General features: G+C 59.7%; 51 protein-coding genes and 1 pseudogene (1 of these 52 only partly in view). 24 read left to right on the forward strand and 28 right to left on the reverse strand.

Annotated features, from left to right (window positions below; all coding sequences use genetic code 11):
• Positions 1-43, forward strand: the 3' end of a protein-coding gene (locus ACYP2A_RS28560) for a hypothetical protein (RefSeq protein ID WP_459749278.1). It extends 395 nt beyond the left edge of the window; only the last 43 of its 438 coding nucleotides appear in the window; its start codon lies off the left edge, out of view; it ends in the stop codon at positions 41-43.
• Positions 40-444 carry an META domain-containing protein gene (locus ACYP2A_RS28565; RefSeq protein WP_459749279.1) on the forward strand — a complete coding sequence of 135 codons (405 nt, stop codon included), beginning with the start codon at positions 40-42 and terminating at the stop codon, positions 442-444. Before ACYP2A_RS28560 ends, ACYP2A_RS28565 begins: the two co-directional genes overlap by 4 nt.
• A 1-nt stretch (position 445) precedes the next feature.
• On the opposite strand, the gene ACYP2A_RS28570 is transcribed toward ACYP2A_RS28565, so the two are convergent.
• Positions 446-919, reverse strand: coding sequence for a TlpA disulfide reductase family protein (locus ACYP2A_RS28570; protein WP_459749280.1), 474 nt, complete (start codon positions 917-919; stop codon positions 446-448).
• A gap of 128 nt (positions 920-1047) precedes the next feature.
• Between ACYP2A_RS28570 and arsC the strand changes: the two genes are divergently transcribed.
• Genes arsC through ACYP2A_RS28585 form a run of 3 tightly spaced genes read left to right on the forward strand, consistent with a single transcriptional unit; the run spans position 1048 to position 2722 of the window.
• Positions 1048-1401, forward strand: a complete 354-nt coding sequence (gene arsC / locus ACYP2A_RS28575) for an arsenate reductase (glutaredoxin) (protein WP_459749281.1) — start codon at positions 1048-1050, stop codon at positions 1399-1401.
• A complete protein-coding gene (wrbA, locus tag ACYP2A_RS28580) occupies positions 1398-1994 on the forward strand; it encodes an NAD(P)H:quinone oxidoreductase (RefSeq protein WP_459749282.1) in 597 nt (198 codons plus the stop codon). The genes arsC and wrbA overlap by 4 nt, the downstream gene beginning before the upstream one ends.
• 56 nt (positions 1995-2050) lie before the next feature.
• Entirely contained in the window at positions 2051-2722 is a 672-nt protein-coding gene (locus ACYP2A_RS28585) for a DNA-3-methyladenine glycosylase I (protein WP_459749283.1), read from the forward strand.
• Positions 2723-2724: 2 nt separating this feature from the next.
• On the opposite strand, the gene ttcA is transcribed toward ACYP2A_RS28585, so the two are convergent.
• Entirely contained in the window at positions 2725-3549 is an 825-nt protein-coding gene (gene ttcA / locus ACYP2A_RS28590) for a tRNA 2-thiocytidine(32) synthetase TtcA (RefSeq protein ID WP_459749284.1), read from the reverse strand.
• 311 nt (positions 3550-3860) lie between these two features.
• Between ttcA and ACYP2A_RS28595 the strand changes: the two genes are divergently transcribed.
• Entirely contained in the window at positions 3861-4460 is a 600-nt protein-coding gene (locus tag ACYP2A_RS28595; RefSeq protein ID WP_459749285.1) for a Yip1 family protein, read from the forward strand.
• Between the two features lie 79 nt (positions 4461-4539).
• Positions 4540-5034 (forward strand): SprT family zinc-dependent metalloprotease, encoded by a 495-nt coding sequence (locus ACYP2A_RS28600; RefSeq protein WP_459749286.1) that lies wholly within the window; start codon positions 4540-4542, stop codon positions 5032-5034.
• A 61-nt stretch (positions 5035-5095) separates the two neighbouring features.
• On the opposite strand, the gene ACYP2A_RS28605 is transcribed toward ACYP2A_RS28600, so the two are convergent.
• From ACYP2A_RS28605 to ACYP2A_RS28615, 3 genes are all read right to left on the reverse strand, one after another.
• Entirely contained in the window at positions 5096-6442 is a 1347-nt protein-coding gene (locus ACYP2A_RS28605) for a dicarboxylate/amino acid:cation symporter (RefSeq protein ID WP_459749287.1), read from the reverse strand.
• Positions 6443-6722: 280 nt separating this feature from the next.
• The gene (locus ACYP2A_RS28610; protein ID WP_459749288.1) at positions 6723-8069 is read right to left on the reverse strand and encodes an ATP-binding protein; all 1347 of its coding nucleotides are present in this window, start codon (positions 8067-8069) and stop codon (positions 6723-6725) included.
• A complete protein-coding gene (locus tag ACYP2A_RS28615; RefSeq protein WP_459749289.1) occupies positions 8066-8743 on the reverse strand; it encodes a response regulator in 678 nt (225 codons plus the stop codon). The genes ACYP2A_RS28610 and ACYP2A_RS28615 overlap by 4 nt, the downstream gene beginning before the upstream one ends.
• A gap of 321 nt (positions 8744-9064) precedes the next feature.
• Here ACYP2A_RS28615 and ACYP2A_RS28620 point away from each other — a divergent pair, with 321 nt between their 5' ends.
• A complete protein-coding gene (locus ACYP2A_RS28620; protein ID WP_459749290.1) occupies positions 9065-9853 on the forward strand; it encodes a dienelactone hydrolase family protein in 789 nt (262 codons plus the stop codon).
• The gene (locus ACYP2A_RS28625) at positions 9853-10569 is read left to right on the forward strand and encodes a 4'-phosphopantetheinyl transferase family protein (RefSeq protein ID WP_459749291.1); all 717 of its coding nucleotides are present in this window, start codon (positions 9853-9855) and stop codon (positions 10567-10569) included. Before ACYP2A_RS28620 ends, ACYP2A_RS28625 begins: the two co-directional genes overlap by 1 nt.
• 1 nt (position 10570) lies before the next feature.
• On the opposite strand, the gene fhuF is transcribed toward ACYP2A_RS28625, so the two are convergent.
• Positions 10571-11263: a siderophore-iron reductase FhuF gene (gene fhuF, locus ACYP2A_RS28630; protein ID WP_459749292.1), complete on the reverse strand. Its 693-nt coding sequence runs from the start codon at positions 11261-11263 to the stop codon at positions 10571-10573.
• Between the two features lie 597 nt (positions 11264-11860).
• Between fhuF and ACYP2A_RS28635 the strand changes: the two genes are divergently transcribed.
• From ACYP2A_RS28635 to ACYP2A_RS28650, 4 genes are all read left to right on the forward strand, one after another.
• On the forward strand, positions 11861-14776 hold the full coding sequence (locus ACYP2A_RS28635) for a ribonucleoside-diphosphate reductase subunit alpha (RefSeq protein ID WP_459749293.1): 2916 nt from the start codon (positions 11861-11863) through the stop codon (positions 14774-14776).
• Positions 14777-14897: 121 nt separating this feature from the next.
• A complete protein-coding gene (locus ACYP2A_RS28640) occupies positions 14898-15068 on the forward strand; it encodes a YhfG family protein (RefSeq protein WP_459749294.1) in 171 nt (56 codons plus the stop codon).
• Positions 15068-15664, forward strand: coding sequence for a putative adenosine monophosphate-protein transferase Fic (locus tag ACYP2A_RS28645; RefSeq protein ID WP_459749295.1), 597 nt, complete (start codon positions 15068-15070; stop codon positions 15662-15664). The genes ACYP2A_RS28640 and ACYP2A_RS28645 overlap by 1 nt, the downstream gene beginning before the upstream one ends.
• Before the next feature lie 620 nt (positions 15665-16284).
• Positions 16285-17535 (forward strand): ribonucleotide-diphosphate reductase subunit beta, encoded by a 1251-nt coding sequence (locus ACYP2A_RS28650; protein WP_459749296.1) that lies wholly within the window; start codon positions 16285-16287, stop codon positions 17533-17535.
• A 70-nt stretch (positions 17536-17605) separates the two neighbouring features.
• Here ACYP2A_RS28650 and ACYP2A_RS28655 read toward each other — a convergent pair whose 3' ends face one another.
• The 3 genes from ACYP2A_RS28655 to ACYP2A_RS28665 all read right to left on the reverse strand — a co-directional run bounded on the left by ACYP2A_RS28655 (position 17606) and on the right by ACYP2A_RS28665 (position 23476).
• Positions 17606-19054: a short-chain fatty acid transporter gene (locus ACYP2A_RS28655; RefSeq protein WP_459749297.1), complete on the reverse strand. Its 1449-nt coding sequence runs from the start codon at positions 19052-19054 to the stop codon at positions 17606-17608.
• A 67-nt stretch (positions 19055-19121) separates the two neighbouring features.
• Positions 19122-20069, reverse strand: a complete 948-nt coding sequence (lhpI, locus tag ACYP2A_RS28660) for a bifunctional Delta(1)-pyrroline-2-carboxylate/Delta(1)-piperideine-2-carboxylate reductase (protein ID WP_459749298.1) — start codon at positions 20067-20069, stop codon at positions 19122-19124.
• Entirely contained in the window at positions 20069-23476 is a 3408-nt protein-coding gene (locus ACYP2A_RS28665) for a molybdopterin-dependent oxidoreductase (RefSeq protein ID WP_459749299.1), read from the reverse strand. Before ACYP2A_RS28665 ends, lhpI begins: the two co-directional genes overlap by 1 nt.
• Before the next feature lie 100 nt (positions 23477-23576).
• On the opposite strand from ACYP2A_RS28665, the gene ACYP2A_RS28670 reads away from it, so the two are divergent.
• The gene (locus tag ACYP2A_RS28670) at positions 23577-24488 is read left to right on the forward strand and encodes a LysR family transcriptional regulator (RefSeq protein ID WP_459749300.1); all 912 of its coding nucleotides are present in this window, start codon (positions 23577-23579) and stop codon (positions 24486-24488) included.
• Here ACYP2A_RS28670 and ACYP2A_RS28675 read toward each other — a convergent pair.
• The 9 genes from ACYP2A_RS28675 to speB all read right to left on the reverse strand — a co-directional run bounded on the left by ACYP2A_RS28675 (position 24463) and on the right by speB (position 34926).
• On the reverse strand, positions 24463-25908 hold the full coding sequence (locus ACYP2A_RS28675) for an aldehyde dehydrogenase family protein (protein WP_459749301.1): 1446 nt from the start codon (positions 25906-25908) through the stop codon (positions 24463-24465). The genes ACYP2A_RS28670 and ACYP2A_RS28675 overlap by 26 nt on opposite strands.
• Before the next feature lie 32 nt (positions 25909-25940).
• Positions 25941-27542, reverse strand: a complete 1602-nt coding sequence (locus ACYP2A_RS28680) for a 5-guanidino-2-oxopentanoate decarboxylase (RefSeq protein ID WP_459749302.1) — start codon at positions 27540-27542, stop codon at positions 25941-25943.
• Positions 27539-29056, reverse strand: coding sequence for an amino acid ABC transporter permease/ATP-binding protein (locus tag ACYP2A_RS28685; RefSeq protein WP_459749303.1), 1518 nt, complete (start codon positions 29054-29056; stop codon positions 27539-27541). The genes ACYP2A_RS28680 and ACYP2A_RS28685 overlap by 4 nt, the downstream gene beginning before the upstream one ends.
• Positions 29057-29247: 191 nt before the next feature.
• Entirely contained in the window at positions 29248-30042 is a 795-nt protein-coding gene (locus tag ACYP2A_RS28690; protein WP_459749304.1) for an ABC transporter substrate-binding protein, read from the reverse strand.
• Between the two features lie 32 nt (positions 30043-30074).
• On the reverse strand, positions 30075-31112 hold the full coding sequence (locus ACYP2A_RS28695) for an isopenicillin N synthase family dioxygenase (RefSeq protein ID WP_459749305.1): 1038 nt from the start codon (positions 31110-31112) through the stop codon (positions 30075-30077).
• Positions 31109-31969, reverse strand: coding sequence for a sugar phosphate isomerase/epimerase family protein (locus ACYP2A_RS28700; protein WP_459749306.1), 861 nt, complete (start codon positions 31967-31969; stop codon positions 31109-31111). Before ACYP2A_RS28700 ends, ACYP2A_RS28695 begins: the two co-directional genes overlap by 4 nt.
• Positions 31966-33465 (reverse strand): purine-cytosine permease family protein, encoded by a 1500-nt coding sequence (locus ACYP2A_RS28705; RefSeq protein ID WP_459749307.1) that lies wholly within the window; start codon positions 33463-33465, stop codon positions 31966-31968. The genes ACYP2A_RS28700 and ACYP2A_RS28705 overlap by 4 nt, the downstream gene beginning before the upstream one ends.
• Positions 33466-33583: 118 nt before the next feature.
• Positions 33584-33970: a nuclear transport factor 2 family protein gene (locus tag ACYP2A_RS28710; protein ID WP_459749308.1), complete on the reverse strand. Its 387-nt coding sequence runs from the start codon at positions 33968-33970 to the stop codon at positions 33584-33586.
• The gene (gene speB, locus ACYP2A_RS28715; protein ID WP_459749309.1) at positions 33967-34926 is read right to left on the reverse strand and encodes an agmatinase; all 960 of its coding nucleotides are present in this window, start codon (positions 34924-34926) and stop codon (positions 33967-33969) included. The genes ACYP2A_RS28710 and speB overlap by 4 nt, the downstream gene beginning before the upstream one ends.
• Positions 34927-35204: 278 nt before the next feature.
• Here speB and ACYP2A_RS28720 point away from each other — a divergent pair, with 278 nt between their 5' ends.
• Both ACYP2A_RS28720 and ACYP2A_RS28725 read left to right on the forward strand, forming a co-directional pair.
• Positions 35205-36098, forward strand: coding sequence for a LysR family transcriptional regulator (locus ACYP2A_RS28720; protein WP_459749310.1), 894 nt, complete (start codon positions 35205-35207; stop codon positions 36096-36098).
• Between the two features lie 164 nt (positions 36099-36262).
• A complete protein-coding gene (locus ACYP2A_RS28725) occupies positions 36263-37159 on the forward strand; it encodes an HNH endonuclease (RefSeq protein WP_459749311.1) in 897 nt (298 codons plus the stop codon).
• Positions 37160-37176: 17 nt separating this feature from the next.
• Here the strand turns inward: ACYP2A_RS28725 and ACYP2A_RS28730 are convergent, their stop codons facing one another.
• Positions 37177-38454, reverse strand: coding sequence for an McrC family protein (locus ACYP2A_RS28730; protein ID WP_459749312.1), 1278 nt, complete (start codon positions 38452-38454; stop codon positions 37177-37179).
• Positions 38451-40001: an McrB family protein gene (locus tag ACYP2A_RS28735; RefSeq protein ID WP_459749313.1), complete on the reverse strand. Its 1551-nt coding sequence runs from the start codon at positions 39999-40001 to the stop codon at positions 38451-38453. Before ACYP2A_RS28735 ends, ACYP2A_RS28730 begins: the two co-directional genes overlap by 4 nt.
• Before the next feature lie 346 nt (positions 40002-40347).
• Here ACYP2A_RS28735 and ACYP2A_RS28740 point away from each other — a divergent pair, with 346 nt between their 5' ends.
• From ACYP2A_RS28740 to ACYP2A_RS28760, 5 genes are all read left to right on the forward strand, one after another.
• Positions 40348-40857 carry a BRO-N domain-containing protein gene (locus ACYP2A_RS28740; RefSeq protein WP_459749314.1) on the forward strand — a complete coding sequence of 170 codons (510 nt, stop codon included), beginning with the start codon at positions 40348-40350 and terminating at the stop codon, positions 40855-40857.
• A gap of 174 nt (positions 40858-41031) precedes the next feature.
• Positions 41032-41517, forward strand: a complete 486-nt coding sequence (locus ACYP2A_RS28745) for an Hcp family type VI secretion system effector (RefSeq protein WP_459749315.1) — start codon at positions 41032-41034, stop codon at positions 41515-41517.
• On the forward strand, positions 41514-42236 hold the full coding sequence (locus tag ACYP2A_RS28750) for a DUF4225 domain-containing protein (RefSeq protein ID WP_459749316.1): 723 nt from the start codon (positions 41514-41516) through the stop codon (positions 42234-42236). Before ACYP2A_RS28745 ends, ACYP2A_RS28750 begins: the two co-directional genes overlap by 4 nt.
• On the forward strand, positions 42229-42624 hold the full coding sequence (locus ACYP2A_RS28755) for a hypothetical protein (protein WP_459749317.1): 396 nt from the start codon (positions 42229-42231) through the stop codon (positions 42622-42624). The genes ACYP2A_RS28750 and ACYP2A_RS28755 overlap by 8 nt, the downstream gene beginning before the upstream one ends.
• Before the next feature lie 377 nt (positions 42625-43001).
• A complete protein-coding gene (locus ACYP2A_RS28760) occupies positions 43002-43397 on the forward strand; it encodes a hypothetical protein (protein ID WP_459749318.1) in 396 nt (131 codons plus the stop codon).
• Positions 43398-44435: 1038 nt separating this feature from the next.
• On the opposite strand, the gene ACYP2A_RS28765 is transcribed toward ACYP2A_RS28760, so the two are convergent.
• The 5 genes and pseudogenes from ACYP2A_RS28765 to ACYP2A_RS28785 form a co-directional block, all read right to left on the reverse strand.
• Positions 44436-45461, reverse strand: a complete 1026-nt coding sequence (locus tag ACYP2A_RS28765; RefSeq protein ID WP_459749831.1) for a methyl-accepting chemotaxis protein — start codon at positions 45459-45461, stop codon at positions 44436-44438.
• A gap of 258 nt (positions 45462-45719) precedes the next feature.
• Positions 45720-46001, reverse strand: a pseudogene (locus ACYP2A_RS28770) (PAS domain-containing protein); the annotation flags it as partial.
• Between the two features lie 189 nt (positions 46002-46190).
• Positions 46191-47117, reverse strand: a complete 927-nt coding sequence (locus ACYP2A_RS28775) for a sugar ABC transporter substrate-binding protein (RefSeq protein WP_459749319.1) — start codon at positions 47115-47117, stop codon at positions 46191-46193.
• Between the two features lie 86 nt (positions 47118-47203).
• Positions 47204-48145 carry a sugar phosphate isomerase/epimerase family protein gene (locus tag ACYP2A_RS28780; protein ID WP_459749320.1) on the reverse strand — a complete coding sequence of 314 codons (942 nt, stop codon included), beginning with the start codon at positions 48143-48145 and terminating at the stop codon, positions 47204-47206.
• A 23-nt stretch (positions 48146-48168) separates the two neighbouring features.
• Positions 48169-49347 carry a Gfo/Idh/MocA family protein gene (locus ACYP2A_RS28785; RefSeq protein ID WP_459749321.1) on the reverse strand — a complete coding sequence of 393 codons (1179 nt, stop codon included), beginning with the start codon at positions 49345-49347 and terminating at the stop codon, positions 48169-48171.
• 98 nt (positions 49348-49445) lie between these two features.
• On the opposite strand from ACYP2A_RS28785, the gene ACYP2A_RS28790 reads away from it, so the two are divergent.
• The 3 genes from ACYP2A_RS28790 to ACYP2A_RS28800 all read left to right on the forward strand — a co-directional run bounded on the left by ACYP2A_RS28790 (position 49446) and on the right by ACYP2A_RS28800 (position 52350).
• Positions 49446-50486 carry a LacI family DNA-binding transcriptional regulator gene (locus ACYP2A_RS28790; RefSeq protein WP_459749322.1) on the forward strand — a complete coding sequence of 347 codons (1041 nt, stop codon included), beginning with the start codon at positions 49446-49448 and terminating at the stop codon, positions 50484-50486.
• A 76-nt stretch (positions 50487-50562) separates the two neighbouring features.
• On the forward strand, positions 50563-51117 hold the full coding sequence (locus ACYP2A_RS28795; RefSeq protein ID WP_459749323.1) for a DcrB/PsbP domain-containing protein: 555 nt from the start codon (positions 50563-50565) through the stop codon (positions 51115-51117).
• A gap of 138 nt (positions 51118-51255) precedes the next feature.
• Entirely contained in the window at positions 51256-52350 is a 1095-nt protein-coding gene (locus ACYP2A_RS28800; RefSeq protein ID WP_459749324.1) for a diguanylate cyclase, read from the forward strand.
• A gap of 16 nt (positions 52351-52366) precedes the next feature.
• Here ACYP2A_RS28800 and ACYP2A_RS28805 read toward each other — a convergent pair whose 3' ends face one another.
• The 3 genes from ACYP2A_RS28805 to ACYP2A_RS28815 all read right to left on the reverse strand — a co-directional run bounded on the left by ACYP2A_RS28805 (position 52367) and on the right by ACYP2A_RS28815 (position 55099).
• Positions 52367-53077 carry a hypothetical protein gene (locus ACYP2A_RS28805; protein WP_459749325.1) on the reverse strand — a complete coding sequence of 237 codons (711 nt, stop codon included), beginning with the start codon at positions 53075-53077 and terminating at the stop codon, positions 52367-52369.
• 182 nt (positions 53078-53259) lie between these two features.
• Positions 53260-53463, reverse strand: coding sequence for a response regulator transcription factor (locus ACYP2A_RS28810; RefSeq protein ID WP_459749832.1), 204 nt, complete (start codon positions 53461-53463; stop codon positions 53260-53262).
• A 331-nt stretch (positions 53464-53794) separates the two neighbouring features.
• Entirely contained in the window at positions 53795-55099 is a 1305-nt protein-coding gene (locus ACYP2A_RS28815; protein ID WP_459749326.1) for an MFS transporter, read from the reverse strand.
• Positions 55100-56526: the final 1427 nt, after the last annotated feature.

A 56526-nucleotide genomic window follows, 5' to 3' on the forward strand; every position in this document is an offset into this window, starting at 1 on the left:
TGACAAACACCTGTGCCGTAAATGCCAGGTGCAACCGGCATGAAACGCCTGGTTGTAACCGGCCTGACCGGCGCCCTGCTGCTGGCCGGGTGCGCCAGCCAGCCGGCAACCGAGGTCGAACTGGACAAAAGTTATGTACTGGAGTGGATCGGTGAACGCCCGCTGATCGACCGCAGCCGCTTGACCATGACCCTGGGCCGCGATGGCCGGGCTTATGGCAATGCCGGCTGCAACCACTGGTTCGCGTCTTACACCCTTGAAGGCCAGACACTGACCTTCGACAAGGTGGGCAAGACCCGCAAGCTGTGCGTCGAGGCGCTGATGGAGCAGGAGCAGCGTTTTCTCACTGCCCTGCCCGGCACCCAGCGCTGGGACGTTTCACCGATCCAGCAACTGCGCCTGTGGCCCGCCGAAGGCCAGCCACTGCGGTTCTGGCCGGAGTAAATCAGCCCCGCGCATCGCCACGCAATGCCTTGATCCGCGCGATCACGCCTTCAGCGCTTTGTTCGCCCAGCAACTGCTCACGCATCTTGCCCTTGTCGTCGATGATGTAGGTCACCGGCAAGGCATCGGCCGGGGGCAGTTCATAGCGCTCGGCCGGGTCCTGGGCCAATACGGTGAACTTGATGCCCAGCGCATTGGCCGCCTTTTTCAGGTCTTCGCCCTGCAGGTTGTCGAAGTTGACCCCCAGCACCGTGACCTTGCTGTCCTTCAGCTGCTCGGCCAGGCCATTGAATTCGGGGATTTCAGTCCTGCACGGGCCGCACCATTCAGCCCAGTAGTTGATCACCAGCCAGTGCTTGTCGATGCGCTCGCTGGCAACTTTCTGACCGTTCTGGTCAATGCCCAGGTCTGCGCCACACCCACTGAGCAGCATGCTGCCGACCAGTGCCATCACCGCTGCCAATCGCTTTGCCATCTGTGTTTCCTTCTTTCGCCATGACCTGTACTGATGTAACCCAATGCAACCGCAGGCGACTGTGTATGTCGAACGCTTGCATGGCGCAGGTAGAATACGCGCCACCCTGTCTTCGATGCGACCCACAAATGACCGCCCTGACGCTTTATCACAACCCGCGCTGTTCAAAATCCCGTGCTGCACTGGAACTGCTGCAAGCGCGCGACCTGGCACCGGAAATCGTCCTGTACCTGCAAACGCCGCCCGACGAAGCGCAATTGCGCCAGTTGCTCGACAAGCTGGGCATCGCGCCACGGCAATTGCTGCGCAGCGGCGAAGACGAATACAAGAGCCTGAACCTGGCCGACCCGAGCCTGAGCGATGCGCAACTGATTGCCGCCATGGCTGCGCACCCCAAGCTCATCGAGCGGCCGATTCTGGTCGCCGGTGACCGCGCCGTGATCGGCCGGCCACCGGAAAACATCCTGGAGTTGTTGCCGTGAGTACGCCTTATATCCTCGTGCTGTTTTACAGCCGCAACGGCTCGACCAGCGAAATGGCCCGGCAGATCGCCCGGGGCATCGAAATGGGCGGCATGGAAGCGCGACTGCGCACGGTGCCGGCAATTTCGGCCGACTGCGAAGCCACCGCACCCTCGATTCCCGACAGTGGCGCGCCGTACGCCAGCCTTGATGACCTCAAGCACTGCCACGGCCTGGCGCTGGGCAGCCCGACGCGCTTCGGCAACATGGCCGCACCGCTCAAATACTTTCTCGATGGCACCAGCAACCTGTGGCTGACCGGCGCTCTGGTAGGCAAGCCTGCCTGCGTGTTCACCTCCACCGCCAGCCTGCACGGCGGCCAGGAAACCACGCTGATGTCGATGCTGCTGCCATTGCTGCACCACGGCATGCTGATCACCGGCCTGCCGTACAGCGAATCGGCCCTGCTGGAAACCGCCGGCGGCGGCACACCGTATGGCGCCAGCCACCACGCTGGCGCCGACGGCAAGCGGCCGCTGGACAAGCACGAGACCGAGCTGTGTCGCGCGCTGGGTCAGCGCCTGGCGAAGACGGCATTGTTGCTTCAAGGCTGAGTACAGGTGCGCGCCCCATAGACTTTCGCGGCTAAAGCCGCTCCTACGGAGTATCGATGCAAGACTACAAATGGCTTCACGCGTACTGCCTGAACCGCTTCGGTTCGGCCAAGGCACTGGAAGCCCAGTTACCGGTGCCGAAAACCCCGCGTCAATTGCAGGCGATCAGCAATGATCGCTACCTGTCGACCATGGCCTTGCGGGTGTTTCGCGCAGGTCTCAAGCACAGCCTGGTGGACGCCAAGTGGCCGGCATTCGAACAGGTGTTCTTTGGCTTCGATCCGGAGAAGGTCGTGCTGATGGGCGCCGACCATCTGGAGCGGCTGATGCAGGATGCGCGCATCATTCGCCACCTGGGCAAGCTCAAAAGCGTGCCGCGCAATGCGCAGATGATTCTGGACATCGCTCACGAGCATGGCAGTTTCGGTAAATTCATCGCCCAGTGGCCGGGTGAAGACATCACAGGGCTCTGGCAGTACCTGAACAAGCACGGCACCCAGTTGGGCGGGCTGTCGGCACCGCGCTTTCTGCGCATGGTCGGCAAGGACACCTTCGTGCCCAGCAACGATGTGGTCGCCGCGCTCAACGCCCAGGACATCGTCGACAAGGTGCCGAGCAGCAAGCGTGATCAGGCGGCGGTACAGGCTGCCTTCAACCAGTGGCAGACTGAAAGCGGCAGGCCGTTATGCCAGCTTTCAGCGATGCTGGCGTTTACGGTGAATCACTAGACCTAGATATTCACCACATTGACGAAGCGCGACGCCGCGCTTTCGTCCATGCGCAGGCTGGTGAAGTCGAACAGATTACGGTCGGCCAGTTGCGAAGGCTGGACATTCTGCAAGGCACGGAAAATGCTCTCGGTACGCCCCGGAGTCTTGCGTTCCCACTCGATCAGCATGTCCTTGACCACCTGGCGTTGCAGGTTTTCCTGCGAGCCGCACAGGTTGCATGGAATGATCGGAAAACCCTTCAAATCCGAATAAGCCTGAATGTCTTTCTCATGGCAGTAGGCCAACGGACGAATCACCACGTTGCGGCCATCGTCGGAACGCAGCTTGGGCGGCATGGCCTTGAGCGAACCGTTGAAGAACATGTTCAAGAAGAACGTCTCGACGATGTCGTCGCGGTGATGCCCCAGCGCCATTTTGGTCGCGCCAATTTCATCGGCAAAGGTGTACAGCGTGCCGCGACGCAGGCGCGAGCACAGCGAACAGGTGGTCTTGCCCTCGGGAATCAGCTCCTTGACCACCGAATAGGTGTCTTTCTCGACGATGTGGTACTCGACCCCCAGGCTTTTCAGGTAGGCCGGCAGCACCTCCTCGGGAAAGCCCGGCTGCTTCTGGTCCATGTTGACGGCCACGATGTCGAACCTGATCGGTGCCACCTTCTGCAGGTGCATCAGCACATCGAGCATGGTGTAGCTGTCCTTGCCGCCGGACAGGCAGACCATGACCTTGTCGCCCTCCTCGATCATGTTGTAATCGCTGACAGCCTCGCCGGCCAGCCGACGCAGGCGTTTCTGCAGTTTGTTCTGATTGACTGAAAGAGTGCCCATGGTGCTGGTGATATCCGCTGCAAGGTGTCGACAGGTGGCCTGAAAAAGAAAGCTTTGAGCAAGACCGCTGAAAAGGCCGCCATTTTACGCACAACCGCCACATCATTGAACATGCCGTGGTACAGGGTATTAACCGCAGCGCTGCCATTGCCAATCGCTCTAAGCCCGCCCGACCATGGGCCGGGGTATTTTCTATACTGCCCAATGAGGCAAGCGCGCCGACAACCGGTGGCGCCAGGCCTTTATTTCGGCGGCGGTCATCCGCCACACCTTGCCGGAATGTGTCTTGCACGCTGATCAGGAGTCACCCTGTGATCAATCATGTCTGGGGCTTGTTCACCCACCCGGAACGCGAATGGCAACAGATTCGCAAGGAAGACGAGAGCATTCGTCATATCTATCTCACCCACACACTGCTGCTGGCAGCCATCGCCCCTCTATGCGCCTACATCGGCACCACCCAGATTGGCTGGGTGATCGGCGAACGCGCGCCGGTCATGCTCACGCATGGCAGCGCCCTGGGCATGGCGTTCATGTCCTACCTGACGATGCTGGCCGGCGTGGCGATCATGGGCGGCTTCATCCACTGGATGGCCCGCACCTACGGTGCCGATCCAAGCCTGGCGCGCTGCATCGCCTTTGCTACTTACACCGCGACCCCGTTGTTCATCGCCGGCCTGAGCGCACTTTATCCACACCTGTGGCTGGGCCTGCTGGCGGGCACGGCGGCAATCAGCTACACCGTGTACCTGCTCTATACGGGGCTTGCGCCCTTCATGAATGTGCCTTCTGAAGAGGGCTTCATGTTCTCCAGCGCCATTCTTGCGGTCGGCCTGGTGGTACTGGTGGCGATCATGGCCTTTACCGTGGTCTTGTGGGGTTTGGGCGTCGGCCCGCAATACACCGGCTAACCGGACGGGCAGCGGGCATCCGGGTTTCCAGCGCACGAGCGCCTTCTGCATAATGGGCGCTTCTGGAGAGTTGTCACGCATGCCCGAGCTACTGAAGTCCCGAGTCGAAACCTGTTACCAACAAGCCGAAGCCTTCTTCAAGCGCCCGTTCAAACGTCCCGTGGTCAGTTTCAAACTGCGCGGCCAGAAGGCCGGCGTCGCCCATCTGCAGGAGAACAAGCTGCGCTTCAACCCACAGCTGTACCAGGAGAACAGCGAAGACTTTCTGTACCAGACCGTCCCGCACGAAGTCGCGCACCTGATCGCCCATCAGCTGTTCGGCGCCGGCATTCAGCCACATGGCCAGGAATGGCAATTGATCATGCGCGGCGTGTACCAGTTGGCGCCCAACCGTTGCCACACCTATGCCGTGCAGCGGCGCAAGGCGACCCGCTATATCTACCAGTGCCCCTGCCCCGACAGCGACTTTGCGTTCACTGTGCAGCGCCATCGGCTGGTCGCACAGGGCCGGCGTTACCTGTGCCGTCGCTGCAAGCAGGCGCTGACGTTCAGCGGCAGCGTCCGCGTCGAATAAAACCAGCCGTCTGAAAACGAAAAAACCCATCCGAAGATGGGTTTTTTCTGTCTGGGAGGTATCAGACCACAGGCTTGGTGGTATTCACCGGAGCCGGGCCTTCAGCAACACCCAGGTCGTCTTCGTGGCGGGTTTCAACGATGGTGGTACCACCGGAAGCCAGCTCGGACTGCAGCTTGTTGGTGTCCAGCTCGCCAACCCACTTGGCGACAACCACGGTAGCGACAGCGTTACCAACCAGGTTGGTCAGGGCACGGGCTTCGGACATGAAGCGGTCGATACCCAGGATCAGCGCCAGACCGGCAACCGGCAGGTGACCTACGGCCGACAGGGTTGCAGCCAGAACGATGAAGCCGCTACCGGTCACGCCAGCAGCCCCTTTGGAGGACAACAGCAGCACCAGCAACAGGGTGATCTGGTGGGTGATGTCCATTTCGGTGTTGGTCGCCTGAGCGATGAACACAGCGGCCATGGTCAGGTAGATCGAGGTACCGTCGAGGTTGAACGAGTAACCGGTCGGGATCACCAGACCCACTACCGATTTCTGTGCACCCAGGCGCTCCATTTTGATCAGCATGCGTGGCAGGGCCGATTCCGAGGAGGAAGTACCCAGCACGATCAGCAGCTCTTCACGGATGTAGCGCACCAGCTTCAACACGCTGAAACCGTGAGCGCGGCAGATGGCGCCCAGCACCAGAACCACGAACAGGAAGCAGGTGATGTAGAAGCAGATCATCAACTGGCCCAGCTGCACCAGCGAGCTGACACCGTACGCACCGATGGTGAAGGCCATGGCACCGAAGGCACCGATCGGGGCGAGCTTCATGATCATGTTGATGATGTTGAACATCACATGGGCGAAGCGATCGATGAAATCCAGCACCGGACGGCCGTAGGCACCCAGGCGATGCAGGGCGAAGCCGAAGATCACCGAGAACATCAGCACTTGCAGGATGTCGCCGTTGGCGAAGGCGCCGACGATGGTGTTCGGGATCACGTTGAGGATAAAGCCGACAACGCTCTGGTCTTTACTGGCCGTGACGTAAGCCGCGATCTTGGAGGCGTCGAGGGTGCTGACGTCGATGTTCATGCCGGCGCCCGGCTGAACGACGTTGACCACGATCAGGCCGATAACCAGGGCCAGGGTGGAAACGATTTCGAAGTACAGCAGCGCATAACCACCGGTCTTGCCGACCGATTTCATGTTCTGCATGCCGGCGATGCCGCTGACGACGGTACAGAAGATGATGGGGGCGATGACCATTTTGATCAGTTTGATGAATCCGTCACCCAGCGGCTTGAGGGCCTTGCCGGTGTCCGGATAGAAGTGACCGATGAGAATACCGATCACGATGGCCACGATGACCTGGAAATACAGAGTTTTGTAGAAAGGCTGACGAGTCGTCATTGCAGTTATCCTCAAGGGCTTCGCCGCACAGTTCATCTGATGCTTGCGTTGCCTATAAAGCGTAACCCTCCTGCACTGGAGGGATTTGTTTTGTCGAGCTGCGCGTGGCAGACATCTGCGACTTGTATAGCAACAGCTGTGCCAGCCTTTGATTTTTTCTGTAAAGCCCCACCCGGCAAGGGCCGTACTTATGAAACTAGACGTTTCTGAGGAGAGTGCATGGCGGATTTCCGCCGGATTCAAAAAAAATCCGGCGAGGGGTGGCGGGTATCCGCCAGAATCATTCCGCCATGAAATGGATACGGAACAACGCGCCGCCCAGTGGTGAGTCTTCCAGGGTCAGGTGAGCGTTGTAGCTTTCGATAATGTCCTTGACCACCGCCAGGCCAATGCCCTGCCCCGGGTTCTGCCGGTCCAGACGCTCGCCCCGTTGCAGGATGCGCGCGCGCTGGTTCGGCGGCACGCCCGGCCCGTCATCCTCGACACACAGCTCGTCACCGCCCGGGCTGCTGACGAAGCTGACGCGCACTTCACCCAGGCATAGCCGGTAGGCGTTTTCCAGCAGGTTGCCGAGCATTTCCATCAGCGCCGCCTCTTCCATGGGCACCTGCCCGTGCTCTGGCAGGTCGAGGCTGACCCTGACTTCCTTGTCGCGATAGACCTTCTGCAAGGTGTTACACAGGCTTTCGACCACCGGCCGCAACTTGACGTGATAACGCACCAGGCCGCTCTTGCGCAGGCTGGCACGTTGCAACTGATAGCCGATCTGCTGACTCATGCGCTCGATCTGCGATTGCAGCACCCGCGCCTGCTCGACATCCTCAGGGCGCTTGGCGATGTTCTCGCTGACCCCCTGCAATACCGCCAGCGGGGTTTTCAGACTGTGCGCCAGATCGCCCAGCGAGTCGCGATAACGAATACGCTGCTCACGCTCGCTGCGCAGCAGGCGGTTGAGCGAGCCGGTCAGGCGCAGCAGTTCACTGGGGTGGTCTTCACCCAGGCTGTCGCGCGCCCCGGCTTCCACCTGGTCAAGCTCCTTGCTGACGCCCTTGAGCGCGCGCAAACCCCAGGTCAGGCCCAGCCACAACAAGCCGAGCAACACCACCAGCGCCGCACCGAAGCCCAGATAAAGCTTCTTGCGCAACTCGCCGACGGTTTCCTGATAGCCGCGCAAGGACTGCACGGCAACAATGCTGAACGCCACATTACGACCGCCCAGCAGGCGAATTTCGACGTCATAGACAAAGAACTCTTCGCCTTCGGCATTCTTGATCCGCGTGAATTTGCTGCCCTGGCCGTCGTAGTACGGGTGGTAGTTGATGTCTTCGGCCTCGGCCGCCAGCGAGCGCCACACCAGTTGACCCTGGCGGTTATAGATGTAGCCCAGCAGGCGACTGCCCGGCAGGTTGAACTGCTCACCGGGCAACAGCGACGGCATCAGCAAATGGCCGCCCTCGACCCGTGCCGCAGAAATCAGCGTGGTCACATCCGAGGCCAGACGCTGTTCGATGGCACCGCGCAGCGCCATGCTGAAGCCGCCTTGCAGGGCCGGCAGCATCAGCAGCATGAAAATCACGGCAAGGGTCGCTGCGCCCAGCATCAGGCGCAGGCGCAACGAACGGATCATGTACAGCGCTCAGTAAACAGATAGCCCATGCCGCGCACGGTTTCGATCGGCTTGAAGGCCGCAGCGGTGTCGAGTTTGCGGCGCAAGCGGCCGACCAGCACCTCGATCACGTTCGGGTCGCGCTCATCGTCATCGGGGTACAACTGCTCCATGAGCCGCTCTTTGGGCACCACTTGCTGATGATGCAGCATGAGGTACTCGAGAATCCGGTACTCATAGGCGGTCAGCGCCAGCGGCTGCTCTTGCAGGGTCGCCTGCTTGCGGTTGAGGTCCAGCAGCAAGGGGCCGGCGGTAATAGTCGACTGTATGAAGCCACTGGAGCGGCGCAACAAGGCATTGAGCCGCGCTTCGAGCTCTTCGAACTGGAACGGCTTGACCACATAGTCGTCGGCACCGGCCGCCAGGCCCTCGACCTTGTCCTGCCAGTTACCGCGTGCGGTCAGTATCAGAATCGGGAAGGCCTTGCCCAGCGTGCGTAACTGACGAATCAGGTCCAGCCCGCCAAGCCCGGGCAGGCCCAGGTCGATCACCGCCAGGTCATGATTGAACTGTCCGACCTGATACAACGCCTCCTCGGCATTGGCCACCGCTTCCACCACGTGCCCCGCTTCGCTCAAGCGCGTGCGCAAGTGATGGCGCAACAGCGCCTCATCCTCGACCACCAACAACTTCATGCAGCTCTCCTCGATCCGTGAACGCCCATGATAACGGCCCTGGGCGACGACGCTATGACTTCACAGTAATGGCCAGGCCCTGAACTTCAACTGAACACCTGCCGTGCATCACGATAAGCAAATCGGCTAGGCTTGGCACTCCAGGGTGCCTCTAAAAACGTAGGCGAGGCAGCGCAAGGCAAAAACAGGCGAGACACGGTCGGAGTCGCGCACGACTTTACGGGTTGTAAATGAGCATGTTGAGCCTGTTTTTAACGCAGCGTTGACAACGCAGGTAGGTTTTAGAGGTGCCCTCCAGCCAACGTTGAAAAGGATTTACACATGCGTGTCTTGATTGGATTGACCCTCATGGGCCTGACCGGACTGGCTCAGGCAGCGATCAAAACCGAGCAGGTCAATTACAAGAGTAGCGATGGTACGCAACTGGTGGCCTATTACGCTTACGACGACGCGATCAAGGGCCAGCGCCCAGGTGTACTGGTGGTACACGAATGGTGGGGCCTGAACGACTACGCCAAGCGCCGCGCCCGTGATCTCGCAGAACTGGGCTACAGCGCCATGGCCATCGACATGTACGGCGACGGCAAGAACACCGAACACCCCAAGGACGCCCTGGCCTTCATGCAGGCGGCCCTGAAGGACAGCGAGGCGGCAAACCAGCGCTTCGATGCCGGCCTTGAACAACTGAAAAAACAGCCGCAGACCAACCCGGACAAAATTGCCGCCATCGGCTACTGCTTCGGCGGCAAAGTCGTGCTCGATGCCGCCCGTCGCGGCGAGCCACTGGCCGGCGTGGTCAGCTTCCACGGCGCACTGGCCGCGCAAAGCCCGGCCAAGGCTGGCATCAAAGTGCCGCTGCTGGTCGAACATGGTGCCAGCGACAGCATGGTCACGGCCAAGGACGTTGCCGCGTTCAAACAGGAAATGGACGCAGCCGGTGCCGACTATAAATTCGTCAGTATCGAAGGCGCCAAGCATGGCTTTACCAACCCTGATGCCGATCGCTTGAGCCATGGCGACCACGGCGGCCCGGATATCGGCTACAGCAAGACCGCCGATCAGAGCTCCTGGGCGGACATGCAGGCATTCTTCAAGAAGATATTTGGTTGATGACAGCCCTGCCCGACTGCTGCCCCGATCTCAAGCCGGACTGGCCGCTTCATCAGCCCTTGAAAGGGGTGGTATTGATAAGCGCTCACTTCGATCCGAAACAGCTGACGCCAGACGACTGGCAACGCTGCCGAATCGAGCCGCCGGCCAGCATCCAGCGCTCGGTCGCCAAGCGCCAGACCGAGTTTCTTGCCGGGCGCCTGTGCGCCCGTGAAGCGTTGCGCCGGCTCGATGGGCGCGTGCAGGTGCCGGCCATCGGTGAGGACCGCGCACCGGTCTGGCCGCCCGATATTTGCGGCTCGATCACCCACAGCACCGGCTGGGCCGCCGCCATCGTTGCGCCGCAAACACAGTGGCGCGGCCTGGGCCTGGATGCCGAGCACTTGCTTGACGCCGAACGTGCCAGCCGTCTGGCCGGCGAAATCCTGACCGCCGATGAGCTGGCGCGCATGCAGGCGTTACCGGCAGATCAGAAGGCGCTGTGCGTCACCCTGACCTTCTCGATCAAAGAGGCGCTGTTCAAGGCGCTTTACCCGCTGGTGGGCAAGCGTTTCTATTTCGAGGATGCGCAGGTGCTGGACTGGTCGGCCGATGGCCAGGTACGTCTGGGCCTGCTGTGCGACCTGTCCGAAGAGTGGCATCACGGCAAGCAGTTGCAGGGCCAGTTCAGCCTGCACAACGACCACCTGCTGAGCCTGGTGGCCATCGCGCTGTGATTCAGCCCGGCAGCGGGCAATGCTCGCAGCGTCCCACCCATTCCACCTGATAGCTCAGGCAACAGGCGCGCCGCTGACGACGCGGCTCGCCGCTTGCCTGCGGCACATAGGCCACGCTATTAAACAACGGATTAACCCGCCCGTCGGCACGCCGTGGAAGATCCAGCAATGGCCAGCCATCACGGGCAAGGGCCGGGTCGCGACGCTCAAGGCGTGTCAGGCATTGCTCCAGCGTGTCACCGACGCTGCTCCACAACACCGCTCGCGGCAACTTGCCGTAAGCGCCCAACACCTCGATGAACGGCCGTAGATTGTCGTCCAGCAAATCGGCAAAGCGCTGTAGCGGCTTATCGCCCGCACAGCCACCTGCCGCCCCTTGACCGAGAAACCTGATGCCTTGCGGCACACCGCGCTCATCCAGCGCCAGGGCGATATGCGCCAGCGTCAACGGCCAATGCCAGCCATGGACCAGATTGGCCACCAGCACCGGTGGGATCAACAGCGTGAAATAGTACTTGGCCCACTGCGAGACCAGCACCGGCTTGTGGCTGGCCATCAATTCCGGGCCATACACACTGTCGAGCAATGCATCCAGTCGCCCGGCTGCCAATAGCGTTGGCAGCGGGACACCACCCTCGCCTCGCACACCTTGCCCGAAGGGCTGCAGCTCATCGTCGAACAACCTCTGGGTCATGGCATTCCTTTTTCGACTTTCAGTGCGATGCACGACACATGCCATACCGCCCTTGCACATTACAAATTCTGTGATAGGGTTCGCGCCCGCAAAATTCAGTGTCATCTCGTCGGCAAACAGAAAAAAACAGGCAAGGACAGCCCGCCCATAAGTTATGCGGGCTGAGGCCTAATCATGCACAGCTTTACTCACAACCTATCCACAGGCAGCACCGGACAGTGCGTTGAACTGATGTGCAAAACGCATTATCTTGTAGCCCCTGGGCGAAACAGACCCTAGATGTAGGGTTTGCGCCAAAAATCCCGATCACAACTCCAGGCCATATTTCAAGCCTTTTTATCACGCCTGCGAGGTTGAACTTACCACCGGTTTCACAGACCAATCGCTCACGCGCAAGGTCAAAGGTCGCAGAACCACCACTACGCATGTTCTGCAATAACCAGCCGGCACTCTTCAAAAGATTTCCAGGCACCGGGCGCTCACCCGGTGCCTTTGATTTTCAAGCCGGGGAGCGGCGCCCACCCCTCCTCAAGCCGGTAACCGCCGGCACGGTGGGCAGTCATGCCCGAACATACTCAAAGAACTGTGGAGACCCCCATGCAGACAGACACAACTCGCGAGAATCAGCCGGCCAGCGCGCCGCACGCGAGCCAGGCCCAACAGGACCTGAGCGCGACCGCACCCGGTCAATTGCGTGTCATCAAGCGTAACGGCACTGTCGTCCCGTACACCGACGACAAGATCACCGTCGCCATCACCAAGGCGTTCCTCGCAGTTGAAGGCGGTACCGCCGCCGCTTCGTCGCGCATTCATGACACCGTTGCCCGCCTGACCGAACAGGTCACCGCGACCTTCAAGCGGCGCATGCCTTCGGGCGGCACCATCCACATCGAAGAAATCCAGGACCAGGTCGAACTCGCCCTGATGCGTGCCGGCGAGCAGAAAGTTGCCCGCGACTACGTCATCTACCGTGATTCGCGCGCCAAAGAGCGTGCCGGTCGCGCCGGCAGCGAAGCCGCCGTCAAGCCGCACCCGTCGATCCGCATCACCCGCCCCGACGGCAGCCTCGAGCCGCTGGACATGGCGCGCCTGAACACCATCGTCACCGAAGCCTGCGAAGGCCTGGCCGAAGTCGACTCGCACCTGATCCAGAACGAAACGCTGAAAAACCTCTACGACGGCGTGGCCATCAAGGACGTCAACACCGCCCTGGTGATGACCGCCCGTACCCTGGTCGAGCGCGAGCCGAACTACTCGTACGTCACCGCCCGCCTGCTGATGGACACCCTGCGTGCCGAAGCCCTGAGCTTCCTGGACGTGGCCGAGAGCGCCACCCACCACGAGATGGTCGACCTGTACGCCAAGGCCCTGCCTGCCTACATCGCCACCGGTATCGAAAACGAGCTGCTCGACCCCGAGCTTGCCAGGTTCGACCTGGAAAAACTCGGCAAGGCCATCAACCACGAGCGTGACCAGCAGTTCACCTACCTGGGCCTGCAGACCCTTTACGACCGTTACTTCATCCACAAGGACGGCGTACGTTTCGAACTGCCGCAGATCTTCTTCATGCGCGTGGCCATGGGCCTTGCCATCGAAGAGAAGCAGCGTGAAGACCGCGCCATCGCGTTCTACAACCTGCTGTCGTCGTTCGACTACATGTCGTCGACCCCGACCCTGTTCAACGCCGGTACCCTGCGTCCACAGCTGTCGAGCTGCTACCTGACCACCGTGCCGGACGACCTGTCGGGCATTTACCACGCGATCCACGACAACGCCATGTTGTCCAAATTCGCCGGTGGCCTGGGCAACGACTGGACGCCAGTGCGCGCGCTGGGCTCTTACATCAAGGGCACCAACGGCAAATCCCAGGGCGTCGTGCCGTTCCTCAAAGTGGTCAACGACACCGCCGTGGCGGTCAACCAGGGCGGCAAGCGCAAGGGCGCTGTCTGTGCCTACCTGGAAACCTGGCACATGGACATCGAAGAGTTCATCGAGCTGCGCAAGAACACCGGTGATGACCGTCGTCGTACCCACGACATGAACACCGCCAACTGGATTCCCGACCTGTTCATGAAGCGCGTCTTCGACGACGGCCCGTGGACCCTGTTCTCGCCATCGGAAGTGCCAGACCTGCACGACCTGACCGGCAAGGCCTTCGAAGAGCGTTACGAGTACTACGAAGCCCTGAGCCAGTACCCAGGCAAGATCAAGCTGTTCAAGACCATCCAGGCCAAGGATCTGTGGCGCAAGATGCTCTCGATGCTGTTCGAAACCGGCCACCCATGGCTGACCTTCAAGGACCCGTGCAACCTGCGCAGCCCGCAGCAGCACGTCGGCGTGGTCCACAGCTCGAACCTGTGCACCGAGATCACCCTGAACACCAACAAGGATGAGATCGCGGTCTGCAACCTGGGCTCGATCAACCTGCCGAACCACATCGTCGACGGCAAGCTGGACACCGCCAAGCTCAAGCGCACCATCGATGTCGCCGTGCGCATGCTCGACAACGTGATCGACATCAACTACTACTCGGTACCGCAGGCACGCAACTCCAACCTGCGTCACCGTCCGGTCGGCCTGGGCATCATGGGCTTCCAGGACGCCCTGTACCTGCAGCACATTCCTTACGGTTCCGACGCGGCCGTGCAGTTCGCCGACGCCTCGATGGAAGCGGTCAGCTACTACGCCATCCAGGCCTCCTGCGACCTGGCCGACGAGCGCGGCGCCTACGAGACGTTCCAGGGTTCGCTGTGGTCCAAAGGCATCCTGCCGCTGGATTCGCAACAACTGCTGATCGAAGCACGTGGCCAGAAGTACATCGATGTCGACCTCAAAGAAAGCCTCGACTGGGCACCGGTTCGTGCCCGTGTACAGAAAGGCATTCGTAACTCCAATATCATGGCCATCGCACCGACCGCCACCATCGCCAACATCACCGGCGTGTCGCAGTCGATCGAACCGACCTACCAGAACCTGTACGTGAAATCGAACCTGTCGGGCGAATTCACCGTGATCAACCCGTACCTGGTTCGCGACCTCAAGGCCCGCGACCTGTGGGACTCGGTCATGATCAACGACCTCAAGTACTACGACGGTTCGGTGCAGCAGATCGAGCGCATCCCGCAAGAACTGAAAGAGCTGTACGCCACCGCCTTCGAAGTGGACGCCCGCTGGATCGTCGACGCGGCCAGCCGTCGCCAGAAATGGATCGACCAGGCCCAGTCGCTGAACCTGTACATCGCCGGCGCTTCGGGCAAGAAGCTGGACGTGACCTACCGCATGGCCTGGTACCGTGGTCTGAAAACCACTTACTACCTCCGTGCCCTGGCCGCGACCAGCACCGAGAAGTCGACCATCAACACCGGCAAGCTCAACGCCGTATCCAGCGGTGGCCACGGCCCGGACGACTCGTCCATCGCCGCCCCACGCCCAAGCGAAGCAGCGCCAGCCGGTCCTGCTCCAGTGCCGAAAGCGTGTGCCATTGACGAGCCGGATTGCGAAGCCTGCCAATAAGGTTTGACTGAGCGATACCACAAGCCCCGCCTGCTTCTTTTGAAGCAGGCGGGGCTTTTTTGTGCCCTGACATATGTATTTTTGGCTACACTTGCACCTTTGTCACAGCCGAGGCCGCCTCATGTCCACGCCCTCCCTGGAAACCAAAAAGGCCTACTGCGCCAAGACCCGAAAATCCAATTACGCCGCCAGCCTGCGTCTTGAAGGTTTTGACAGCAGCCCATCCGATGTAGAACGAGCACGCCCTACTCGCGAGCAACTGCTTAAAACCTACCGCGCCAACAAAGCCTGATGCTTGATAAATATGGTACCGGTCAAGACCCTTACTGCTATCCAGGCACCCAAGTGCTGCGTAATAGCCTTGGTATCAAAGACGATTCAACGCTGGCACAAGCCGAGCGCGCGCTGTCAGAGCTGGCTGCCGACGCTATCGACTTTGCCCTTCCACCGTACAATCTTGCCTATCTGAAAAGTCTCCACAAACGACTGTTTTCAGACCTGTACGACTGGGCCGGAGAGTTACGCACAGTCGACATTTCCAAATCAACGACACACTTTTGTACCGTATCGCGCATCGAACCCGAGGCCAATAAACTGTTCGATGCTCTGGCACGCGCCAACTGGTTCGAAGGCATGAGTCGCCCAGTACTGATAAGCGCCAGTGCAGAGCTGTTTGGCGACCTCAACATGGTGCACCCGTTTCGTGAAGGTAACGGCAGATCCCAGCGCATTCTGTTTGAACACCTCATCGTCAATGCAGGCTATGAAATCGACTGGTGGGGAATCGAAATGAATCAGTGGATACAGGCCAATATCGATGCAGTGGTGTGCGACTACCGCGCCATGTGTGCCGTGTTTGAACGGTGCATAGGTCAACCTCTCCGATAGCGCCATTCGTCGTTTGCAACACAATCGGTAAATGTCCGTATGCAGACGTAATGGCTAATCGCGAATCACCGCTTACCGCAGCCAACTCAAGGCCTGAAACCCTGATCAGGGTCAGAACCTCACTCTCTTTTGATGGTCAGAATCCTGCCAATGCACAGGCAGTGAGTACATCGTCATGAAACTATATGTTGTGCCCAGCATCAAAAAGAAACACAATATGGACCCTTTCCATGTCACCACAAGTGTTTTCCCCGACGGGAAAAATCACCCTGTAGACACTCGAAAGACAGCCACTTTCTCAGACTGATTTTCTGAACGGTTTAAGGCAGCGCGGCGCAATATTCTGTATAATCCGCGCCCTCGATCCGGGGGTACTCATATGACCAATGGCGTACGCAAGGCCGGCTCATCGGAATCCAGCACGGATTCGAATCTCAGGTTCGCCTGCCGCTGTCAGCGTCGTAGCGTCCCGGACCACACGCACAGTCTCCCGGATCCAGCACCTTAGAACACCCGAGATTACTTTTCCGTTGCCAGCCGCAGCATCGCAACGCTGGCAACGCATACTTCAAAATCCATTGGTCATCCTCAAGGTGACCCTCTCGCAGGAGATGTAACCCATGCTGAGCTGGGACGAATTCGACAAGGACGACGGCGATGTCATCGCCGCCAAACCCAACCAGGCCACCCAGGCCCATGAAGCGGCCATGGACCGCCTCGACAGCGCCGGTGGTGCTGCAGCCAAGGAAGCGCGCGCTGTCACCGCCGCCGACTCGGCCGCACTGGTCCGCGCCAAGCAAGCCCTGGACGCTCTGGATGTCGCTGAAGGCCTGGCTGAACTCGAAGGCGCCTCGGCCCGCGTTGCGGTCGACGAGAAGCGCATGATCAACTGCCGCGCCGACCTCAACCAGCTCGTGCCCTTCAAGTACGACTGGGCCTGGCAGAAGTACCTCGACGGCTGCGCCAACCACTGGATGCCGCAAGAGGTCAACATGACCGCCGACATCGCCCTGTGGAAAGACCCCGAAGGCCTGACCGACGACGAGCGCCGCATCGTCCTGCGTAATCTGGGCTTCTTCTCGACCGCCGACTCGCTGGTTGCCAACAACCTGGTGCTGGCCGTGTACCGCCTGATCACTAACCCGGAATGCCGCCAGTACATCCTGCGCCAGGCGTTCGAAGAGGCGATCCACACCCACGCCTACCAGTACTGCATCGAATCGCTGGCCATGGATGAAGGCGAGATCTTCAACATGTACCACGAGATTCCATCGGTCGCCAAAAAGGCAGCCTGGGGCCTGAAGTACACCCGTTCGATCTCCGACCCGGAATTCAAGACAGGCACCGTCGAGACCGACAAGGAACTGCTGCGCAACCTGATCGCCTACTACTGCGTACTCGAAGGCATCTTCTTCTATTGCGGCTTTACCCAGATCCTGTCGATGGGTCGCCGCAACAAGATGACCGGCGTTGCCGAGCAGTTCCAGTACATCCTGCGCGACGAGTCCATGCACCTGAACTTCGGCATCGACGTGATCAACCAGATCAAGATCGAAAACCCGCACCTGTGGGATGCCGAGATGAAAGAAGAAGCCACGCAGATGATCCTGCAAGGCACCCAGCTTGAAATCGAATACGCCCGCGACACCATGCCGCGCGGCGTACTGGGCATGAACGCGGCGATGATGGAGGACTACCTCAAGTTCATCGCCAACCGCCGCCTGACCCAGATTGGCCTGAAAGAAGAGTATCCGGGCACCACTAACCCGTTCCCGTGGATGAGCGAGATCATGGACCTCAAGAAGGAGAAGAACTTCTTCGAGACCCGCGTGATCGAGTATCAGACTGGTGGGGCGTTGAGCTGGGATTGATCGGCTCGCGATGAACAAAAAAGCCAGGCGCGCAAGCGACCTGGCTTTTTTGTGGGACAACGCTTACCGGTCAGGGCATCACTGGCGGCGTATACGTCAGGGTCAACGAAAACACCCAGAGCATGAACATCACCAGCGGCAGGTGCACCAGCAACTGGGTGAACGTAAAGCCCACCATGTCGCGGGCCTTGATGCCCAGTACGCCCAACAGCGGCAGCATCCAGAACGGGTTGATCAGGTTCGGCAACGCCTCGGCGGCGTTGTAGACCTGCACCGTCCAGCCCAGGTGCATTTGCAGCTCGTTGGCTGCCTGCATCACATAGGGCGCTTCGATGATCCATTTGCCACCGCCAGATGGAATGATGAACCCCAATACCGCCGAGTACATGCCCATGACCACAGCGAAATTGTCCTTGTCGGCAATCGACACGAAGGCAGCGGCAATATGATGTGAAAGCGTGGCACCATCGCTGCCGGCGGCCTTGGTGAGGATGAAGGCAATCGAGCCGTACAACGGGAACTGGATCAATACGCCGGCCACCGAAGGTACCGAGCGTGACACCGCCCGCAGGAAACGCTTGGGTCGCCAGCACAGCAGCATGCCGATCAGCAGGAACAGCAGGTTGTAGGTGTTGAGGTTGGAAATCGCGAACACCGGATCCTTGGTGGAGAACTCGCGAAACACCCACACCGCCCCTAGCGCTACCACCAGCAAGGTCAGCAACGGACTGTATTCCAGCCACTCGCCGGGGCGCTGTTTAGGCGGTAAATCGTCGCTTTCCTGCGACAAATCGACCCCCATGTCCTGCGCGGTACGGGCCCGCTCCGGCGATGGCGCACTGGCCCAGGCGACCAGCATCGAGACCACCATCAAAATCACCGCCATCAGCATCGACTGCCAGAGGAAGATCGTCTCGGAAAAGGGAATGACGCCCGTGATGTCCAGCAGCGACTTGGGCAGGCTGGCCGGGTTGGCCTGGATCTGCGCGGCGGCTGAACTCAAGCCCAGTGCCCAGGTAGCCCCGATGCCCAGATAGGCTGCGGCGCTGGCGGCGCGGTAGTCCATGCGCAGCGCCTGGCGACGGGCGATGGCACGCACCAGCAGACTGCTGAAGATCATGCTGATTGCCCAATTGAACAACGAGCAGAACATACTCACGAACGCGATGAAGGTGATCGCCCCCCGTGCGGTTTTGGGCAAGGCGGCCATGCGCTCGATCAAGGCAGACGCCGGCGGTGATACGGCCACCACATAACCGGAAATAGCCACCACCGCCATCTGCATGGTGAACGGGATCAGGCTCCAGTAGCCATCGCCGAAGGCGCCGGCCACCGAGGTGATGGACGCGCCACCGGCCAGTGCACCGATGGCCACCAGGACCACTGCCAGCACGGCAAAAATGTAGGAATCGGGAAACCAGCGCTCGGACCAGTTGGACACGCTCACGGCGATCCACTCGAAGAAACCCGGCTTGGGCTGGGGCTCAGTCGTATCAGTGCGTATCAAAGTATCTTGCATAGCTGTCTTCCTCTTGTGTTGGTTGGGCTGGACAGGCAGTAACTGAAAAGGATGCTTGATCTAATTGTTATGAGTGATTCGAGTACACCAACTGCGCCGCGGCGAGGTCCTCCAGGGCAGTGCCCACTGCTTTGAACACAGTGATTTGCTGCGCATCGCTGCGCCCCGGATGACGGCCCTGGCACAGGCCTGCCAGATCGGCGAGTACGCGGGTGGCGGCGAATACACCGCTGTTGATGGGTTCCAGCAGGTCACCGGCCTTGAGCAGCGCCTCGTCGGTATCGATGAATACACAGGTATCGCTGAAGCACGCGTCATCGGTCTCGCGCATCTGCGGTGTGAAACCGCCGATCAGGTCCAGATGCGTGCCGGGGCGCAGCCATGCACGCTGAATCAGCGGTGCAGTCGACAAGGTGGCGCAGGTGACGATATCTACCTGGGCACAGGCCGCTTGCAGGTCGGGGGCGACTTCGGCGTCGAAGCCTTCGGCTTGCAAGCGCTCGCACAGCACCTGAGCCTGGGTCTTATTGATGTCCCAGACCCGGACGCGCTCGATGGCTCGCACGCTGCGATAGGCTGCGGCCAGCAAGCTGCCGACCCGGCCAGCGCCGACCACCAGCAGGCTGCGGGCATCTTCACGCGCCAGTCTCGACGCTGCCAGCGCAGAGGCGGCAGCGGTGCGCCGCGAGGTAATCTCGTTGCCGTCGATCAGCGCCAGCGGTACGCCGCTGGTCGCGTCGTACAACATGTAGGTGGAATGCAGGCCCGGCAGTTGCCGCTGTGCGTTTTCCGGATAGACCGCAACGGTCTTGAGCCCGAAATAGTGCGTGTTCCAGGCAGGCATCAGCAACACCGTCGCGCGGCTGCCTGCTTGTGCCGAGACATCATGGATGTGCCGCAATGGCACCTGCGCAGGCGTACGAAACGCCTCACGCAACGCCGGAATCAATGTCTCGAAAGGCAACGCAGCGCGTGTTTGCCCAGTGTCGAAAATCAGCATTTCAGGGGTCTCCATCAAGCTTCCAGTGTCAATGCACTGGTGGGGATCGCCTGGCATGCCAGGCAGGTGTCATCGCTGTCGGGCGCCTGACCATGCAGGTGCGCGACATGCCCTTGGGTAATACGCACGGCACAGCTCTCGCACTGGCCCACGCGACAGCCGCTGGGCAAGCTCAGGCCCAGGCGTTCGGCAAAGTTGAGCAGGGGGCCATCGCTCGACGTCCAGGTGTGGGTGACACCGGAGCGGGCAAAGACCACATCAAACGCCTGGCCGGGCAAAATGCTGGCCGCCTGCGGCGAGCGAAATGCCTCCTGATGGACGTCCATCCTCGGTGTACCCAAGGCATCCAGCGCTTCGCCAAACGCCTTCATCATCGCCGGCGGACCGCATTGATAGATCAGGGGGCGCTGCCTGAGCAGGGCCTTGGGCACCTGGACCAGAGACATCCATCCCTTGAACTGGTAGTCCACCCCCTCACGGTCTTCGGGACGCGGGGCGCTGTAAACATTGATCACCTGCACGCGTGGCAAGCGTTTGGCCAACGCCTCGATGCGTGACTTGAAGGCGTGGGTGGCGGCGTCGCGATTGCCATACAGCAGCACGATCGGCGGGCCGCACTGATCGGGCGGCAAGGATTCGAGCAAGTTGAGGAACGGCGTGATGCCGATGCCACCGGCAATCAGCAACAGCGCGCGACGCCCCTCGGTGGGCATGACGAAGTTACCGGCCGGCATGCGCAGTTCGACCCGATCCCCCAGAGCCAGGCCTTGATGCACAAAGCTGGACATCAACCCTTGCACCGGCTTGCCCTCCTCGTCCTTGCCCACGGCATGGCGCACCGCAATGCTGTAGCCGCGCCGTCCGGCCAGTCGGGCCGGACCGGTCAGCGAGTAGGAGCGCAACAGCGGCCCCTCGGACGTCTGCACTTGCAAGGTCAAGTGCTGGCCGGGCAGGAAGTCAGGCACCTGACCACCGTCGTCGGTCTCGAAATACACCCCCATGACATCGCGCGCCTCAAGCACGAGAGCGCTGACGATAAAGGTGCGAAAGCCTTCCCAGCGCCGCAACAGGTCGGGTTGTTGCGGATCGCGTATGACCTGACAACGTGCTCCGCGCAGCGGCGATGAGCCACTGATCGGGTCCTGACGCACCTCGCTGATCAGCGCATTGAAGTTGCTGCCCGAATTGCCAATGGGCAGTTCACCCTGCCCCATCACTTCGCAGGCCTGCCACCAACCGTGCTCGCCCAGCACCACGGCCGGATGCAGGTTGGCACTGATGCGCGCAGTGAAACGTGCCTGGCCCTGTGGCGTACTGAGGAGCACCCGGTCGCCGTTATCGATACCCCGCTCACCGGCCAGTTGCGGAGATATTTCCAGTACCGGCTGCGGCGCCTTCTTGCGTAGCGAAGCCAGGCTGCGGTGCTGGCTATGGCAGTAATAACCGTTCTTGGCTGAACTGAGCAGCAACGGAAAGGCCGCCTCCAGCACCGGATTTTCCTGCCCTTCGAGGGCGCGCGGCAACGGCGCATAACCATGCTGCAACAGCCGTTCCGAGTAGAGTTCCACCAGCCCGCTGGGCGTATTGAACGCGCTGCCACGCGGGCGCTGGCTGAAGGCACGCTCACGGTTCTCGGCAGGTACGGCAATGCCTTGCGGCTGATTGCGCAGTTGCGCGACGCTCAAGCCGGTCGGCGCCAGCATGTGGTCCCAGCCCTTCTCCAGCGAACCGCCAAAGAAGTGTTCGCCCAGCCCCAGGCGCTCGGCCAGCGCAAACACCAGTTCGCAATCGGAACGCGATTGTCCTTGGGCCGGCACCATCTGCTGGCGAAGTTGCACCCACTGCTCGGCTCGCTCGCTGGTCTCAAAGCCGATGCGCAGGCCTTCGCGCTCCCAGGGGGTGTTCATCGGCAACAGCAGGTCGGCGTAACGGGCACTGGGCGACTCGAACAGGTCGCAATGCACATAGAAGTCGAGTTTTTCCAATGCCTCGCGACCCAAGTGGGTTTCCGGCTGCGATACCAGCAGGTTGGTGCCGAACGCCATCAACGTACGAATGGCATACGGCTGCTCGTACACAATCGCCTGGTAAAGGCTACGGGCGGTGATCCAGCCCTGGCTCGGCGGCCCCAGCGGGCGCTCGCTCAAACCCAGTGCCTTGGCACGCTGCTCTGGCGCCAGCAGTTCATGACTGGCGACTGAATTGAACGGCGGCTTGTTGTACTGCCGGTTACCGCCGCATCGATCGAAACTGCCGGTCAATGCATACAGGCATGCCATGGCCCGATCGGTTTGCGAGGCATTTTCCTGCTGGCCGACACCGGACCAGGCATGAAAGGCCACACGCTTGCCGCCCCCCAGCAAGGCAGCGGTGTGCTCAAGTTGTGACGGGCTGATCCAGGCCAATTGCTCGACTCGCTCAGGCGTGTACGCGGCGCAAGCCTGGGCATAGGCGGCAAAGGCCGGCTGACAACGCAAACGCTGTCCCGCCTGGTCGAGCAGCACAACGCTGGCGTGCAACTCAGCGCTATCGAGTTGCGCAGGCGTCGCGGTCCTGGAACAGCACGCTCGACCGGCGACCCAGATCAACGCATCATCGCCTTCCAGCCCCAGATCGGCGGCACGCAGCAGCAAGCCGTTGTCCTGGCGTACCAACAAGGGTCCGTTGCTGTAATGGCGAATGAACGCTTCATCGAAGTCATGACGCTGAATCAACCGGTTGGCCAGCCCCATGGCCAGGGCCAGGTCCGCGCCTGGCTTGACCCGCAGCCAGCTGTCGGCCTGGGTGGCAAGGGAGGTTTCTCGCGGGTCGACGACGATCATCCGCGCACCGGCCTGCACGCCGGCACCAATGGCTTCGGCCTGAGCCAGCCAGGTGTTACTGGGGTTATGCCCCCACAGCAGAATCAGCTCGGCGTGGCGGTAATCGGCGGTGGGCATGCCGCAACCGAAAGTAAAGGCATGGGCATGGTCCTTGTGCCAGTTGCAGATCTCGGTGGCATAACAGGTATTGGGGCTGCCAAACAGGCGGATGAAACGCTCGATCCAGTCGATGCTGTCAGACAGCGGCGTACCGCTGGGCGTGGTCACGGCAAACCCCACTGACTCGGCACCGTGGCTATCGCGTGCCTGGCCCAGACGCAGCGCCACTTCATCCAGGGCCTGCTCCCAGGAAATCACTTTCCATCCGGGGTCGGGATGATGTTTGGGCGTGGTACGGCGCATGGGTTGCAGAATCCGGTCGGCACTGTAGACCAGTTCTGGCGCCGCCTTGCCCTTCAGGCACATGGCCTTGCCGTTAGGGTGTTGCGGGTCGGGTTGCACGGAAATCAACCGGCCCTCTTGCACACGATTGAGCGTGCCGCAACGCGAGCGGCACAGGGTGCAATAACCGGGTTTGTCCTGGAACGAGGCGCTAGTCATCTACATCAATGCCGAGGGGTAAACATCATGGCTCGATGGTATTACTGGCTCGAATGCATTGATAATTTAAAGAATGACTGCCAGGGTATCGAAAAAACCAATGCTGCCATCCACTAAACAACTTCAGCATTTCATTGCTATCGCCGAGACGGGACAGGTATCAAAAGCGGCGCTGCGATGCCATGTGACTCAATCGTCGATGACCGCCTCGCTCAAGGCACTTGAACAAAGTGTGGGCGCGACCCTGTTCAGCCGTCATGCCGCAGGCGTGCGCCTTACAGAGGCCGGCATACGCTTCCTGCGCCACGCCCAGCAGATAGAAACCACCCTGCGCGAAGCCGTGGCCTCGGTGACCGAACACCCCTCGCCGGTCAGCGGCCCCTTGCGCCTGGGCGTCACCGAAACCATCTCGGCCTATGTGCTTGCCCCCTTGCTGGTCAGCCTAACTCATCAGTTCCCGCACTTGGAACTGCACGTGGTGGAAATGAACCGCGAACAGATCGAGGCGCAATTGAACAGTGGTGAGCTGGACCTGGCCATGTTGCTGGCCTCCAACCTGCCGCCGGGTAACCTGATGTGCCAACCGCTGGTGCGCTCGCCGCGTCAGCTATGGGGACACCATGAACACCCTTTGATGAACGCTGACCGTGTCACGCTCGCCGATGTTGCTACGCAACCTTATATCCTGCTCGACATGGACGAGCATGTGCGCACGGTCGAGACTTACTGGTCCAATTACCACCTGACTCTGGTCCCGCACTTTCGCACCACCTCGATCGAGGCCGTACGCAATCTGGTGGCGTGCGGGTACGGCGTCGCGATTCTCTCGGACCTCGTCTACCGCCCTTGGTCACTGGACGGGCAACGGATCATTCGTCGCCCACTGATGGACCCGATTCCCTCTATGGATGTCGGCCTGGCCTGGGCCAAAGGCCGCCCGCAGGCGGCAGCATTCTTCGAGTTGAAGACGTTTTTGCAGGAATGGTTCAAGGCGCCGCATCGGAACCTGTGAGGCAACGCGTCACATGCTTCACCGCCTGATACGCCGCCAGCCCCCAAGGCCCGAGCTCCCGCCCTATCCCGCTGCCCTTGCTCCCGCCCCACGACGTTTCAACAAACACCGCCTGAATCGAGTTGATCCACACATGCCCGACTTCCAGCGCATCGGCCACGCGTTCGGCGCGGGCGATGTCGCGGCTGGCCACGGTGGCGACCAGGCCAAAGCGGCTGTCGTTGGCCAGGTCTATGGCTTCTTGTTCCGTACTGAAACGGCGGGTACACAGCACCGGGCCGAAGATTTCTTCATGCCACAAACGGCTGCTTGCCGGCACGTCCTGGTACAGCGTCGGGCTGACGAACCAGCCGTCTCGCGCCACTGCGGCGCCGCCGGTCAGGCAGTGCAAACCTTCGGCCTCAGCAATGGCGAAATACTCGCGCACCTTGTGCCACTGCGCCTGGCTGGTGAGCGGTCCCATGTCGACTTCTTCGGTCAGCGGATTGCCGACCCGCAGCGCTTCGAACGCGGCCTGCAAGCGCGGGATCAGTGCGTCGGCGATGCCGTCCTGAATCAACAGCCGTGAGGTGGCCGAGCACATTTGTCCGGCGTTCCAGCAGATGCCGCCGACGATCCATTCCACGGCCTGATCCGGGTCGCAATCATCGAACACGATAAACGCCGATTTGCCGCCCAGCTCCAGGGTGACCGGTCGGCAGTACGCTGCCGCGCTGCGCATCACCTGGCTGCCCACGCCGTTGCTGCCGGTGAACGACAGCTTGTCCAGCCCTGGATGGTTGCTCAGCGCAGCACCCGTGTCGGCCTTGCCGCTGACGATATTCAGCACGCCGGCGGGCAAGCCGAGGCTGTCGGCGATTTCAGCGTAGGCCTGCTCGATCAGCGGCGTGACTTCCGAGGGTTTGAGCACCACGGTGCAGCCGGCCGCCAGCGCCGGGGCGAGTTTCCAGGCGCTGGTGACCAGCGGAAAATTCCACGGCACGATCAGGCCGACCACGCCCACCGGCTCCAGGCGCGTGCGTGAAGTGAAGCCAGGCACGGCCAATTCGACGTCGCGGTGGCTGGCTTGGGTTTCGATCAGGTTGGCGTAATAGCTGAACGTCGCCACGGCATCGTCGAGATCGACTTCGGCTTCGTGCCGAGGCTTGCCGTTGTTACGCATCTGCAAGGCGATCAAGGCTTCGCGGCGCTGGCTGAGGTGTTCGGCGAAACCGCGCAGTACAGCGGCGCGCTCAGCGACCGGGGTCGCTTTCCAGCCGGGCAGCGCGGCGCGGGCAGCGGCCACGGCCTGGTCGACCTGCGCGCCGCTGGCGGCGATCAGTTCAGCGAAGGGCTGGCCCAGCGCGGGCTCGTAAACGGTCAGGACATCAGCGCCCTCGCCTGCCAGCCAGCGGCCGTTGATGTAGTGCGGGGTGTTCATGGTAACGCTCCATCAGAAAATTCGGTGCGGGGTCACGGTGCAAACGGCGGGGCCTGGTTGATTTCGATGATCAGCGGGCGGTCATCCGGGGCTTCGCGCAGCAGGGTTTGCAGGTGTTGGTAATCGCGCGCACGTTCAGCCGCACAACCAAACCCACGGGCTATCGCAATGAAGTCAGGCGTATAGATATCGACGCCCAGCGGCGTAATATCGCGGCGTTCCATGTAGCTTTTGATTTCACCGTAGCCCTGGTTATTCCACAGCAGCACGATGATGCCGACCTGCGCTTCTACCGCGCTGGCCAGTTCCGGCAAGGTGAACTGGATGCCGCCGTCGCCCATCAGGCTGATCACCGCCCGCGCAGGCTCGGCCAGTTTGGCGCCGATGGCCGCCGGCAAGCCGTAGCCCAACGTGCCGTAGCCGGTGGAGGCGTTGAACCAGCGGCGCGGGCTGTCCAGCTCGACCAAGTGATTGCCGCTGTACACCGTTTGCGTCGAGTCGCCGACGAAGCGCGCCTCGGGCAGCACTTCCAGCACGCAATCGAACAGTTTGCGGTAGTGTGCCCAGCCACTGAAATCCTCGGCCAGTTGTTGCTGTACTGCCGCCGTGCGTTGTACGCCTGGGCTATCGGCACTGGCCACACGCGCCGGCAGCTCGGCGAGCAAGGCGCGTATCGCCGCCGTCGCATCGCTGAGAATCGCGAGATGCGGCGCATGGTTGCGGGTCAGTTGCTCGGCATCGATATCGATGCGAATCAGCTCGCCGCCGATCCTGAAATTGCCGTCGAACACCACGTCGTAATCGGTCTCGCCCAGCTCGGTGCCGATCGCCAGCACCACATCGGCGTCCAGCGCCAGTTGCCGCACCGGCACCAGCGACTGGTTACTGCCCAGCAACAGCGGATGCCCGGCCGGCAGCAGGCCTTTGGCATTGATGGTCAGCGCCGTCGGTACGTCCAGCCGGGTGACCAGCTCGCGCACTTCTTCCATCGCGGCCACGCAGCCGCCACCGAGCAACAGCAGCGGACGCTGGGCGGACTGCAAGCGCCTGGCGGCTGCGCTAATCGCCTCAAGGTTGGGCGACGGGCGCGGAATAACCTGGCGTGGCGCCAGCTTAAGGTGCTCGGCGCTGGCGGTGATGATGTCCAGCGGCAGCTCGATGTGCACCGGGCGCGGGCGCTGGCTGTCGAACACCGCAAAGGCCCGCGCCAGCACGGCCGGCAGTTCGTCGACGCTCATCAGCGTGTGGCTGAAGGCACTGACGCCAGCGACCATCGCCCGCTGGTTGGGCAGCTCGTGCAGATAGCCGTTGCCCAGGCCCAGGCGGTGGCGCTCGTTGACGCTGGAAATCACCAGCATCGGAATCGAGTCGGCATAGGCCTGGCCCATCGCGGTGAGGATATTGGTCATGCCCGGCCCGGTGATGATGAAACACACCCCGGGCTTGCCGCTGACCCGCGCATAGCCGTCAGCCATGAAGCCTGCGCCCTGTTCGTGGCGCGGCGTGACATGGCGAATGCCGCTGTCCGGCAGGCCGCGATACAGCTCGACGGTGTGCACGCCGGGAATACCGAACACCGTGTCGACGCCCCAGGCGTGCAGTTGCCTGACCAGAAACTCTCCACACGTGCTCATGCTGCGCTCTCCTGTTCCAGACCGATAAAGCGCCGCACCCGCGCATCGCCTTCATGGCGGATCGCCGCCGGGGAGGCGTCGGTGACCACGTGGCCGTTTTCCATGAACACAATGCGGTCGGAAATCGACAGGGCGAAATCCATCTCGTGGGTGACGATCAGCATGGTCATGCCTTCGGCGGCCAGATCACCAATCACCTTGAGCACATCGCCCACCAGCTCCGGGTCCAGCGCCGAGGTCGGTTCGTCGAACAGCATGATGTCCGGCTCCATCGCCAGCGCACGGGCAATCGCCACGCGCTGTTGCTGACCGCCCGACAACTGATGCGGGTACTTGTCGGCATGCGCCAGCAACCCGACCCGGTCCAGCAACGCATGGCCCTTGGCACGCAACTCAGCCGTACTGACCAGGCCGTGGTAACGCGGGGCCAGGATGACGTTGTCGAGAATGGTGCGGTGCGGGAACAGGTTGAAGTTCTGGAACACCATGCCGATGCGCCCGATGCCCTGGCGGATCACCGGAGAATCGGTGCGCTTGCCGGCCTTGATGAAGTCATTGCCGAACAGCACGATCTCGCCTTGATCGATGGTCTCCAGGCTGTTGATGGTGCGAATCAACGAGGTCTTGCCGGAACCGGACGGGCCGATGATCGAAATCACTTCGCCGGGCCGCACACTCAGGTCGATGCCCTTGAGCACTTCGTGATTGCCATAACGCTTGTGAATGTTGCGCAGTTGCAAGGCATCGGGTTGCCCCGGTACTGGCTCGCAACGCGGCTTGGCAAGGCCAGCCGGTTGACGCAAGGCGTCGGCCTGGGCGGCCTCCAGGGTTTGCGCGTTTTTGCGCGACAGGTCCAGATGGCGCTCGGCCCACTGCAACAGCCAGCCGAACAGGGTGACGATCAGCACGTAGTACACGGCCACCGCTGCCAGGGTTTCCAGCACCAGAAAGTTTTGCGCATACATGCGCTGGCCGACCAGCAGCAGTTCGCTGAGCGAGATCACCGAGACCAGCGAGGTGAGTTTGACGATGGTCACGTATTCGTTGGTCAGCGTCGGCAACGAGATACGAATCGCCTGCGGAATGATCACCAGCCGCTGCGCGCCCAGCCCGCGAATGCCCAGCGCCTTGGCCGCTTCACGCTGGCCCTTGAGCACCGACAACAGGCCGCCCCGGTGAATCTCGGCCATGTACGCGGTTTCGGTCAGTACCAGCGCGATCAGGCCGGAATAGAACGGCTGCGACAGCACACTGCCGGCGGCCGGAAACAGCTGCGGCAGGTTATAAACGAACACCAGCAGCACCAACAGCGGGATGCTGCGAAACAGCCAGATGTACAGGCTGGCGGGCATGCGCAACCAGGCATGCGTCGACAGCTTGGCGCTGGCCAGCACAAAGCCCAATACCAGACCCAGGGTCCAGGACAAGGTGCTGAGCTGCACCACCGTCAGGCAGGCCTTCCAGAAGGCCTGCACGGTGAACAGCGAGAAAAAATAGGCCCATTCGAATGCCATGATGACCTCGGTGTAGCAGATGGATGGCGAAGGCCGGACGGCGTACCGCTATCCCCCGTAGGACCGACCGGGCGGCGCTCCGCTTTAGTCGGGAAGGCAGACGACACAAATCTATGTTGGTGCCTTCGCTGCTAAAGCAGCTCCTACGGGTTATGCGTTTGGCCGCAGATTACGGTGTGTTTTTTTGAGACTTACGCCGATTCCAGGTTGTACTTCTTCAGCATTTCGCTGTACTCGGCGCTTTTCTTGTAGCTCTCGACCACGCCGCGCAGTTTCTCCAGCAGTTCGGTGTTGCCCTTCTTCACATAGATACCCAGCGTCTGCGGGTACAGGGATTTCTCCGAGCTGATCACGATGCGGCCACGGGCCTTGTCGACGATCATTTTTGCCGCGGCCGAGATTTCCAGGTGGGCCTGGATATTGCCGGACATCAACGCCTGCGAGGCTTCTGCCGTGGTCGGGAATTCGCTGATGGCGATCTCACCCTTGTTCTGTTTGGTGCAGTAGTCGGCCGACACCGCCTTGAGCTGGTTGACCCAGTTGGTGCCCTGCTGCAAACCGACTTTCAGGCCGCACAAATCTTCAGGCTGTTGCGGTTTGGCGGTGCTGTCGCTGCGCACCATGATCGCGGCGCCGACCTGCGCGTACGGAATTGCGTCGGCTTGCTTGGTGCGCTCGTCGGTGATGTACATGCCGGAAATGATGGTGTCGAAGCGGTTGGCATTCAGGCCCAGGATCAGGTTCGGAAAACGCGTGTCGACGAACTCGGCCTTCAGGTCGAGCTGCTTGGCCAGTGCGGTCGACACCTCAGGGTCAAAGCCCACCACCTTGTCGCCGTCGTAAGACTCGAACGGCGGGTAAGAAATCTCCATGCCGACCTTCAGCGTACCGGGCGTGGCGGTGGGCGCGGCCTGCACGCTGCCGGCGAACAGCGCGGCACCGATGAGCACAGAGGTGGCAAGGCGCGAAAACGTGGTGTTTGGCATAGTCGTCATTCCAGATTGAGGGAAAAGGCAGATCACGAAGTCACGCTCTGGTTTTTCAGGTGCCCGAAGCTTGAAGGCTTTCTGGCGTGCTGCGGCAAGGCAATCTGCCCGTCGGCGACACGCTGGCGAAGGTATTGATAGGTTTGCAAAGCCTGGGCCCACATGTGCTCGCCGATGGCGATGGGCGCGTAGTTTTGTTCGCCGGCCGCGAACTGCGGCAGCGGTTTGATCTGGGTGTGGTAGTCGCAGGCATAGAACAGCGGAAACGAGTACCGCTCCTGCTTGACCTTGCGCACCCGGTGCGCGGTGGCGACAAAGGCGCCGGCGGTCATCACCTCCAGCATGTCGCCGATATTGACCACAAAGGCGCCGTCCACCGGCGGCGCATCGATCCACTCGCCCTGCTCGTTCATCACCTCGAGGCCCGGCTGGTCGGCCTTGAGAATGGTGAAGCACTCGTAGTCGGTGTGCGCGCCGATGCCCGGTGCGTCCTGGGCGTCGCCATCGAACGGGTAATGGATCAGGCGCAGCTTGGACGGCGGAAAACAGGCCATGTCGTCGAAAGCATGTTCATCCAGCCCCAACGCCAGGGCAAAGCCGCGAAACAGCTGGTGCCCCAAGGCAAACACCGCTTTGTAGTACGCCTGCACCGCCGTTTGAAAACCCGGCAAGGTCGGCCAGTTATTTGGCCCCAGCAGCGGCGTGCCGGCGAGCACCAGCGGGTTGTCGGCGGGCACTTCAAAGCCGATGTCGAACGCTTCTTTATGGTCCGGTTTGCCGGTGCCATACACCTCCTCGCCCTCGGGCACAAAACCCTTGTGGCTCTGCGAGGCACCGATGTAATGCTGCATCTTGGCGTCCAGCGGCTGGGCGAAATACTGCTCGGCGGCGCGGTGCAGGTTGTCGATCAGCTCCGGCGCAATGCGATGGCCGGTGATGTACAGAAAGCCCACATGCCGGGCCGCCTCGCCAAGCGCATCGGCCACCGCCTGGCGATCTTCCAGGCGTTCGCTGAACAGACCGTGGATATCGACCACGGGAATGCGGGTGAAAGCAGAACGTTCACTCATGGCAGCAGGCTCTCTGGACGGTTGGAAAAGGCGGTGAAATGTTCGCGCTCGGTGCGGCCCATCCAGGCATTGAGGCCCCACAGATCGGCCACCGGCACATCGGTGAACGGCAAGTGATGCAGATAACCATCGGGGCCGAATTCCGGCGTCAGCGTGGTGCCGGTGTAGCCGCGGGCCTGTTGCGAGCGCCAGATGGCTTGCCAGTGCTGCTGATGAAACGCCAGCGCAGCGGCGTATTCCGGCGCGCCGGGATGCGGCACTTGCGGACCCTGGTCATAACCGACCCGGGCCTGAATGTGGTGCACACGCTCGACAAAGGCGCTCAGGTCATCGGCAGGGTCATCGAGCAGGCGCTCGCAGGTCACCACCCAATGACTGATATCACTGGTGAAGCGCAGGTCCGGCACTTGCTCGATCAATTGCAGGGTCAGCCACGGATTGAACAGCGAGCGCGCGCGATGGGTCTCGAAGCTGCAGGTCAGGCCGCTGCGCTTGGCAATCTCCAGCGCCTCAGCGAAAAAGTCGACCTGCTGAGCCAGCGGCCAGCGGTCGTTGCCGGCCAGCACATTGACGAAGCGCGGTTCCAGCTCGGCGGCCAGTTGCAGCTTGCGGGCAAAGTCCGTCAGGTGCTCGGCCGGCGTCGCCGCCTGCAACGGCAGCACCGGTGTCGAGGTGAACAGAATGGCGATGTACGGCACGCGGTTGTCACGCAAAAACGACGCGAACGCCGCACGCTCTGTCGCGTCCTCGGGGATGCGCGCCTCAAAGCCATCGAAGCCCGCTGCACGCGCCTCAGTCAGCGCCTGTTGCCAAGTGCCGCGATAGCCCCATAGCGTCCGAAAGATTTCCAGTTTCATGGGCAAGTAACCGGTTGAGTGACGTTGCTCATGGCCTTGCGGCCCAGCATCGGGTGCGCGCCTTTCGGGCCGTACACCGACGCCGGCTCCGGAAAGGTGCGCAGCAAGGTCAGGTACAGCAACGCGGCAAGGCCCAGGGTGATCGGCAGACTGATGTCGATACCGCCGGCCAGTTCGCCCAGCGGCCCGACAAACTGCCCCGGCAGATTGACAAAGCACAGGCCCACCGCCGCACTCGGAATCCACGCGCCCAGGCCGCGCCAGTTCCAGCCATGGTGAAACCAGTAGCGGCCGCCGCGCTGGCCACGGGTGAACACCTGCAAGTCATCGGCGTGATAAAAGCCACGACGGCTGATCAGGCCAAGGATCATCACCACCATCCACGGGCTGGTGCAGGTGATGATCAACACCGCGAAGGTCGACACGCTCTGCACCAGGTTGAAGGTGAAGCGACCAATGAAGATAAACGCAATCGCCGCCACGCCGATCAACAGCGTCGCCCCGGCACGGCTGAGCAAACGCGGGAACATGCTCGACATATCCAGCCCGGTGCCATACAGCGCCGTGGTGCCGGTCGACAGACCGCCGATCACCGCAATCAGGCACACCGGCAGAAAGAACCAGCTCGGCGAAATCGCCAGCAGACCGCCGACATAGTTATTCGCCTCGATGTACTGCGGTGCCTGGGTCGCCACCAGCGTCGCGGTGCACAGGCCGAACAGGAAGGGAATCAGCGTGCCGGCTTGCGCTGCCAGCACCGCCAGCATGATGCGGGTCTTGGACGTGTCACGCGGAATGTAGCGCGACCAGTCGCCGAGAAAGGCGCCGAACGATACCGGGTTGCTCATCGCCAGCAATGCCGAACCAATGAATGCCGCCCAGAAGCCCGGCTGTTGCAGGTTGACGCTGCCGGCATAGCCCGCATCGAACGGCCCGGCAAACGCCAGAATACCCAGCAGAAACAGCAGGCTCGACGCCCACACCGCGATCTTGTTGACCCACAGCATGAAGCGAAAACCGAAGATGCAGACGATCAGCACCAGCACCGCGAACAGCCCGTAGGCCAGGCCCAGGCTGAAGTCGGTTTCCGGCAAGCCGACCAAGCGCCGCGCGCCACCGACCAGCGCGTCGCCAGAGCTCCAGACCGAGAGGGAAAAGAACGCCACCGCCGTCAGCAGTGACAGAAACGAACCGATGATGCGCCCATGCACGCCGAAATGCGCCCCGGACGACACCGCATTGTTGGTGCCGTTGATGGCGCCGAACAGGCCCATCGGCGCGAGGATCAACGCGCCCACCGCCACGCCAAGCAGAATCGCCCAGACCCCGGCCTGGAACGACAGCCCGAACAACACCGGAAAACTGCCCAGCACCGCCGTGGCAAAGGTATTGGCACCGCCGAAAATCAGGCGAAACAGATCGATAGGGGAAGCATCGCGTTGGTTGTCGGGTATCTGCTCGACACCAAAGGTTTCGATACGCGTCGAATGGCTCATGTGTTGCTCCAGCGCCTGTCACGGTTGTTGTAAGGCCAGCGCAGGCACGCTGACCCTTTATGGCCGCCCGTTGACCCCGGGCGGAGGGTTGCTGCTAATTTTTATAATGTCGCGACGGTTAACCCGTCACTTCCGACAAATGCTCATGCCAGGCCAGCCAGCGCTCGCCCTCAAAGCGAAACACAATCGTCTCGCGCTCCTTCAAGCGCAGTTCTTCGCTACCGATGCGTACATGCGTGGCCACGTCATGCATGAAGATCGCCGCATCACCCTGCACATTGACCCAGGCGTTGCTCGATTCGCAGCCCAGCACCGCAAAGCCATCGACCTGCCATTGCTGCCACAACGTTTCATACTCGGCCCGCGAGTTCAGCGGCTTGGCCAGGGTATGAAAGACAAAACTGGCGTCCGTACTGAAACAGTCGAAATAGCGCGCCGTGTCATTACTGGCAAAGGCCTCGACCAAGGCCGCAGCCGCCGCAAGCACCTGCGCTTCGCGGCTCATCGACGGATAACGCCGGGCAGTACACAGAGCATTTCGTACAACAGGTTAGCGCCCAGCAGCGAGGTATTGCCGGTGGTGTCATACGGCGGCGACACCTCGACCAGATCGCAACCGATCAGGTCCAGCCCCTGGCAACCGCGAATGATCTCCAGCGCCTGAATCGTGGTCAGCCCGCCGACCTCCGGCGTTCCGGTGCCCGGCGCCCACGCCGGGTCGATGCCGTCGATGTCGAACGACAGGTACACCGGCCCGCCACCGACCTTCTCGCGCACCTCGGCCATCAGCGGCGTCAGCGACTTGTGCCAGCACTCCTCGGCCTGCACCACACGAAAGCCCTGCTTGCGGCTCCAGTTGAAATCCTCGGCGGTATAACCCTGAGCACGCAGGCCGATCTGCACCACACGGTCGCTGTCGAGCAAACCTTCTTCCTGCGCACGGCGGAACGTGGTGCCGTGGGCGATCTTCTCGCCGAACATGTGATCGTTGACGTCGGCATGCGCATCAATGTGCACCAGCCCGACCTTGCCGTGCTTCTTGTGAATGGCGCGCAGGATCGGCAGCGTCAGCGTGTGATCGCCGCCCAGCGTCAGCGGCACAATGCCGTGGCCCAGAATCCGGTCGTATTCCTGCTCAATGATGCGCACGGCATCCAGCAGGTTGAAGGTATTGATCGGCACATCACCGATGTCGGCCACGTTCAACGAATCGAACGGCGCGGCACCGGTGGCCATGTTGTAAGGACGGATCATCACCGACTCGGCACGAATCTGCCGTGGCCCGAACCGCGTACCGGAACGCAGCGAGGTGCCGATGTCGAGCGGGATACCGATAAACGCCGCATCCAGCCGATCAAGTTCTTCGGCGGCCTGGATATGAGGCAAACGCAGCATGGTGGCGATGCCGCCGAAACGAGGCATCTCATTGCCGCCCAAGGGCTGGTGGAAAGTCGTGTCCACGGGGTGGCCTCACCTTGTTGTCATTGAAGTGACCCCATTCTGGTGACGCCCCGCAAGCAGAAGAATCGCTGCCAACAAATATTCAGTTCAGAGATTTCTAAACTATCCGCGGATACACTGGCCTACTGACACACCCCACAACACCCTATACAACCCCGGACTCGTAGGAGCCGCTTTAGCTGCGATCGGCTGCGCAGCAGTCGTAAAAATTTCAACATTTCACAAACACCTGCAAGCGCCACACACCCAACAAGACCCAAACCACCCCGGAGCCCCCAATGTCCTCTGCCCTGCCCGACCTCAAACTGCTGCGCATCTTCGCCTGCGTAGTACGCCACCAGGGCTTCGCCGCCGCGCAGCAGGAACTCAACCTCTCCACCTCCGCCATCAGCACCTACATGAGCCAGCTCGAAACCCAACTCGGCCTGGTGCTCTGCCACCGTGGCCGCGGCGGCTTCAGCCTGACCAGCAAAGGCGAACTGTTCCACCTGGAAACCCTGCGCCTGCTCGCCGAACTCGAAGGCTTCGAACGCTACAGCGCCGCCCTCAAAGGCGAACTGCGCGGTACCTTAAACCTCGGCGTCCTCGACTCCACCGTCAGCGACCCGGCCCTGCCGCTGGCCGACGTCATCGGCGCCTACAGCAAAGAACACCCCGCCGTGCACCTGCACCTCTCCGTGCTCAGCCCCGCGCAACTGCAACTGGGCGTCCAGGAAAACCGCCTGGACCTGGCGATTGGCGCCTTCTCCGTGCGCATGAACGGGCTGATGTACCAGGCGCTGTACCGCGAACAGCATTGGCTGTATTGCAGTGATCGGCATGAACTGTTCGAGCAGCGGCGAATACCGGCGGAGGTGATCACCCAACAGCGCATGGTAGGGCGCGGGTACTGGAGCCAGGCAGAACTGGCACGTCACGGATTCAAGCACAGCGCGGCGACGGTGGAGTCGATGGAGGCGCAACTGATACTGGTGCTGTCGGGGGCGTATATCGGCTATCTGCCGGAACACTACGCGCAGTTCTGGGCGGATCAGAAACGGTTGAAGGTGCTGCTGCCGACGACGTTTGGGTATCAGGCGCCGTTTTCGTTGGCTTTGCGGCGGGGGCGGTCGAGGGAGCCGTTGATACAGAGTTTTCGGGATCGGTTGAAGGGGTGGTTTGAGGGTGAGTGAGCTATCTCGAAACAAGCCTCACCGTGAGATTGGCCTGACAGCCCCATGAACTCCTGCTCAAGCAGACTGACCAATCATGGCATTTTGACTTAAAAAAGTGGCGATGTTATAGAGGCTGCCTCACTATTCCTTTTCCTACAGATTTGACGGAAAAGGACTACACAATGGTCAACGGCATTTTACAGGATGATCCTCTGACGGCTTATTCATCACAGCAGTTGGAGGCTGGAAAGGTCTATAGCCGCGCCGACCTCAAACGAATATTTGACATTAAAGATGCAACTATAAGAAATGGAATTTTCAAACCAACGAACTTTAACTCTGTATGGCTTTTCGTCAACAAGCTAAAAGAAAAAGGTCAAACCCAATACAAAAACCTACTTGACGGCGACGTCCTTAAAATGGACGGACAGCCTGAAGGCCGCACAGACCACTTTATAGAAAATCACATTGAGCGCGGCCTTGAACTGCTTGTTTTCTATAGAAACCACAAAAGAGAACACTCTGATTATGGCTTTACCTATGAGGGTACATTTCGATACCTATCCCATAAGGGCTCAGCACCCACTCACTTCCTGCTGCATCGCAACACTAAAAACACAGAAATATCAACCGCCATCATATCCGAACTAAAAGCACAAGAAGAATTCAACCCTAGCCTTCTGATAGATGCGCGAAGAAGAACCATTAAAAATCTTATTCTTCGCCAAGGCCAAGCCGCTTTCCGGAAAAAAATCTTAACAGCTTACTCGGCTCAATGCGCGGTTACAGGATGCGCTATCGAAGCGTTGTTGGAGGCAGCACATATAATCCCTTACCTTGGCACACAGACGAACGTGGTTAGCAATGGATTGCTGCTTCGTACGGATATTCACACTCTTTTTGACCTTGGCTTATTATGGTTTGATCCAGAAACCTTAAAAGTCGGCTTAGCCAGCGTGCTCAGACAAAGCGAATATAACCATTTAGAGAACTCTTCAATACGACTACCCTCACTTCAATCAGACTACCCAAGCACAGAGGCACTAAGATCACACTGGAGTACACGCCGGGTACTTTAAGGCTAATGACCAAACCACTAGAAATTTTTGATTTTTACCGGCAGCCCCGTCATCCCTGGGGCTTTTAACTGTTTCCCCTGCAAATCAAACGGTACAACCCACAACCTCAACCCCGTCGAGCACTCAAATACCGGCAACGCCTCTTGAAACCCTGATCGGCAAGGATAAATCAGTACCAAATTTCCTTCCCCCTGCAAATATTTATGCCCATAAGCAAACATTTGATAGAAATCAGCCTGACTCAACCCGTAATTTTTACTCGCCAGATCCAGCCGCTTCCACTTGGTATCCAAGACCCACCGCTTCTCCCCCTGCTCAATGATCAAGTCAGGCTTAAGACCAAAGATCGGCTTGTTCTCATGCGTACAGAGGGACTTGCTCGCCACCTGCGTGCGCAACACAGCGCCCGGCAGCAATGCATCCTCCAAACACGCCGCCACATAGCTTTCAAACAACCGCTCCATTGGGAACAGCAAACTCATACCCTGCCAATCCCCAGCAACAGCCAATGGCGTTTGCTGCTCAATGATCAACTCGCACCAAGGCTTGACCGACTGGTAATGAGCCATCAAACGATCATGCTGCCACTGCTTGAAATCCTGCCTGACGTTCTGGCTGCTGGGGATATCCAATAACATCGTCCGCAGCTCGTGAGAAAGACGCCAGTTGTCAGGGGCTTGAGTGCTCTTACACACAATGTCCAACGCGGTCTTAAGCAGACGGTTTTCAGCCCGGTCAGGCAGAAAGACCTCATGACGGATTTGGAAATGATGCTGGCGGCTTGCAGGTTGGCGCATTTGCCGCGAGGTGTTGAGTTGACCACGCAGAAACCGTTGTTCCTCTTCGACACGGTGGTAGTCAAAGCGTAAGCCGCGCTTGATGAGGTGATCGAGCGCTTCAAGAAAGCGGCTCATCACCCATTCAGAAAGTGGTGCCTCAAACCGTTGCAGAGCAGCAGCGCCAACCTGACGCGAGGGCAGCTTGAGCGTTTTCTGGATCATGCGCCGGAGCAAGGCACGGCTTTGTTGGATGCAATCCCCTTGTTCAAAATGCTTGGGAAGAATCTCAAGACGAGTGCCACAAGGCGTTTCTAGGACGCCAACATAATTATCGAGCTTGAGAAAACGACGGTCTTGAACATGGATGATGGCCGCGCCAGCTTGGGTAAAGCCGGCGTTGAGCTTACACAGCCAATCGAATGCAGACGGGGTGACTTGAGCCAGGTCAAGCGTAGGATGTTCGACCGTGCTCGTGGTTAACCGAGCGTATTCACGAACGGTGATGAGCGCTGTCACCGATTAAGCTCGCCAAGGGCTTTGATCACCCTCGCGCCAAGATGTCGGGTGTTCATTTCAACTCCCGTGGACCAATGCGTTTCAACGTTATGCTGCTTGGCAAGCTCTCGAAGTACAGGTAACGCGGGTTTCACCAATTGCCCGTTGCGCGTCACCTCAATGGTGCCGGACGCCAATTGTCGCACAGTGAAATCACCTTGCTGCGCAGCTTGAGAATCGTAATGAATGGGGGCTTGGAGGGTGTGATCAATAATGCCTCGGTAAGCATCAACTTTTTTGAAAGCCGAGTCGTTCAGTTCCCACTGTTCATTATTCTGGGCTACGGTCACGGCGTCTCCGAACAACTGGCTCAAATCCTGAGACGGTCGTACCAAAAACTGAAGCTCAGGTGCCTTGCGCTGATCATTGAGCACCCATTGAATCCGCTGCCAATCTTCGAAAAAGTATTCCTGCAACAGCGGCAATATCTTGCGTTTGAATACGCCTTCCAACCACTCCAGCGTCAGCTTGTCACCGTCTAACTCAGGCATAAGGTACGCATGCCCAAGGCAATAGTCCCGGCCCAGCAAGGCTGCAATACGCGCATTCATTACGCCGAGCAATTCGTCGAGTGCTATGCCTTCCACCTCAAGATCCTCAAGCAGCTCAGGGCGAGGAGGTACTTCGGTAAACGTGAAGCGTCGTCGCAGCGCAATATCCATTGATGCGAGCGAACGGTCGGCCGTGTTCATGGTGCCAATGAGGTGCACCGTTGAAGGCACGCTGAAGCGTTCCTTTGAATACGGAAGAATGACTTCTAACGCCTCAAGGCTTCCTGCACGTTTGGAGGGTTCGATGAGGGTAATGAGTTCGCCGAAAATGCGAGAGACATTCCCACGATTGATTTCGTCCATGATCAACACGGTGGGGGCGTCTTTTGCCACCTGCCGGTCAGCATCAAAAAGTCCCTCAGGACCGCTACCAATCATGTACTCCACCATGGCGGGCAACAGATTTAGATAGCCGTTGACAATAAAGGGATCGAACTCTGAATTAGAAAGCTTGGTCACCCACGACTTGTCGCGAATGTCCTGAAGGGTGATGGCTCCAGAAACGACATTGTCTGCCAGACCGTTGAGCAAGCTCATACCGAATTCGATGATTTTGCCTTGGGTCTTCTCGATCGCAACCACGTCCGCCGAGGCGTAGCGAACCCGATAGCTCTTGCCAAACTGATCGCCGACTTTGAATGCTCGATACCCGCTCCCTGCTTGCTGGCAAAGACTTTTAAACACACCAGGCACGACGGTATAACGCAGTTGGCCATTTTCATCGGTATCGGCGCGCAAGCCTTCGACGAAATCTTCATAGCTAAAGCTTTGGTGAAAGGTCACGAAACGAACATCGCCAGCACGCGCAAATGCGTCAAAGCGGCTTTTGAGGGCTTCACGGTTGCTTTCGTTGGCCTTTAAGTAAGCGGGATCGAGAATTTCGAGCGTCGCCGCAATGGTCGCGTAGGTTTTCCCAGTACCGGGTGGGCCAAAGAAAATCTGGTTAAGCGCGGTCATTGTGGAACGTCCGTGTAGGAAAATTCCACAGACAGTAACCAGAATGCCAGCAACCGTAAAGGCACGCTCAGTGCGTGATAGCTAATAGCTTGAATCCTTTTGACTGAGGCCTAGCTGATATTTCCTACGTAAATCTCATCCCTACCTGCATTCCTGAACCAGCGTGCACCCCGTATCCTCTGCCACCGGTGTCTAAGAAACACCCAACGTAGATAAAGCGCTTATCAAGCAGCCTCAGCCTCTCAATAAACGAGTGGACTGCCGGTCTTGGAAGATGCCGTTGGGATTTCTTCACCTTCTCTACGTTGGTCATCAGCACCGCTCCCTTAAAACGTAGAGACCCATCATGCAAAACGATCTATATACCTACATCCCCCACATCTTCATCCGCCACGCCCGCCAGCTCCGCGTCCTTCTCCTGGAAAACCAGGTCTGGTTCTGCGCCCGCGATCTCAGCAAGCTTATCGCCTGGCCTTTGAACGAACGCACCACCTTCAAACTTGACCCGGACCAGCGCCGTACGCTCTGGCTGGAAAGCCATGGCGATTGCGACCAGGAGCTGATGCTCAGCGAGTCGGGCGTGTATGCCCTGTTGGTGCATCACTATCACCCCGAGCAGCGCAGCCTGCGGCAGTGGATCACCAACGAGGTGGTGACGATATTGCGTGATGCGCAGCCGTCGATGCCGGAGCAGGCGCCGGTGTTGAGTGTGTTGCAGTTTCCGGGGGTGTCGATGAGTTTGCTGCATTGGCAGAGCGAGCCGTGGATCCGGTTGCGGGATGTGCCGCAGGTGTTGCCGGTGCCAGAGGGTGGCAAGGGTGGTGGGGCCTGGTGGCGAGGGTGTGTCGGACGGTAGCTGCTTGCTGGATAGCAGGCGCAAGGCTGCATCTATGGCTACAGGGTGACGGCTGCGATATAGCACTCAAGCCGTAACCCTGTATGCATTGGCATCGGCATTTTCGGACGCGTCCTACAGATTGCCGGGAAGCTCAAAAATAGACTGGTCCTCCATTTTACAAGGAGGATTCCCATGGCTAATTACGGCTACATGACGATCATGGGCAAGACACAACGGCTGATTTCTGCTGGTTGCTCAACGCCAGCGTCAATAGGCCAAAAGTGTCAGGCCGGGCATGACGATGAAATCATGGTGCTGTCGTTCGCACACAACATGGCCAATATCGGCAATGCCAAACACGCCACCCACCGCCCGGTGTTCATTACCAAGAACGTCGACAAGTCTTCGCCGCTGCTGAGTCAGGCGCTGGCCAATCAGGAACAGGTCGATTGCATCATCGATTTCTACCGTACCGCCGCTCAAGGCGCGCAGGAGAAGTTCTATACCGTCGAGATTCGGGGCTGTCTGATAACTGAGCTGACCCTGGATATGCCTCACGTTATTTTGCAGAACGATGCGCAGGCGCAAGAGCATGTTGCGATTAGCTATCGCGACATTATCTGGACTCACCATGCGGCGGGGACGACCGGGTATGCGTCGTGGATTGGTGAGCAATGAGACTGTTTGAGAAGACGCTAGATTCGGGCGGTCATGATCTTGCGGAGGTTAACCAGGCGGCGGTTTCTCTTCAAGGGCAGGCGTGTACGTTGTCGACGCGGCATATCAAGGATGGGATGTTACGGCTGCAATTTAATCGGGAGGTGGCTTATTACGCACAGGGGATTGTTAAAGATGTTGAAACGGGCAGGAAAAGTGCCAAGGAGGGGTTGGAGGCCATCAAGGTTGAGCAACACAGTCTCTTCGATCAATCCGCTGGAGTCGGTGAAAAAAGCATTGGACTTGCGGGCGGTATGGCTCAGGTTGCCGCAGGGGGTGGCGTGTGCTACGCCAGTTTAGGAACACTTTGTTTTACCTTTGGTGCCGCACTATTTGCCCACGGATTCAATAACATTTATGAAAACGGCCGAAACCTGGTTGAGAAGCGCTCAGATGTGGAAGGCCCAGTCAGAAAAGGCTACCAGAACGTAGCCGTATGGGCAGGTGGCACCGAGGCTCATGGCAACATGGCTTATCTTGGAGTAGACCTAGGACTATCTATTTATGGCCTAAGTAGAAAAGTCGTGAAACCTGATGCCTGGCGACTTTGGCATTACGCCAATACTGACTATGTCAGAGCTTATCAAAACGCATCCCGACGAGCGCTGATTCTTGAGGCAGCAGCAGATGCACTAGCAGGGCGAAGCATGCTAAAAGAGTGGAAAAAAATCAATGAATGACTGGATAGAACACTTTGTATTTGTGACTCTCGCAATCCTGCTGTACGCACCTTCACGCTGGGCTAAATTCGCTCTGTCAGGGCAAAGCTTCACCACAACCAAGCTTTTGGCCGCGACCTTCTACAATCTAATAGTCATTGTAATTTACATGGACTTTATCAAAACAAGTAATATCCCTTTTTACGGCCACTTGGACAAATACATTTTAGGCTGGTTATCCATGGCGATGATCTGGTTGCACGCCTCAGCCTTACCTATGGAATGGCAAAGAAGACCTTGGCGCCTGCGCAAAGTCTTTGACCCGAAGATCCGCAAGCACAAACTGACATTTGACAGATATCGGCTTGAACAGCCTAGAAAATCAATTCTGTTTTTTTGGAAGCGCTGATGAGCGATCTCTCGTTCTACTTGATTTTCACAACCATTACGATTGTTCTCTATATCCCGTCTCGCTGGAGCAAATCTGCCTTTTCTTACGAAAACTATACCCCTATAAAATTCTGGATTGCACTCAGCTACAACATGACCTTGCTTTTTATCCACTACCGGTTCGCTCAAACAGGCAAGCTGCCTTACATTGGATATACCGAAAACTCAGTCATTGGGTGGTTATCCTTGCTCATGACAGTGCTTCACGCTTGCTCACTTCCTGTGCAAAGACATAGAAAATCGTGGCTCAAACGCAGAAAGTTCGACCCTCGCCTCTGAAGGATTTCAAATCGAAATTCACGCTCAAAAAATCAATTTAAATCGCAGATCAGTACAATGAACGACACCTTACTCGCCCTATTCATCATAGCCACCTCAATAGCCCTCTACCTTCCAGCCCGCTGGGCAAAATTTGCTTTTTCAGGCAAAGGTTTCACCAAAGCGAAGTTATGGACTTCGATGATCTACAACACCTATTTCGGCTCTCTCCATATGTACTTTATGGACAAAGGCCACATCCCTTTTTACGGCCCTATGGACAGAGGTATTTTAGGCTGGGTGTCGCTTGTGATGATCTGGCTACACGTCTCAGCCATCCCGACTCAATGGAAAGCAAGATCCTGGCGCCAGCGTAAAGCTTTTGACCCGAAAATCCGCAAGCACAAACTGACATTTGACAGATATCGGCTTGAACAGCCTAGAAAATCAATTCTGTTTTTTTGGAAACGCTGATGAGCGATATCTCGTTCTACTTAATTTTCACAACCATTACGATTGTTTTCTATATCCCGTCTCGCTGGAGCAAATCCGCCTTCTCTTACGAAAAATATACCCCTCTAAAATTCTGGATTGCATTCAGCTACAACATGACCTTATCTTTCATTCACAACAAATTCGCTCAAACTGGAAAGCTGCCTTACATTGGACATACGGACAACTCGGTCATGGGCTGGTTATCCTTGGTCATGACATTCCTCCATCTCTGCTCACTGCCTGTACTTAGACATAGAGGATCGTGGTTCAAACGCAGAAAATTTGATCCACGCATCCGGAGATAGAAATAACTCCAAGACTTTTAATCCCTCAGACTTCCGCCTGAAGAAAAAGCTTATCCGCGAACAAAAAACCATGCCTATAACTCTATACATCACCACAACACTAACACTCACAATCCCCGCCTACTGGGCAAAACGTAAAGCATCCGGCAAATATTGCACACCTGCAAGACGCTGGGGACTGAGTGCATACAGTTTTATTTTGATATCAATCCATACCATTACAGGCGCCCCAGACAGTGACTTCTTTGACAAGCAAACAGAAGAGAATCTTCGAGTTTTCGCTCCAATAGCCCTTCTGGCTTTTCAAGTCATGGCGCTGCCAACGCGGTGTAGATTAAGGCCTTGGTGGAAACGCAGGACCATCGACTTACAAATCATAAAGCACAAGCCGACCCTTGATGAACACCGACAAGAACACTTCAAGAAGTCACCATTGATATTTTGGCGGCGATGATTTTCGTATTTCTCGGTTGAGTTGAGCAGTGATTTGATTAGCCGTTGTGTAACCGCCTTGAGGTTTTATTAAACGCTGAACATTTACGACTGCTTGCGCAGCCGATCGTCCGAATGCGGCCCAGAGCAGAGCTCCCTCCTACAGGTCCCATGTTTGCTGCGCGACAGCGCGGCGCCAAGGCGGCGGGTGATCTCCTACAGGTCCCGTGTTTGCTGCGCGACAGCGCTGTGTCAGTGACACAGCGCTGCCCTCTAAAACTCAGCGGCTGAAGCGTTCTGCGAGGCTGTGCAGGTACTGCGCCATCTCTTCCAGCTCACTACTGATCTTCGACCCCTGCTCCGCCTGCCCTGCGCTTTGATCGCACAGCTGCGCAATCCGCGTGATCTGCTGGCTGATGTTCTCGGCCACGTGGCTTTGTTCTTCCGACGCCGAGGCCATTTGCTGGCTCATGCCGGTGATGCGTGTCACGGCCTGGCTGATGCCGTCCAGGGCTTGTTGTACCGCTTCGACGCTGGCCACGCTTTCTTGCGAGATTTGTCCGCCGCGGCTGGCGGTGGCGACGGCGCGGTCGGCGCCGTCGCGCAGGGAGGTGATGATTTTCTGGATTTCTTCGGTGGACGACTGGGTGCGTGAGGCCAGGCTGCGGACTTCGTCGGCGACCACGGCAAAGCCCCTGCCCTGTTCGCCGGCGCGGGCGGCTTCGATGGCGGCGTTGAGGGCCAGCAGGTTGGTTTGCTGGGCGATGGAGGTGATGACGTCGACCACGCTGCCGATCGATTGGGTGGCGTTGGCCAGTTCGCCGACGGCGTTGCCGATTTCGCTGACCGAGTTGGCCATGTGCCGGATGGCCAGCAGGCTTTCGTCGGCGAGGTTGCGGCCTTGCTGGGCGAGTTTGTCGGCTTCTTCGGCGGCGTGGGCGGTGTTTTGGACGTTGTGTGTCACTTCCTGAATGGTCGCGGCCATTTGGTTGATGGCGGTGGCCGACTGGTCGGTTTCGTTGCGTTGCTGGTCGAGCGAACGAGCTTGTTGCACGGACAGCTGTGCCGACTGGCCGGCGCGCTGCTTGACGCTTTCGCCGGTGTCGACCAGCCGCGTGAGTGCGGTTTGCAGGCGGGCTTCGCCACTGAGCATGGCCAGGTCCAGTTGTGCTTGCGGGCCACGATTGTCGCTGTAAGTCAGGGCCACCAGCGCACTGGTAAATGCCTTGGGGTGTTCGTCGAGGGTTTTCTGCAGGCTGCGCCGGTAGCGGGCTTCAAGGTACACGCCCAGACCAAGCAGTACGATCAGCAGCAGGGCCAGGAATGGCGTGTCTTCAAGCAGGTAGTTGCCGACGGCCAATACGATGGCGGCCAGCAGCATTGGCAGTTGCCGCGCCAGGTGGTGGGCGGCGCTGCTGCTGGTCGACACGGCAGATTTGCCGGCGCGCAGGCGGGCATAAAGGGCTTCGGCGCGGCGCACCTGGTCGCGGGTGGGCAGCGAGCGCACCGACTCGTAACCGACGATGCGGCCGTTTTCATACACGGCGGTGACGTAGGCGCTGACCCAGTAGAAGTCGCCATTCCTGGAGCGGTTCTTGACGATGCCCATCCAGGGTTTGCCCTGTTTGATGGTGTCCCACATGTGCGCAAATACCGAGGCCGGCATGTCCGGGTGGCGCACCAGGTTATGCGGCTGGTTGATCAGTTCTTCGCGGGTAAAGCCGCTGATGGCGGCGAAGGCGTCGTTGCAGTAGGTGACGTGGCTGTTGAGGTCTGTGGTGGAGATCAAACGCTCATGGGCAGGAAAGGTTCTTTCGTTCTGGGTGACGGGCATGTTCAAACGCATCGACTACAACCTCTCCTGATGGAACTGCAAATTTCCAGGCACGCTTGAAGGTTTGGCACTTGAAAATCAAGCGTAGCGAAGAAAACCCGGTCAGCAAGTCAGTCTGCAGGGAGTTGTGAGCGGTGCGGGCTCTGACGTTGATCGAACACGCTGGCAACGCAAGGCGCGCAAGCGTGTTTATGACGAGGCTTATTTGAATAGCTGTTGATAGGTCGCCAGGTTGTCCGGCGTGATCAACGTATAAGGCACCCACACATTGGCCTCGACCGCTTCGCCCTTGATCATTTTCACCGCGGCCTGCATGGCGCTATTGGCCTGGCCCATGGGGTTCTGGAACACCGAGCCCGCCAGCAGGCCGCGCTTGATGGCGGCCTGGCCGTCGGGCAGGCCGTCGACGCCCATCACCGCCACTTCGCCTTTGGCCTTGCCGGCCTGTTGCAGGGCCATGGCCGCGCCGATGGCCATTTCGTCGTTGTTGGCGGCGATGGCATCGAATTTCGCCCCGGCCAGCAGCCAGTTGCTGGTCAGGTCCATGCCTTTGTCACGCTGCCATTCGGCGCCCTGCTCTTCGACCACCTTGATGTTCGGGTAGTCCTTGAGCACGTCTTTGACGCCCTGGGTTCGGCCACGGGTGGAGTTGTGCACCAGGTCGCCGAGGATGATTGCCAGGTTGCCCTTGCCGCCCATTTTTTCGGCGAGGTAGCGCATTTGCAGTTGCCCGGCTTCGTTGTCGTTGGATGAGACCGCGACGACGCCGGCGGGCAGTTGTTGCTCATCGGGGCGGCGGTTGACGTAAACCAGGGGAATTTTCGCGTCGGTGGCGGCGCGGGTGATATTGCTGGCGCCGGCGGTATCAACCAACAGCACGATGATGGCGTCGACGTTCTGGTTGATGAAGCCGTGTACCTGATTGAGCTGGCGCACGACATCGCCCTGGGCGTCTTCGACCTGCAGGCGCACGTCGTCTTTTTTGCCGGCGTCTTCCAGGGCGCGGCGCACCCAGGTCATGAAGTTATCGTCGACCTTGGCGATGCTGACGCCGATGCGGTACTGCGCCTGAACGGGATTACCCAGCAGCAATAGCCAGGTGGTGAGCAGCAGGTAAAACATTCGCATGATGGTGTCCTTTTGTTGTTATTGGCGCGGATCATCGAACTGGATAACGGTGGGACGGGTTGCCCGCCCCACCATTGTCGGGCGGCTTACATACTCAAACTCTGCTTGAGCGCATCCACCGAGGTGCGGATGCCGGCTTCGACGCTCATGGTCAGGTCTTCCATTTCCAGCGAGACGTGGCCGTCGTAGCCGAGCATGCGGATGACCGAGAAGAATTCGCGCCACCATTGCAGGTCATGGCCACAACCGACGGCGACGTAGTTCCAGGCGCGGGACACGGTGTCGGTGACTTCCTTGGTCTCCAGCAGGCCGTTGATGTCGACCAGGCCGCGCTCCAGGCGCGAGTCCTTACCGTGCACGTGATGAATCGCCGGGCCCAGGGCGCGGGCCGAGGCGATGGGGTCGGCGCCCATCCAGAACAGGTGGCTGGGGTCCAGGTTGAGGCCGACCACCGGGCCGACTGCGTCGCGCAGGCGGAACAGGGTTTCGGGGTTGTAGACCAGCATGCTGCTGAAGTTTTCCAGGGCGATCTTGTCGACGCCGTGGCGGGTGGCCTTGGCCACCAGTTTGTCCCAGTACGGAATGGCGACGTCGTTCCACTGGTAGTTGAGGTAGGTCTTGAGCACCGGCGGCCAGCTGACGGTGTAGCAGATCCAGTTGGGCACTTTGTCTTCGGCGGTGGCCGGTGGCAGGCCGCTCATCATGATGACCTTGTTGACGCCCAGTTCTTCGGCCAGCTCCATGGTCCGCTCGGTGACATCGCGGTGGGTGGCGCCCAGCTTGCCGGGGTCCAGCGGGTTGCCGGAGACGTTGAGTGCGCACAGCTCGATGCCGCGACTGTCCAGCGCATTGCGGAACTGGCGGCGTTTTTCGGCGCTTTCGAGCAGTTCATTGAGGCGCAGGTGCGGCGCCGAGGACCAGCCGCCGGTGGTCATTTCCACGGCGCTGATGCCCAGCTCGCCTACTGTGTCGAGCATCTGTTCAAAAGGCAGGTGCCCGAGGCTGTCGGTGACGTAAGAGAGTTTCATGATTCGAGTCCTTTGGTTTGTTGTTATTGGAAAGCAACCCAGGTCGCGCCGGCGTCTGCCGAGCGCACGCAGCTCTGAATCCAGCGAATGCCGTCGATGCCGGCCTCGATGTCGGGGTACACCAGGGCGGCCAGGGCCGCTTCGTCGCCACGAATGCGCGCGTCGATGGCCTGGGCGATTTTCAGGTAGATGTTGCCCCACGACTCCGACAGCCCTTCGGTGTGCAGCGCGCCGAGGCGGTTGTAGGCGTTGCAGTCGTCGTCCAGGTACGGCATGCCGTGGTTGAGGATCTGCGCGGGCTGGCCCTGCACTTCGTAGCGCAGTTCGTTGGGGTGGTTTTCCCACCATTCCAGGCTGGCCTTGGCGCCGACGATGCGAATGCGGTGGCCGTCCATGCTCCCGGCGTTGACCGCCGAGGCCCAGAGGGTGCCGACCGCACCGTTGTCGTAATGCATCAGGCAGCGGGCGTTGTCTTCCAGCGGGGCGCGGGCCTTGATGAAACTCTGCCGGTCGCACAGCACTTCGGTGATGTTCAGGTGCGGCAAAATCAACCGCGACATGTAGTAGGTGTGGGTCGACAGGTCGCCGAGCACGAACGATGGGCCGGCGACTTTGGGGTCGATGCGCCATTTCTGCGCTTCGACCTGCTTGTCGGCGCTGTCGGTGGCGCTGAAGCCGTGGGTGTATTGCAGGTCGACGATGCGCACTTCGCCCAGGTCGCCGCGAGCGACCATGGCGCGCATCTGCATCAACAGCGGGTAGCCAGAGAAACCGTAGGTCACGCCGACGATCAGGCCCTTGCTGTGGGCCAGGGCGCGAATTTCTTCGCCCTCTTCAACGGTGAAGAACAGCGGCTTTTCGCAGATCACGTGCAGGCCGGCTTGCAGGGCAGCCTTGGTGATTTCGAAATGCGTGCCGTTGGGGGTTGCGACCGACACCACTTGTACGCCGTCGGGCCGCGTCGCTTCGGCTTGCAGCAGGGCGCGGTAGTCGGGGTAGCAGCGCTCTGGCGCCACGCCCAGATTGACGCCGAAATCCAGCCCGCGTGCCGGGTCGATGTCGAAGGCACCTGCCACCAGTTGATAAGCCGTGTTATCGCGCAGCGCACCGGTGCGGTGTTTATAGCCCACCTGCCCCAGTCGGCCGCCGCCGATCATGGCCCAGCGCAGGGGTTGCTTGAGAATCTTTTCACCGTTGATCATTGCTTGACCTCTTGTTGTTATGAACGCAGAAATGATAGGATCTATCTTTTTATGATTTAATTAAGATAGATAAACAGATAATATTGAGGTATTCGGTGATGTCAAGTCATACGCCAACCATGATGGACGTCGCCCGCGTGGCCGGCGTTGGTGTCGCAACGGTGGATCGGGTGCTGAACCGGCGCGCAGCCGTGCGCAAGAACACTGAAGATAAGGTCCTGAGTGCGGCACTTGAGCTGGGTTTTGCGCTAGAGAAGTTCAAGATTTTTGAAACGCTGAACGAGACAGCGGCGCCGCCTGCCCCGGCAAAACGCTTGGCGTTCGTATTGCTCAAGCAGGTATCAACGTTCTATCAAGAACTGGAAAAAACTATCCGTACGCAGGCAGCGCGCTCTGCGCATATTGTGGGCGAGCCGGAAGTGCTGACTCTGGAACACGAGTCGCCACACGAGATCGCCAGGCTGTTGCTGGAGCTGGGCAGCCGTAACGACGCCATCGCCCTGGTGACGCTGGATCATCCCGCGATCAATCAGGCCATCGACACGCTGAGCCTGCAAGGCGTGCCGGTGTTTTCGCTGGTCACCGACGTCACCGCCGCCCGCCGCGCCGGCTATATCGGCATCGATAACCGCAAGGCCGGGCGCACCGCCGCCTGGGCGATTTCACGCATGAGCCGCACGCCGGGCAAGGTCGGGCTGTTGATCGGCGACCATCGTTTTCTGTGCCAGGAGCTGTGCGAGATCAGTTTTCGCTCATGGTTTCGCGAACGCGGCGCAGGCTTTACGGTGCTGGAAACCGAACTGACGCTGGAGCGCCCGGACCGCGCTTATGCAGTGACCCGCGCCTTGCTGGCGGCGCATGCAGACCTGTGCGGCCTGTATGTCAGCGGCGGCGGCATCGAGGGTGTGGTGCAGGCGCTGCAGGAAAGCGGACGCCAGCGCGAGGTGGTGGTGATTTGCACCGACCTGACCGAAACCACACGCGCCGCATTGATCGACGAAGTGGCCGATGTGGTGCTCTCGCACCCTCGGGAACGTTTGATCGAAGCATTGATCGAAGCCGTGTCCGGGCATCAGGACGGCGCCGGCACGCATGTGCGCTTGCTGCCGTTCGATGTGGTGACGACCGAGAATTTATAACCTTTACGCAGGCACGCCAGACCTCATTCAGGCACACTGCGCGCCCTTTTGCACCCAACCGATCAAGGTCTTTGCGATGTCTATCCCGCGTGTCAAATCTGCTCTGCTGGCCCTTCTGCTGAGCACCACGCTGATGCCGGTGCAGGCAGCCCCTGCCAGCCTCAAGGTGTCGCTGCTGGGTGGCAAGCTGGCGTTTACCTTGCCGGCAGGCTACGTCAAGGACGAGATGCCGGAAGTCGATGCCAAGGCACGGGCCGAAGGTGTAAGCGGGGCGATGTACACCCATCAGGCCGAAAGACGCGTATTGATCGTCACCGAAACGCCGATTCCGGTCGGGGTCGAGGCCAGTGACGACGACGCCGAGGTGCTCGACGAACTGACTGCCGCCGCCCTCACCCAGCAAGGCAGCAGTTATGAGAATGTGCAGCGCCTGGGCGAGCAGCGCATCGTCAAGCACAATGGCCTGGGCGTGCGGCAGCTGGACGCGTCGGCCACCCTCGGCGGCGCCGAGGTGTTGAGCACGACACTCCTGGCCGCCTCGGGCAAACGTTCGGCGGTGCTCAATGTGATTTCCAGCGCCAAAGACCCCAAAGCCCACGAAGCGGCGGTCAAGACGGTCATCGGCGAGTGAGCCCGACCGGCTCTTGATCCAATAGTTCAAGAATAATGGCCTCAAGCCCTTCCCATGCTCCTGACCACAGGCGAAACTCTTTCCGGCGGTCAGGCAGTCTTTTTCTGACCGGGCAGTACGAAAGATCCGGTAGGAATTATGGAAAATCAAAGAGGGGATGTTCGTCAGGGCAAGGGACTGTCATTTGCGCGGCGCATTTATCTGCCGCGCGCCATTGGCCTGCTCGTCGGTTCGTTGTGTGTGGCAGCAGCGCTTTACCCTCACCCCCAACCTCTCTGGGTCTGGGCCTTGCTGGTGCTGCATGCGTATGTATGGCCACATCTGGCCTGGCAGTGGGCGCGGCGCAGTGCCAACCCGTACAAGGCCGAGCTGCGCAATATGCTCTGCGATTCGTTTGCCGGCGGTGTATGGGCCGCCCTGATGGGCTTCAGCGTGGTCCCCAGTGCCGCCATCCTGGCGATGATGGCCATGCAGAATATCGCCGCCAACGGGCTGCGCCTGATGAGCCAGGGGCTGCTGGCCAATCTGCTCGGTGCGCTGCTGTGTTTTGTGCTGGTGTCGCCGCCGCTACAGTTGCAAAGCACGTCGCTGGAGATTTACGCCTGCCTGCCACTGCTGGTGATCTACCCGATTTTTGTCGGCTGGATGGGTTACAAGGTCGCCCGCCAGCTGAGCGAGCATAAAAGGATTCTCAGCCGGCTAAGCCGCACCGACAGCCTGACCGGGCTGATCAACCACGGCTCCTGGAAAGACCTGCTGCAGATCGAGTTCAGCAAGGTGCGCAGCCTGCAACGCCCCTGCTGCGTGGCGTTGATCGACATCGACCATTTCAAGGCCATCAACGACCGGTACGGGCATATTGTCGGCGATGCGGTGCTCAAGCACCTCAGCCAGGCGCTGCGCGACGATATTCGTGAAACCGACCTTGCCGGACGCTATGGCGGCGACGAGTTTTGCCTGATCTTGCCCGGTACCGGCCTCGATCAGGCCGTGGCCATGCTCGAACGCCTGCGCCAACGCGTAGACAAACACTGTGACGCCCGACTGCCGGAGCTCAAAGTGAGCCTGAGCATCGGTATCGCGGCCTTCGATAGCCATTTCACCGACGCCTCGATGTGGCTGCACGCGGCCGATCAGGCGCTGTACACCGCCAAGAGCGGCGGGCGCAATCGGGTGGTCGGCGCCTCGGCAGATAACCCCAGGGAACAACCGCCGGCGCTGCACATGGTCTGAGCCCTGGCGCCTGCGCCTACTGAGCCAGCACCAGTTGGGCGACAACACGCCTGAGCAGTCTTTTCGGGCCACTGGCTTCCAGCAGCTTCGACACTGGCTGATCAAGCTTCAGCGGACCATACACCGCCTCTTCGCGCTCCAGATGGCTTTGCTGCGCGGCGCGGTAGGTGGCCGGGTAGACACTGCGCTCGACCGGCAGCAGCGCGTCATGATGTTCCAGCAAGCCACGAAACATGATGCGCCGCTCTACGCTGCCGCGGGTGGTCTCGATCAGGCGCGAAAAGAACACGCTGTCACGCTGGTGCAAAGCCAGCAGCGCCACGTAGCGCTCGACCACAATGAACGGCGCGCTCTTGTCGTAGATCATCCAGCACAAACGCTCGCGACTGGCCGAACGGTAGGGGTTCCAGGAGACGTTGCGCCGGTTGTGATAATCCAGTGCATAGCACATCGCCCTGTCTGCCTGCGTGCGACGTTCAGCCCCACACAACTGCGCCATGTCATCGAGCAACGGCGTCTGGCGCCCCAGTTGCTCAAGCCCGCGCCCGAGGCGCACGAAAATACCCTTGGGGCCCAGTATTCGATCATGCAGCTCGTTGAGTTTCTTGGCCGACATCCTTGCCTGGCGCTGCGATAACTTTCTAAATGCCAGCAGGCAGTCAGCGTCGGAGACTGCACTCGAAAAAGAGCCGTATAGCTGTGACCGCTGTTCAAGACTTATCGCCATGAATGAGTTCCTTGTCAGACAGATAAAAGTTCACGACAACGTCTTGCCGGTGTCCCTGAACACCGATGACAGCCTGTCGGCATCGTGACTTTCTTGTGGTTATATTGAGTAACGCCCTTGATCGGGCGACATGCCAATTATGTAAGTATTCCAGCGCCGCACAATCCGACAGATGTAGGGGGTCAAGTAAAAGGCGGCGCCAGCACACCGCCCGTGCAATGCCCGACCAGCTCTGTGCGGCTCTTGACCTGACACTTGCGCAGCAACGACGAGACGTGGTCGCGCACCGTATAGCCGCTGATTCTCAGCTGTTCGGCGATTTCCTTGTTGGTTCGCCCCTGCAACAGCAACCTCAACACCTGCCGCTCCCGGCTCGTCACGCCCATGATGTTCCCTCTGTTTTTTCCGTGTTTCTGGCTTAACGCACCGACGACTTCCTGACTTGAATAATCTTCATGATCCACCCCGGCTTTATTCATGCCTGACGAATCGATTTGTCTGTTATTTATTAAAGTAGACAATTCCTACATACAACAAAGATAGATCCCTACACATTATTATCCATATCCCACACAGCCGCTTATGCCATGCACAACACGCGCATGGAGTTATTAGCCAGACCGTTTTTCACGCATTAGAAACGCATCAGGCGCAAGATAAACTTGCGCCTGATTAATTACAATCTGCTGTTACATTTGGATCCCTTCGCTCATCTCATCAGGCCGCACCGGTCTCGACGGCCAGGTTCTGCCGGGCCCCGAACACCACCGCGGCCAGCAGGCCGACCAAGCCCATGACCATGCAGTACGCCACGCATACCCAAGGACTCCAGGGCATCAGGCCGATCAGCAGCAACGGCGTGATGCTGGCCCAGAGGGCGTAGGCAATGTTGTAGGTGAAGGAGATACCCGAGACGCGGATACGCGCCGGAAACAGCCCGACCATCACTGACGGCACCACGCCGACGATGCCGCAACACAGTCCCGCAATGGCGTAGGCAATGCCCGGCGCCAGCCATTGTTCGATCAGGCTGGCATACAGCACGCCGATACCCAGCGGCAGGAGCAGGCTGTAGATCAACACGCTGCGCCACGCGCCGATCCGGTCGACCAACAGGCCGGCCAGCACACAGCCGATATTGAGAAACACGATGCCCAGCGCACTGAGGGCAAAGGTGTGGCTGGCGCTAAAGCCAAAACGCTGCTGCATGGCGGTCGGGGTGATGACCACCAGCACCACCACCGCCGAGGTCAGCACGCAGGTCAGCAACGCTGCCGGCAGCAGGGCCTGACGATGCTCACGCAGTACCTGACCCAGCGGCAGGCGCTTCATGTCTTCACGCTGGGCGTGCATGGCCATGAACACCGGGGTTTCGCTCAGCCAGCGGCGCAACCACACCCCGACCACACCGAACACGCCGCCCAACAGAAACGGAATGCGCCAGGCGTAATCGAGAATTTCTGCAGGTGTATAGACCCGCGCCAGCCAGGTGGCGGTCAGTGCGCCGAGCAGATAACCGAAGGTCAGGCCGGCCTGCAACACGCCCAGCGCATAACCGCGATGGCCGTCGGGGGCGTGCTCGGCGACGAATACCCAGGCGCTGGGCACTTCGCCGCCCACCGCCGCACCTTGCAGAATGCGCAACCCCAGCAGCAATAACGGCGCCCAGTAGCCGATCTGCGCATAGGTCGGCATCAGGCCGATCAACAGGCATGGCAAGGCCATCATCAGGATGCTCAGGCTGAACACCCGCTTGCGTCCCAGGCGGTCGGCAAAATGCGCCATCAGGATGCCGCCCAGTGGCCGGGCCAGATAACCGGTGACGAAGATCCCGAAGCTTTGCAGCAGGCGCAGCCATTCGGGCATCTCGGGCGGGAAAAACAGCTGGCTCAGGGTCAGGGCAAAGAAGACGAAGATGATGAAGTCGTAGATTTCCAGAGCTCCACCGAGCGCCGCAAGGCCCAGGGTCCGGTAGTCGGAGCGGGAAAAGGGTTGGGGACGTGGTCGAACAGTGGCCGTCATTGGGCACCCCGAAACGTGACAGTAAAGAGCGCCCGGCGCTCGAAAGGCGCGAAGGATAGCAAAGCTGGACCGTACCGCCATCATCACGACGGAGCAAAGCAGGGCAAAAAATCGCACCACATCAGGGCGATCACATCGCATTTCCTCACAAGAATATTTTTTGCATTTCTAAAAGCGACATTTGCTGATGATTTTTTGCCTCACCGCACCGACAGAATGCCTATTTTGAAAGCATTAAGCCTGATTTCGCACCAAAATAGCTCCATCTCGCTAACCCCTTTTCAATTAGTAGCAACCCGATCGTTTTCACCAACGACACCGTCCTAAAGCAGCCCCTTTTACCCCGACGAACGGTCAAGACCCGGCCTTTGCTGCCTGTTTCATCCTCGTGACAGGCCACTCGTTAGTCATCACATCTCCGTAATCGATCTGGAGCAGAGCCTCTGGCGCGGAGTTTGCCTAGTGATGGCTATCTGATGTTCGGCTAAAAAGGTATTGGCATGACCCTATACAGTGAATCCATGCATCTCTCTGCGACTGAAAAGCATTGGCTGCCCTGGTTCGGCAAAACCGGAAAACTGGCCCTGGGACGCTCGTGCCGGCTCAATCGCTCGTTTTATCCGGTGGTCGAGCGCACCTTTGAATCCATCGCCGACACCCGCGTACGCCTGCTGCAACACTGGGCGCAGGAATACTGGGATCACCTCAAGGAACTGGGCACGCAACTGCGCGGTGACACGCTGGATCACCTCGATGCGGGCTTGCTGCAAACCAAGCTCAGCCAGGCACGGGACTTCTCCGAACTGTTTGTCGTTGACCCGGCTGGCACCGTACTCTGTTCGACCTGGGCCCAACGCAACGGCCGCCACGAATACAGCGAAGCGCTGGCGCACGGCCTGGCAAAGCCGTTTTTGCATGGCCCGTACAACGACCCGTTGACCCTGAAGATCGGCCCGTCGTCGTCGCGCTTTCACGATGAAGTGACGCTGATGTTCTATCAGCCGCTGGTGCACGACGGGCGCGTGCTGGGCTGCGTGTGCGGCCGGGTGCCCAACGATGTGCTGGGCGACCTGATCCAGCGCGAGGCCGGGCATGTGTACCCCGAATCCGGTGACAACTACCTGTTCATGGCCAAGGCGGTGTTCGAGCCGGGCATTGCGCCGGGCACAGCCTTGTCGCGCAGCCGCTTCGAAGACAATGCCTTCACCCATGGCGACAACCTCAAGAGCGGGGTCAAGACCGACTGGGGCACCGTGCGCGTCAATCAGCACACCGAGCTGGAGTTGCGCTTCACCGATCCGGCCACCGGCCAGTTGCACCCTGGCGTGCGCGAAACCATTCGCCAGGGTGCCAACCTGTTTGTCACCTATCCGGGTTACGCCGATTACCGGCACATCCCGGTGATCGGCAAGGGCGTGACGTTCCAG

This window comes from Pseudomonas sp. 3A(2025), from assembly GCF_054589175.1.

What these genes read in the sequence shown, in the direction of transcription:
- ACYP2A_RS28565 (WP_459749279.1), top strand. Translation starts at nt 40, where the DNA reads ATGAAACGCCTGGTTGTAACCGGCCTGACCGGCGCCCTGCTGCTGGCC.
- ACYP2A_RS28570 (WP_459749280.1), bottom strand. Translation starts at nt 919, where the DNA reads ATGGCAAAGCGATTGGCAGCGGTGATGGCACTGGTCGGCAGCATGCTG.
- arsC (WP_459749281.1), top strand. Translation starts at nt 1,048, where the DNA reads ATGACCGCCCTGACGCTTTATCACAACCCGCGCTGTTCAAAATCCCGT.
- ACYP2A_RS28585 (WP_459749283.1), top strand. Translation starts at nt 2,051, where the DNA reads ATGCAAGACTACAAATGGCTTCACGCGTACTGCCTGAACCGCTTCGGT.
- ttcA (WP_459749284.1), bottom strand. Translation starts at nt 3,549, where the DNA reads ATGGGCACTCTTTCAGTCAATCAGAACAAACTGCAGAAACGCCTGCGT.
- ACYP2A_RS28600 (WP_459749286.1), top strand. Translation starts at nt 4,540, where the DNA reads ATGCCCGAGCTACTGAAGTCCCGAGTCGAAACCTGTTACCAACAAGCC.
- ACYP2A_RS28605 (WP_459749287.1), bottom strand. Translation starts at nt 6,442, where the DNA reads ATGACGACTCGTCAGCCTTTCTACAAAACTCTGTATTTCCAGGTCATC.
- ACYP2A_RS28610 (WP_459749288.1), bottom strand. Translation starts at nt 8,069, where the DNA reads ATGATCCGTTCGTTGCGCCTGCGCCTGATGCTGGGCGCAGCGACCCTT.
- ACYP2A_RS28615 (WP_459749289.1), bottom strand. Translation starts at nt 8,743, where the DNA reads ATGAAGTTGTTGGTGGTCGAGGATGAGGCGCTGTTGCGCCATCACTTG.
- ACYP2A_RS28620 (WP_459749290.1), top strand. Translation starts at nt 9,065, where the DNA reads ATGCGTGTCTTGATTGGATTGACCCTCATGGGCCTGACCGGACTGGCT.
- ACYP2A_RS28625 (WP_459749291.1), top strand. Translation starts at nt 9,853, where the DNA reads ATGACAGCCCTGCCCGACTGCTGCCCCGATCTCAAGCCGGACTGGCCG.
- fhuF (WP_459749292.1), bottom strand. Translation starts at nt 11,263, where the DNA reads ATGACCCAGAGGTTGTTCGACGATGAGCTGCAGCCCTTCGGGCAAGGT.
- ACYP2A_RS28635 (WP_459749293.1), top strand. Translation starts at nt 11,861, where the DNA reads ATGCAGACAGACACAACTCGCGAGAATCAGCCGGCCAGCGCGCCGCAC.
- ACYP2A_RS28640 (WP_459749294.1), top strand. Translation starts at nt 14,898, where the DNA reads ATGTCCACGCCCTCCCTGGAAACCAAAAAGGCCTACTGCGCCAAGACC.
- ACYP2A_RS28645 (WP_459749295.1), top strand. Translation starts at nt 15,068, where the DNA reads ATGCTTGATAAATATGGTACCGGTCAAGACCCTTACTGCTATCCAGGC.
- ACYP2A_RS28650 (WP_459749296.1), top strand. Translation starts at nt 16,285, where the DNA reads ATGCTGAGCTGGGACGAATTCGACAAGGACGACGGCGATGTCATCGCC.
- ACYP2A_RS28655 (WP_459749297.1), bottom strand. Translation starts at nt 19,054, where the DNA reads ATGCAAGATACTTTGATACGCACTGATACGACTGAGCCCCAGCCCAAG.
- lhpI (WP_459749298.1), bottom strand. Translation starts at nt 20,069, where the DNA reads ATGGAGACCCCTGAAATGCTGATTTTCGACACTGGGCAAACACGCGCT.
- ACYP2A_RS28665 (WP_459749299.1), bottom strand. Translation starts at nt 23,476, where the DNA reads ATGACTAGCGCCTCGTTCCAGGACAAACCCGGTTATTGCACCCTGTGC.
- ACYP2A_RS28670 (WP_459749300.1), top strand. Translation starts at nt 23,577, where the DNA reads ATGCTGCCATCCACTAAACAACTTCAGCATTTCATTGCTATCGCCGAG.
- ACYP2A_RS28675 (WP_459749301.1), bottom strand. Translation starts at nt 25,908, where the DNA reads ATGAACACCCCGCACTACATCAACGGCCGCTGGCTGGCAGGCGAGGGC.
- ACYP2A_RS28680 (WP_459749302.1), bottom strand. Translation starts at nt 27,542, where the DNA reads ATGAGCACGTGTGGAGAGTTTCTGGTCAGGCAACTGCACGCCTGGGGC.
- ACYP2A_RS28685 (WP_459749303.1), bottom strand. Translation starts at nt 29,056, where the DNA reads ATGGCATTCGAATGGGCCTATTTTTTCTCGCTGTTCACCGTGCAGGCC.
- ACYP2A_RS28690 (WP_459749304.1), bottom strand. Translation starts at nt 30,042, where the DNA reads ATGCCAAACACCACGTTTTCGCGCCTTGCCACCTCTGTGCTCATCGGT.
- ACYP2A_RS28695 (WP_459749305.1), bottom strand. Translation starts at nt 31,112, where the DNA reads ATGAGTGAACGTTCTGCTTTCACCCGCATTCCCGTGGTCGATATCCAC.
- ACYP2A_RS28700 (WP_459749306.1), bottom strand. Translation starts at nt 31,969, where the DNA reads ATGAAACTGGAAATCTTTCGGACGCTATGGGGCTATCGCGGCACTTGG.
- ACYP2A_RS28705 (WP_459749307.1), bottom strand. Translation starts at nt 33,465, where the DNA reads ATGAGCCATTCGACGCGTATCGAAACCTTTGGTGTCGAGCAGATACCC.
- ACYP2A_RS28710 (WP_459749308.1), bottom strand. Translation starts at nt 33,970, where the DNA reads ATGAGCCGCGAAGCGCAGGTGCTTGCGGCGGCTGCGGCCTTGGTCGAG.
- ACYP2A_RS28720 (WP_459749310.1), top strand. Translation starts at nt 35,205, where the DNA reads ATGTCCTCTGCCCTGCCCGACCTCAAACTGCTGCGCATCTTCGCCTGC.
- ACYP2A_RS28725 (WP_459749311.1), top strand. Translation starts at nt 36,263, where the DNA reads ATGGTCAACGGCATTTTACAGGATGATCCTCTGACGGCTTATTCATCA.
- ACYP2A_RS28735 (WP_459749313.1), bottom strand. Translation starts at nt 40,001, where the DNA reads ATGACCGCGCTTAACCAGATTTTCTTTGGCCCACCCGGTACTGGGAAA.
- ACYP2A_RS28740 (WP_459749314.1), top strand. Translation starts at nt 40,348, where the DNA reads ATGCAAAACGATCTATATACCTACATCCCCCACATCTTCATCCGCCAC.
- ACYP2A_RS28745 (WP_459749315.1), top strand. Translation starts at nt 41,032, where the DNA reads ATGGCTAATTACGGCTACATGACGATCATGGGCAAGACACAACGGCTG.
- ACYP2A_RS28750 (WP_459749316.1), top strand. Translation starts at nt 41,514, where the DNA reads ATGAGACTGTTTGAGAAGACGCTAGATTCGGGCGGTCATGATCTTGCG.
- ACYP2A_RS28755 (WP_459749317.1), top strand. Translation starts at nt 42,229, where the DNA reads ATGAATGACTGGATAGAACACTTTGTATTTGTGACTCTCGCAATCCTG.
- ACYP2A_RS28760 (WP_459749318.1), top strand. Translation starts at nt 43,002, where the DNA reads ATGAACGACACCTTACTCGCCCTATTCATCATAGCCACCTCAATAGCC.
- ACYP2A_RS28775 (WP_459749319.1), bottom strand. Translation starts at nt 47,117, where the DNA reads ATGCGAATGTTTTACCTGCTGCTCACCACCTGGCTATTGCTGCTGGGT.
- ACYP2A_RS28780 (WP_459749320.1), bottom strand. Translation starts at nt 48,145, where the DNA reads ATGAAACTCTCTTACGTCACCGACAGCCTCGGGCACCTGCCTTTTGAA.
- ACYP2A_RS28785 (WP_459749321.1), bottom strand. Translation starts at nt 49,347, where the DNA reads ATGATCAACGGTGAAAAGATTCTCAAGCAACCCCTGCGCTGGGCCATG.
- ACYP2A_RS28790 (WP_459749322.1), top strand. Translation starts at nt 49,446, where the DNA reads ATGTCAAGTCATACGCCAACCATGATGGACGTCGCCCGCGTGGCCGGC.
- ACYP2A_RS28795 (WP_459749323.1), top strand. Translation starts at nt 50,563, where the DNA reads ATGTCTATCCCGCGTGTCAAATCTGCTCTGCTGGCCCTTCTGCTGAGC.
- ACYP2A_RS28800 (WP_459749324.1), top strand. Translation starts at nt 51,256, where the DNA reads ATGGAAAATCAAAGAGGGGATGTTCGTCAGGGCAAGGGACTGTCATTT.
- ACYP2A_RS28805 (WP_459749325.1), bottom strand. Translation starts at nt 53,077, where the DNA reads ATGGCGATAAGTCTTGAACAGCGGTCACAGCTATACGGCTCTTTTTCG.
- ACYP2A_RS28810 (WP_459749832.1), bottom strand. Translation starts at nt 53,463, where the DNA reads ATGGGCGTGACGAGCCGGGAGCGGCAGGTGTTGAGGTTGCTGTTGCAG.
- ACYP2A_RS28815 (WP_459749326.1), bottom strand. Translation starts at nt 55,099, where the DNA reads ATGACGGCCACTGTTCGACCACGTCCCCAACCCTTTTCCCGCTCCGAC.